At 38.1% G+C, this 57,671-nt stretch carries 51 protein-coding genes and 2 pseudogenes (1 of these 53 running past the window's edge); 28 read left to right on the forward strand and 25 right to left on the reverse strand.

Annotated elements, in window-relative coordinates:
* Nucleotides 1–114: 114 nt before the first annotated feature.
* Together GM698_RS01090 and GM698_RS01095 are read right to left on the reverse strand one after the other, a co-directional pair.
* Entirely contained in the window at nt 115–1,236 is a 1,122-nt protein-coding gene (locus tag GM698_RS01090) for a hypothetical protein (RefSeq protein ID WP_176812426.1), read from the reverse strand.
* A gap of 214 nt (nt 1,237–1,450) precedes the next feature.
* Nucleotides 1,451–3,190: a DUF262 domain-containing protein gene (locus GM698_RS01095; RefSeq protein WP_209289508.1), complete on the reverse strand. Its 1,740-nt coding sequence runs from the start codon at nt 3,188–3,190 to the stop codon at nt 1,451–1,453.
* 47 nt (nt 3,191–3,237) lie between these two features.
* On the opposite strand from GM698_RS01095, the pseudogene GM698_RS10725 reads away from it, so the two are divergent.
* Nucleotides 3,238–3,357 (forward strand): annotated as a pseudogene (locus tag GM698_RS10725) (hemagglutinin); the annotation flags it as partial.
* On the opposite strand, the gene GM698_RS01100 reads toward GM698_RS10725, so the two are convergent.
* Nucleotides 3,349–4,173: a Sir2 family NAD-dependent protein deacetylase gene (locus GM698_RS01100; protein WP_176812424.1), complete on the reverse strand. Its 825-nt coding sequence runs from the start codon at nt 4,171–4,173 to the stop codon at nt 3,349–3,351. The pseudogene GM698_RS10725 and the gene GM698_RS01100 sit on opposite strands and share 9 nt — an antisense overlap.
* Nucleotides 4,174–4,244: 71 nt before the next feature.
* Nucleotides 4,245–4,982, reverse strand: coding sequence for a PP2C family serine/threonine-protein phosphatase (locus GM698_RS01105; protein WP_176812423.1), 738 nt, complete (start codon nt 4,980–4,982; stop codon nt 4,245–4,247).
* A gap of 158 nt (nt 4,983–5,140) precedes the next feature.
* On the opposite strand from GM698_RS01105, the gene GM698_RS01110 reads away from it, so the two are divergent.
* Complete coding sequence (locus tag GM698_RS01110) at nt 5,141–5,644, forward strand: virulence RhuM family protein (RefSeq protein WP_176812422.1); 504 nt, start codon at nt 5,141–5,143, stop codon at nt 5,642–5,644.
* On the opposite strand, the gene GM698_RS01115 is transcribed toward GM698_RS01110, so the two are convergent.
* The gene (locus GM698_RS01115) at nt 5,594–6,553 is read right to left on the reverse strand and encodes a YafY family protein (RefSeq protein ID WP_176812421.1); all 960 of its coding nucleotides are present in this window, start codon (nt 6,551–6,553) and stop codon (nt 5,594–5,596) included. The two genes, GM698_RS01110 and GM698_RS01115, sit on opposite strands and share 51 nt — an antisense overlap.
* Before the next feature lie 92 nt (nt 6,554–6,645).
* Nucleotides 6,646–7,302 carry a hypothetical protein gene (locus GM698_RS01120; RefSeq protein WP_176812420.1) on the reverse strand — a complete coding sequence of 219 codons (657 nt, stop codon included), beginning with the start codon at nt 7,300–7,302 and terminating at the stop codon, nt 6,646–6,648.
* A gap of 147 nt (nt 7,303–7,449) precedes the next feature.
* On the opposite strand from GM698_RS01120, the gene prfB reads away from it, so the two are divergent.
* The 6 genes from prfB to GM698_RS01150 all read left to right on the forward strand — a co-directional run bounded on the left by prfB (nt 7,450) and on the right by GM698_RS01150 (nt 14,598).
* Nucleotides 7,450–8,548, forward strand: a protein-coding gene (gene prfB / locus GM698_RS01125; RefSeq protein WP_176809817.1) for a peptide chain release factor 2 whose coding sequence is annotated in 2 segments (ribosomal slippage) — nt 7,450–7,524 and nt 7,526–8,548 — 1,098 coding nt in all. Because the reading frame shifts where the segments join, the coding sequence is not laid out codon by codon here.
* A gap of 65 nt (nt 8,549–8,613) precedes the next feature.
* Nucleotides 8,614–9,702 (forward strand): metallophosphoesterase, encoded by a 1,089-nt coding sequence (locus GM698_RS01130; protein ID WP_176809816.1) that lies wholly within the window; start codon nt 8,614–8,616, stop codon nt 9,700–9,702.
* A gap of 194 nt (nt 9,703–9,896) precedes the next feature.
* Complete coding sequence (gene yajC, locus GM698_RS01135) at nt 9,897–10,190, forward strand: preprotein translocase subunit YajC (protein WP_159629484.1); 294 nt, start codon at nt 9,897–9,899, stop codon at nt 10,188–10,190.
* 37 nt (nt 10,191–10,227) lie between these two features.
* A complete protein-coding gene (gene secD, locus GM698_RS01140) occupies nt 10,228–12,069 on the forward strand; it encodes a protein translocase subunit SecD (protein WP_176808170.1) in 1,842 nt (613 codons plus the stop codon).
* Nucleotides 12,070–12,079: 10 nt separating this feature from the next.
* A complete protein-coding gene (gene secF / locus GM698_RS01145) occupies nt 12,080–13,054 on the forward strand; it encodes a protein translocase subunit SecF (RefSeq protein WP_176808169.1) in 975 nt (324 codons plus the stop codon).
* 242 nt (nt 13,055–13,296) lie between these two features.
* Nucleotides 13,297–14,598: an NCS2 family permease gene (locus GM698_RS01150; RefSeq protein WP_209289509.1), complete on the forward strand. Its 1,302-nt coding sequence runs from the start codon at nt 13,297–13,299 to the stop codon at nt 14,596–14,598.
* Between the two features lie 276 nt (nt 14,599–14,874).
* Here GM698_RS01150 and GM698_RS01155 read toward each other — a convergent pair whose 3' ends face one another.
* From GM698_RS01155 to GM698_RS01165, 3 genes are all read right to left on the reverse strand, one after another.
* Nucleotides 14,875–16,155, reverse strand: coding sequence for an NAD(P)/FAD-dependent oxidoreductase (locus GM698_RS01155; protein ID WP_209289510.1), 1,281 nt, complete (start codon nt 16,153–16,155; stop codon nt 14,875–14,877).
* Between the two features lie 153 nt (nt 16,156–16,308).
* Nucleotides 16,309–16,638, reverse strand: a complete 330-nt coding sequence (gene trxA / locus GM698_RS01160; protein WP_176808166.1) for a thioredoxin — start codon at nt 16,636–16,638, stop codon at nt 16,309–16,311.
* 139 nt (nt 16,639–16,777) lie between these two features.
* Nucleotides 16,778–18,076 carry a uracil-xanthine permease family protein gene (locus GM698_RS01165; protein WP_176812415.1) on the reverse strand — a complete coding sequence of 433 codons (1,299 nt, stop codon included), beginning with the start codon at nt 18,074–18,076 and terminating at the stop codon, nt 16,778–16,780.
* Nucleotides 18,077–18,501: 425 nt separating this feature from the next.
* Between GM698_RS01165 and GM698_RS01170 the strand changes: the two genes are divergently transcribed.
* Nucleotides 18,502–18,681: a hypothetical protein gene (locus GM698_RS01170; protein ID WP_176809813.1), complete on the forward strand. Its 180-nt coding sequence runs from the start codon at nt 18,502–18,504 to the stop codon at nt 18,679–18,681.
* Nucleotides 18,682–18,979: 298 nt separating this feature from the next.
* Here the strand turns inward: GM698_RS01170 and GM698_RS01175 are convergent, their stop codons facing one another.
* The 3 genes from GM698_RS01175 to GM698_RS01185 form a co-directional block, all read right to left on the reverse strand.
* Nucleotides 18,980–19,621, reverse strand: coding sequence for an IS1595 family transposase (locus tag GM698_RS01175; protein ID WP_176812414.1), 642 nt, complete (start codon nt 19,619–19,621; stop codon nt 18,980–18,982).
* A 380-nt stretch (nt 19,622–20,001) separates the two neighbouring features.
* The gene (locus GM698_RS10715) at nt 20,002–26,649 is read right to left on the reverse strand and encodes a S8 family serine peptidase (RefSeq protein ID WP_305798199.1); all 6,648 of its coding nucleotides are present in this window, start codon (nt 26,647–26,649) and stop codon (nt 20,002–20,004) included.
* A gap of 8 nt (nt 26,650–26,657) precedes the next feature.
* The gene (locus tag GM698_RS01185) at nt 26,658–27,320 is read right to left on the reverse strand and encodes a hypothetical protein (RefSeq protein ID WP_108925033.1); all 663 of its coding nucleotides are present in this window, start codon (nt 27,318–27,320) and stop codon (nt 26,658–26,660) included.
* Between the two features lie 257 nt (nt 27,321–27,577).
* Here GM698_RS01185 and GM698_RS01190 point away from each other — a divergent pair.
* Nucleotides 27,578–27,852: pseudogene (locus tag GM698_RS01190) on the forward strand (transposase); the annotation flags it as partial.
* A gap of 124 nt (nt 27,853–27,976) precedes the next feature.
* Here the strand turns inward: GM698_RS01190 and GM698_RS01195 are convergent.
* From GM698_RS01195 to pgsA, 8 genes are all read right to left on the reverse strand, one after another.
* Nucleotides 27,977–28,399, reverse strand: a complete 423-nt coding sequence (locus GM698_RS01195; RefSeq protein ID WP_176809811.1) for a DUF6792 domain-containing protein — start codon at nt 28,397–28,399, stop codon at nt 27,977–27,979.
* A gap of 177 nt (nt 28,400–28,576) precedes the next feature.
* A complete protein-coding gene (locus tag GM698_RS01200) occupies nt 28,577–28,969 on the reverse strand; it encodes a hypothetical protein (protein ID WP_245189275.1) in 393 nt (130 codons plus the stop codon).
* Between the two features lie 93 nt (nt 28,970–29,062).
* A complete protein-coding gene (locus tag GM698_RS01205; RefSeq protein WP_209289511.1) occupies nt 29,063–29,485 on the reverse strand; it encodes a DUF6792 domain-containing protein in 423 nt (140 codons plus the stop codon).
* A 17-nt stretch (nt 29,486–29,502) separates the two neighbouring features.
* Nucleotides 29,503–30,057, reverse strand: a complete 555-nt coding sequence (locus GM698_RS01210; protein ID WP_245189276.1) for a hypothetical protein — start codon at nt 30,055–30,057, stop codon at nt 29,503–29,505.
* Nucleotides 30,058–30,153: 96 nt separating this feature from the next.
* Nucleotides 30,154–30,474, reverse strand: a complete 321-nt coding sequence (locus tag GM698_RS01215; RefSeq protein ID WP_209289512.1) for a DUF6792 domain-containing protein — start codon at nt 30,472–30,474, stop codon at nt 30,154–30,156.
* A gap of 242 nt (nt 30,475–30,716) precedes the next feature.
* Nucleotides 30,717–31,049 carry a hypothetical protein gene (locus GM698_RS01220; protein ID WP_245189277.1) on the reverse strand — a complete coding sequence of 111 codons (333 nt, stop codon included), beginning with the start codon at nt 31,047–31,049 and terminating at the stop codon, nt 30,717–30,719.
* 90 nt (nt 31,050–31,139) lie between these two features.
* On the reverse strand, nt 31,140–32,975 hold the full coding sequence (uvrC, locus tag GM698_RS01225) for an excinuclease ABC subunit UvrC (protein ID WP_209289513.1): 1,836 nt from the start codon (nt 32,973–32,975) through the stop codon (nt 31,140–31,142).
* Between the two features lie 74 nt (nt 32,976–33,049).
* A complete protein-coding gene (gene pgsA, locus GM698_RS01230) occupies nt 33,050–33,598 on the reverse strand; it encodes a CDP-diacylglycerol--glycerol-3-phosphate 3-phosphatidyltransferase (RefSeq protein WP_159629466.1) in 549 nt (182 codons plus the stop codon).
* A gap of 199 nt (nt 33,599–33,797) precedes the next feature.
* On the opposite strand from pgsA, the gene GM698_RS01235 reads away from it, so the two are divergent.
* The 11 genes from GM698_RS01235 (at nt 33,798) to GM698_RS01285 (ending at nt 42,600) form a co-directional block, all read left to right on the forward strand.
* Nucleotides 33,798–34,463, forward strand: a complete 666-nt coding sequence (locus tag GM698_RS01235) for a Bax inhibitor-1 family protein (protein ID WP_209289514.1) — start codon at nt 33,798–33,800, stop codon at nt 34,461–34,463.
* A 28-nt stretch (nt 34,464–34,491) separates the two neighbouring features.
* Nucleotides 34,492–34,842: a TusE/DsrC/DsvC family sulfur relay protein gene (locus GM698_RS01240; RefSeq protein ID WP_209289515.1), complete on the forward strand. Its 351-nt coding sequence runs from the start codon at nt 34,492–34,494 to the stop codon at nt 34,840–34,842.
* A gap of 83 nt (nt 34,843–34,925) precedes the next feature.
* On the forward strand, nt 34,926–35,465 hold the full coding sequence (apt, locus tag GM698_RS01245) for an adenine phosphoribosyltransferase (protein ID WP_176808155.1): 540 nt from the start codon (nt 34,926–34,928) through the stop codon (nt 35,463–35,465).
* Nucleotides 35,466–35,554: 89 nt separating this feature from the next.
* Entirely contained in the window at nt 35,555–37,612 is a 2,058-nt protein-coding gene (dnaX, locus tag GM698_RS01250; protein WP_209289516.1) for a DNA polymerase III subunit gamma/tau, read from the forward strand.
* 4 nt (nt 37,613–37,616) lie between these two features.
* A complete protein-coding gene (locus tag GM698_RS01255; protein WP_209289517.1) occupies nt 37,617–38,525 on the forward strand; it encodes an ABC transporter ATP-binding protein in 909 nt (302 codons plus the stop codon).
* A 1-nt stretch (nt 38,526) separates the two neighbouring features.
* The gene (locus GM698_RS01260) at nt 38,527–39,288 is read left to right on the forward strand and encodes an ABC transporter permease (RefSeq protein WP_159629454.1); all 762 of its coding nucleotides are present in this window, start codon (nt 38,527–38,529) and stop codon (nt 39,286–39,288) included.
* 19 nt (nt 39,289–39,307) lie between these two features.
* Nucleotides 39,308–40,066: a molybdate ABC transporter substrate-binding protein gene (gene modA, locus GM698_RS01265; RefSeq protein WP_209289518.1), complete on the forward strand. Its 759-nt coding sequence runs from the start codon at nt 39,308–39,310 to the stop codon at nt 40,064–40,066.
* Nucleotides 40,066–40,758: a molybdate ABC transporter permease subunit gene (gene modB, locus GM698_RS01270; RefSeq protein WP_209289519.1), complete on the forward strand. Its 693-nt coding sequence runs from the start codon at nt 40,066–40,068 to the stop codon at nt 40,756–40,758. Before modA ends, modB begins: the two co-directional genes overlap by 1 nt.
* A complete protein-coding gene (gene modC / locus GM698_RS01275) occupies nt 40,745–41,800 on the forward strand; it encodes a molybdenum ABC transporter ATP-binding protein ModC (RefSeq protein WP_209289520.1) in 1,056 nt (351 codons plus the stop codon). The genes modB and modC overlap by 14 nt, the downstream gene beginning before the upstream one ends.
* A 52-nt stretch (nt 41,801–41,852) precedes the next feature.
* Entirely contained in the window at nt 41,853–42,287 is a 435-nt protein-coding gene (locus GM698_RS01280; RefSeq protein WP_176808149.1) for a type II toxin-antitoxin system RatA family toxin, read from the forward strand.
* Nucleotides 42,247–42,600, forward strand: a complete 354-nt coding sequence (locus GM698_RS01285) for an RnfH family protein (RefSeq protein ID WP_176808148.1) — start codon at nt 42,247–42,249, stop codon at nt 42,598–42,600. The genes GM698_RS01280 and GM698_RS01285 overlap by 41 nt, the downstream gene beginning before the upstream one ends.
* Before the next feature lie 89 nt (nt 42,601–42,689).
* Here GM698_RS01285 and ilvD read toward each other — a convergent pair whose 3' ends face one another.
* A complete protein-coding gene (gene ilvD / locus GM698_RS01290) occupies nt 42,690–44,537 on the reverse strand; it encodes a dihydroxy-acid dehydratase (RefSeq protein ID WP_209289521.1) in 1,848 nt (615 codons plus the stop codon).
* A gap of 272 nt (nt 44,538–44,809) precedes the next feature.
* Here ilvD and clpB point away from each other — a divergent pair, with 272 nt between their 5' ends.
* Nucleotides 44,810–47,377, forward strand: coding sequence for an ATP-dependent chaperone ClpB (clpB, locus tag GM698_RS01295; RefSeq protein WP_209289522.1), 2,568 nt, complete (start codon nt 44,810–44,812; stop codon nt 47,375–47,377).
* Between the two features lie 135 nt (nt 47,378–47,512).
* On the opposite strand, the gene cdd is transcribed toward clpB, so the two are convergent.
* The gene (gene cdd / locus GM698_RS01300; RefSeq protein ID WP_209289523.1) at nt 47,513–48,412 is read right to left on the reverse strand and encodes a cytidine deaminase; all 900 of its coding nucleotides are present in this window, start codon (nt 48,410–48,412) and stop codon (nt 47,513–47,515) included.
* Between the two features lie 88 nt (nt 48,413–48,500).
* Nucleotides 48,501–48,857 carry a dihydroneopterin aldolase gene (folB, locus tag GM698_RS01305; RefSeq protein WP_159629436.1) on the reverse strand — a complete coding sequence of 119 codons (357 nt, stop codon included), beginning with the start codon at nt 48,855–48,857 and terminating at the stop codon, nt 48,501–48,503.
* Nucleotides 48,858–48,926: 69 nt separating this feature from the next.
* Here folB and plsY point away from each other — a divergent pair, with 69 nt between their 5' ends.
* Complete coding sequence (gene plsY / locus GM698_RS01310; protein ID WP_176812404.1) at nt 48,927–49,532, forward strand: glycerol-3-phosphate 1-O-acyltransferase PlsY; 606 nt, start codon at nt 48,927–48,929, stop codon at nt 49,530–49,532.
* Between the two features lie 70 nt (nt 49,533–49,602).
* Here plsY and parE read toward each other — a convergent pair whose 3' ends face one another.
* Nucleotides 49,603–51,516 carry a DNA topoisomerase IV subunit B gene (gene parE, locus GM698_RS01315; protein ID WP_209289524.1) on the reverse strand — a complete coding sequence of 638 codons (1,914 nt, stop codon included), beginning with the start codon at nt 51,514–51,516 and terminating at the stop codon, nt 49,603–49,605.
* A gap of 328 nt (nt 51,517–51,844) precedes the next feature.
* On the opposite strand from parE, the gene GM698_RS01320 reads away from it, so the two are divergent.
* Together GM698_RS01320 and GM698_RS01325 are read left to right on the forward strand one after the other, a co-directional pair.
* A complete protein-coding gene (locus GM698_RS01320; RefSeq protein WP_176808141.1) occupies nt 51,845–52,987 on the forward strand; it encodes an adenine-specific methyltransferase EcoRI family protein in 1,143 nt (380 codons plus the stop codon).
* Nucleotides 52,984–54,147 (forward strand): DUF262 domain-containing protein, encoded by a 1,164-nt coding sequence (locus GM698_RS01325; protein ID WP_209289525.1) that lies wholly within the window; start codon nt 52,984–52,986, stop codon nt 54,145–54,147. Before GM698_RS01320 ends, GM698_RS01325 begins: the two co-directional genes overlap by 4 nt.
* Before the next feature lie 214 nt (nt 54,148–54,361).
* Here the strand turns inward: GM698_RS01325 and GM698_RS01330 are convergent, their stop codons facing one another.
* Entirely contained in the window at nt 54,362–54,751 is a 390-nt protein-coding gene (locus GM698_RS01330; protein WP_209289526.1) for a Cu(I)-responsive transcriptional regulator, read from the reverse strand.
* A 128-nt stretch (nt 54,752–54,879) separates the two neighbouring features.
* On the opposite strand from GM698_RS01330, the gene GM698_RS01335 reads away from it, so the two are divergent.
* The 3 genes from GM698_RS01335 to GM698_RS01345 all read left to right on the forward strand — a co-directional run.
* Complete coding sequence (locus GM698_RS01335) at nt 54,880–55,290, forward strand: DUF411 domain-containing protein (protein WP_209289527.1); 411 nt, start codon at nt 54,880–54,882, stop codon at nt 55,288–55,290.
* A complete protein-coding gene (locus tag GM698_RS01340; protein WP_209289768.1) occupies nt 55,290–55,508 on the forward strand; it encodes a heavy-metal-associated domain-containing protein in 219 nt (72 codons plus the stop codon). The genes GM698_RS01335 and GM698_RS01340 overlap by 1 nt, the downstream gene beginning before the upstream one ends.
* 105 nt (nt 55,509–55,613) lie before the next feature.
* On the forward strand, nt 55,614–57,671 hold the 5' portion of the coding sequence (locus GM698_RS01345; protein ID WP_209289528.1) for a cation-translocating P-type ATPase. Its footprint extends 96 nt past the window's final position; only the first 2,058 of its 2,154 coding nucleotides appear in the window; its start codon is at nt 55,614–55,616; the stop codon falls past the right edge of the window.

Below are 57,671 nucleotides of genomic sequence, written 5' to 3' on the forward strand. Positions count from 1 at the left end.
GCTAATGGTGGGATTTAAAAGTCGGGGAAGGAAAAAATAAGCGGTGCAATTTTGCAGAATTTTTGCAAGATTGCACCGCTTTCTCTAACCCAAATTAGAAGAATCCAATAATTTCTAACTCTCAATATTTTCAATAACCATAGGTAACTTCCTATTTAAGATCCTCTTCTCAGCAATCTTTAATATCAAATTAATATCCTCAATCTCATCTTGATTAGCATTTTCTTGTAAAAACTCTCTAAACTCATCCAAAGTAGCAAAATAGCGTTTATTATCATAATCTGTAGAATTAATAATAAACCCAACAGACAAACCGTTATTCTGATTATGATAAACTGTTATACTTCTACTAAGATCGCTAATATAATTTACAAAAAACACTGCACCATTACTATCAATATCTGCATTATCCGGTAAATATATTCTATCAATTTTCAACATAGAACCATTCAGCCGTCCATTTCCAGAAACAATCAAACTATCATCTATTAAAGTATCTTGACCAATATAAACTTTGCCTTCTAGCTTTGGTGTTCCACAAATTTTTCCATATATTTTAAGATAATCCCCTAACGATAAATTACAGGAATTACTGACCAAACCATTAATATAAGCACTTCCTTTAATATATAAATATTGATTAAACTGAATTCTAGAAGATTTAATTACAGCACTTTCATATATGTCTATATAATGATTATACGCCAGTATAGAATCCAAAACTTTAGCGTTATCAAAAACATCTACTTTTACATTGTCACTAAAATTAACATCAAAAATCTCAACATTTCTACTAATATTAATTTCTATATTATTACAGAAAATAGTCCTACCATACACTTTAGTATTACCCAAAATATGAAGCCTCCTATTATTACGGAGCATAACATCACCATATATTTTAGCATCTTCTCCAACCCATACTTGAGTATATTCAAGCTCAGATTCTGTTTCACTTTCATAAACAATACGAACATTATCAAAAATCTCAGCATTGTCTGTTAATTTACTATAACGAACTTGCGCACTTCCATAAACTTTAGCATTATCCATTACCAATGCTGTATCATAAATCCACGCATCTCCTTCATGAGATAAATTATGCTCGCCCTCAACATAACCACCAAGATCACCTTTCTTTATATCTATGCTTGGAATATCAATTAATGCTTGAATTTGATAGACAGTTTTTCCATCTACTTCTTCTGTACTTTCAGTTAAACAGTATTTTTTCATTTTTTACTCCTATGGTGTTAGATATCAGGATGATACACACTCATGCGTTATTTTGTTTCGCATAAAAATTCTAGATTTTTAGCAAAAGTATAAGAATGGAAGAATGTACTTAAACAGGCTAATAGTAGGATTGAAAAGTCGGGAAAAGGAAAAAAATAAGCGGTGCAGTTTTGCAGATTTTTTGCAAAGTTGCACCGCTATAAATTGAGGAGAGTTACAGAATGCTCATTAAAAATGAAATAATCTTATCTCGTCTTGCCTGAATTTCTTCTTTTTTCCATTTAGGATCTTTTTCCGTCATAGCAAAAATTTCTCTCTGCTGTGCCAAACGGTTATTCTTATAGCTATTACGCTTATCTTCAAATGACTGATTCCCAATAGAGCAATTCTGAGATTTTGAAATTAACATTAAATTACCTAAGCAATGTAGGTAGTTTGCATTAAATTCGTTATCGTACTCATCATATCCAGTTGCGATCTCTGATTGATCTTTTGGCGTTTTAGGCGAAATGTGCTCTAATTCTGGGCTTTTCACCTCTTCAAAGCGAGTAAGCTCATAGCCATTGGCATTTTTTGACTCTAAATAGTTTTCATATTTCCACAGAAGGAATTTTGCGATAGGGTTATAAATATTTCCACTTAACGCAGTTTTAATTACATTATTATTCCAGTAATTCCACCACCATTCATCACAAGTTTTCAATTCATTGATAAGTGTTAGAATGGGGTCAATACTAGTATTTCTGGCATTAAAACTCTGATATACATTTTTTAGTCTTGCTGTTAAATCTGCTCTTGTTCCAGCTAATCTATGGCGAAGTAAAATAGATTCTAATGCTTCACATAATGCTGATTTTTGTTCTAAGCCGAGATTAAATTTATAGGCTTTTAATACAAATGGCATTACTGCACCTAAATCACCAAGTGAAACGAAAGAGTGGATTTTATGTACAGATTTTTCATCTTTGGTAAAAAATTGTTTTAGATTTTCAAAACTGAGAGAAAGCTCTAATACAAACTCACGAATAAACTGAATACCCGATTTTTCCTCCATGTCTTTGTCTGCTTCATTTAATCGTTTTGCAATCCACTTTTGTGGAGTCAGTTCATTCAAGGCATTTAATGAATTTCCATAAACTCGAATAGTGTAGCGCAGAACATCATCTTCACTGATTTTATATTCAATAGCCGAAATTGATTTATATATGGTTTCAAAGCGATCTTTGATTTCTTTTAATAAGTTATCTCGTTCTGCTGTGCCATAGAGATGTACATAAAACATCAATTCTGCTTTTATAACTTCTAAATCAGTTGGTTTTTTCCCACGATTGTTTTGGAAAATAAACATTTGAATGGCTTCGGCTTCATCTTTTACGGCGTGAGTAGTACAAGATGCATCACTTACAATATCCAATAAATGTAATAATTGTTCTTCCTCGCAATGTGAGAAATAAACACTAAAATATTGAAATGCTTGTAAAAAACGACGCTTAGATTCAGTATCTACACTACTCAGTTCAGGCACTGCACCTACTACACCGTCAATAATAGCATCTTTAAATAATCGTCTATCATACTCAACGGTTTGGAATCGATCTTGATGATAATACTGCACCATTTCACCATATTTAGCTTGCAGTTTAATTGGTAATGCAGCTATTTCTTTTACATTGTGAATTTCCTTCAAACGCTGAAAAAGTGCAGTCACAAAAATAACTATTGTTGTCAGGCGTTGCTGCCCATCTACGATGTGAAAGGTATCATTACCTTTATCTTCAAATAAGAAGTGTCCAAAATAGTAAGGGGAACTTGCCTTGCTTTTTCGATATTCTTCCAGATCTTGCAAAAATTGACTAACCTGTTTGTCTTTTTCCCAAGCATAAGCTCGTTGATAACTTGGCACGATAATTTGACCGCTTGCCAGCATTTTTCTGATAGTTGTAGAGGCTTCCATAATATAACTCCATATTGAAAAGATGTTTAATTCTCACACAATAATAACAAGCAAGCAAGCAAGCAAGCAAGCAAGCAAGCAAGCAAGCAAGCAAGCAAGCAAGCAAGCAAGCAAGCAAGCAAAATTATTTTAACCATTTGATTTTAATAGAAAATATCTTATTTTAAAACCTCATCAATCGCTTTCAACGCCTCCAATCCGCCCATTTCCAAACTTAAAAAGTGCATTTTCGGCACGCCTGCGTCTATCGGGTTAATTCGAATTAAACCTCCTCTTTTCTGTTTGGCGGTGCGTTCGGAAAAATTACGCACGGTTGGTATGGCTTTGCCTGCACCGATTTCAATCACCACTGGTCGCTCCGTTTTGCCTAGCCATTCATTTAATAAAGCTTCTTTGCCAAATTGGTAACCTTCGGCATAGCTCCAATCGTTGAACATCAATACATTTTGGCGAGCCAAACCGCCACAGTCGGGGCAACGAGGGGCTTCGTTTAAGACCACGCAGTTTTCATCATCAGTTATCGGTTGATAACCGTAAGACCACCACGATTTACTTTGGCAATTTGCCACACATTGCAAACGCTCTAATGTGCCGTGACATTCATAAATACGGGCTTCGGAATAGCCTGCTTTACGGAAATGCCCATCCACATTGCTGGCAAACACAAAATAGCCGTGCTTTTTGCTTTCTGCCCAACGTTTGAGAATTGCATAGCCTTCGTGCGGTTCGGCTTGGCGATATTGATTTAGGCGGTGAGCGAAAAACCATTTGGCAAGCTCAGGACGTTGTTGGTAAGCAAGCGGTGTGGCAATGTCCATAAATTGCAAATCAAACTTTTTAAGTGGTGGGTAAGCATTCCAAAATCCGCCAACACTTCTAAAATCAGGCAAACCGCTATCCACCGACATCCCCGCCCCTGCGGTAATTAAAATGCCGTCTGCTTGACGGATAAGTTCTGCTGCGTAGTTAAGATCGTTTTTCATATGGCGTTCCTTATATCTAATGGGGTATAAGATGATTTTAAGTGTTAACACGACAATTTATGTCGTATCAATTACAATATCTCAACAATCACGACAGAAAAATCATCTGATTTTTTGATAAAACGTTGAAGAAAATGCAGCCTAACGCAATTGTCCTGACTTTGTTGCCAGAGCCAATTTAGTCTCTCTGATGAAATTCTGTCATGTAATCCATCACTACACAGCAGTATACTCTCGCCTTTTTCCAGCTGAAATTCAGCTGTATGAATACGAAAATCATCCGCCTCAAAATCGGCAATGAGACAATCAGTCAAGCCGTTGTAGATGGAAGCATACTGCGTATGTTCATCGACAACGCCTTGTTGCCGCATTTCGGTTAGCATGGTGTGATCAACACTGAGCTGTTGCCACTGACCTTGTGCGGTAATCTTGTATGCTCGACTATCGCCCACATTTAAGATTTTGCCCTTGCCATTAGCGTGCAATTCACAACCGACAAAGGTACTGCCTATCCCAAAATGCACAGCTGCATATTTTTCACAAAGGGCAAATTGTGTGGCACGCAACCACGTTGAATTAAGCTCTTGGCATTCACTCAACCTTCCCATTAAAAAACGGCTGGCAAGCTGGGATTGAGAGCTATGCGAAACACCATCTGCGATACCAAACATCACCTTGTTTGCCTCCAACATATCACTTTCAGCATTTTTATACTGCCATTGATAAACCGCTTTACCGTTGAATAACGCATCTTGGTTTTTCTTGTGAAAAGAGCCAACCTGTTGGCAGAATGTGAGTTGAAAAGGCATTAATGTCTCCCTTTTTTACGAAAATTCTCTCTTTAATACAGGCTAATCGGTGCAATTAAAAGTCGGAAAATCGATATTTTTTCGATGAAGATCACAAAATCAGCCCAAAATCTGCGTTGGTTTTGTGTTAAGGTATCACTCAAAGGAAGGAGAAATTTATGCAAGCATTAACCACACCCACCAGTGCGAACATTCTATTTTATTCGGCACCGCAAGATGTACAAATTGAAGTGCAATATCTTGATGAAACCTTTTGGCTAACACAAAAGAGTATGGCAGAGTTGTTTGGGGTTCAATCTCATACAATTAATTTCCATTTAAAGCAGATTTTTGAAACGGGAGAATTAGAACAAATTTCAACCACTCGAAAAATTCGAATAGTTCAACAGGAAGGAAATCGTCAAGTTAGTCGTAACCTTGATTTCTACAACCTCGATGCCATTATTACCGTAGGCTATCGTGTAAACAGCCGAGAGGCGACTCAGTTCCGTATTTGGGCAACCAATACATTGCGAGAATTTATTATTAAAGGGTTTGTTATTGACGATCAACGCTTAAAACAAGCGGTTGATTTTGCAACCAATATCGCAAAATCAACCGCTTGCATAAAACTAAACTGGCTCTTTTTCTATATCCCAAATATCTTCCCCAAATTTGCGTAGCCACCATTCTAGCATATTGTTATCCGCAACCGTGGCTTGGAAACGATAGTGTTCTTCGCTCTCTTCCAACATCTTTTGATCTTTGGCTATTGGGGTTTCCGTGAGGTGAAAGCCTGCCGATTTGGAAATCGAGAAAGTGAGGCAGATTTTATCGCCATTACCAAAACCGAGATGACCGTCATTCTGATAACGTTGCAAATTAAAATCTTTCGGGCGTTCAAAGGTAAAAGTGGAAATTTCAGCTTTGCGAATACGATGCAGAGCAAGCAATCGATTATCTTCAAATCCTTCATAACGACAGACCAGATAAATACTTGCCCCTTGTTGAGCTATCGCCAGCGGCATAATGGTTGCTGAATGCTTTTTGCCAAATTGATTTTGGTATTCAATATGGAGCAATTTATTTTGAAATAGTGCTTGGCTTACAGCAGCAAAAATCTCATCTTTAATTTTGGCTGGGATAAGCGGTAAGCTGGTTGGTGTTGAGCAAACTTTATTTAGCCATTGATATTCGGGCTTGTCTTTACTGCCTGAGACCATCTTATCTGCCTGTTCAAAAAAGGGCTTCATCGATGCCATTAAATTTGCCGGTAGCAAGTATTTCAAATGTTGCTCGGCAAGTTTCAGTAATAGTGATTGCTGCTCATTTAAAATAGGCAATACCAAACCTTCGGAGTGTAGTTTCCAACTGTATCCAAAGGGTTTTGAACGCTCATCACATTCAATATCAAAATGTTCACATAAAATTTTAAGCGTACGTTGAATAGTTCTTAAATCTCGCTCAAAACCGGTTTCAAGAAGCTGTTCGTGTAGGCTTTTTGCATCAATTTTTCGAGGCAATTTTGGAATACGGCGTAAAATTTCGAGTTGCAGTAGTGTGGCGTCAATATCACTGGGTCGGTTTGCCATGATGTTCTCCCTTTCAAATAGAGGTGAAATTATAGCAAGAATAAGCAGTGATGTTGCAGAATAACCTGCAAAATTCACCGCTTGTTGAGACGTTAGGCTTGCTCTTGTTGGAGTCGGGCTTTGGCAATATCTAAATTATGGGCGGTGCGATTAAAACCGATTGAATAGCGACGTTGCAAGCTCGCTATGGAGGTCGCTGGATTATCTCTCAACGCATCGATAAACTGCTCGACTAACTGAGCGTCATAATACTCTGGCTTATTCTCACGCGGCAGCTCAACCACATGTTGTTTGATAGGCTCTTTAATCTCGCCATAACCACCTAAAATAAATAAGCGTAAGTGATCACCGCTGTAATCTGCGCCCACAATAATCGCAGCATCTTCATTCGCATACTGCTCTATCTCCCCCATAATTTGGTAGACGGTCTCAAGAGTTATCTCTGCAGAGGCTTGAATATTCACTAATAAAATATCAAATTTCTTTTGCTGATTGAGGGAAGAGAGCGATCTTTTATCAAATTGACACTGTTCAAATTCGATCAAATAGGCTTGAACCTCCTCAGCACGTTCGAACATCTTGAAATCGTCTCCATCAATATTGATCATTCCTTCATTACTCACTATAGATTTAAGTGTGCGACTAATCTCTTCTTCGGCTAACTTTTCTGTACGAAGTTGCGTCTCTTGAAAAATAATTTTGCTACTATTTGGGTGTTGTGCTGAGCGTTGGGCAAGTTGTTCTAACATTTTAGGCTCCTTTAATATAAATAAATGTGAACTATACACATAATAACGACATTTTGTTTCGCATGCCGTTCATTTGCAAAAAATTCTACAAATTTAACCGCTTGCGGTATAATCACGCCCTTATAAAACAGTAAAAGGAATCAATCGATGTTTGAACTCAATCCAATTAAAACTCAACTTGCTGATCTAACCCAAAGAACCTCGATCATTCGGGGGTATCTTTGACTTTGATAGCAAAGTTGAGCGTTTAGAAGAAGTGAATGCAGAACTGGAACAGCCCGATGTCTGGAACAAGCCAGAGAAAGCCCAAGCATTAGGGAAAGAACGCTCAATGTTGGAGCAAATTGTTAATACTATCAAAGTCTTAGCGCAAGGAATTGAAGATGTGGAAGGTTTGATTGAGCTTGCTATCGAAGCAGAAGATCAAGACACCTTTAACGAAGCCCAGCTTGAGGCCGATGAATTAGAGAAAAAACTGGCGGAGTTGGAATTTAAGCGGATGTTCAGTGGGCCTCACGACAGTGCAGATTGCTACTTAGATTTACAAGCAGGCTCAGGTGGAACAGAAGCACAAGACTGGACGGAAATGTTGCTGAGAATGTACCTACGTTGGGCGGAATCTAAAGGCTTTAAAGCCGATTTGATGGAGGCTTCAGACGGTGATGTAGCAGGGATTAAATCTGCAACGGTGAAAATTTCTGGCGATTACGCTTACGGCTGGTTTAGAACTGAAACGGGTATTCATCGCTTAGTTCGTAAAAGCCCATTTGATGCTAACAACGGAAGACACACCTCGTTCTCAGCCGCATTTGTTTATCCTGAAATTGATGATGATATTGATATTGAGATCAATCCAGCCGATCTGCGTATTGATGTTTACCGTGCTTCAGGGGCGGGCGGTCAGCACGTCAATAAAACTGAATCTGCTGTGCGGATTACCCATCAACCAAGTGGGATTGTGGTGCAGTGCCAGAACGGTAGGTCGCAACACCAAAATAAAGATCAAGCGATGAAACAATTGAAAGCGAAACTGTATGAGCTGGAAATGAGCAAGAAAAATGCCGAAAAACAGGCAATGGAAGATAATAAATCCGACATTGGCTGGGGTAGTCAAATTCGCTCGTATGTGTTAGACGATTCACGCATTAAAGACCATCGTACGGGAGTAGAACACCGTACTACACAACAAGTGCTAGACGGCGATTTAGATAAATTTGTGGAAGCAAGTCTGAAAGCAGGGCTGTAATCGCATTTATATCGTGTTGTTTTAACAATGAGGCTAAATTTAGCCTCTCATTTAAGGATAGACGCTTGGAATACCGTTACTATATTACCGTCGTAATTGCTGTTGCAGTGTTACAACTCTTCTTATACAGCTTTGCAAAAACTATTGGCTGGTTACTTAATTTATCTGAAAAAAACCGTAAAACCGTTAGCTTTCTTAGCTTTTTAATTATTAATGGAATGGTCATTCTAGCCATTACCCGAATGTTCTTGCTGTTTCGAGTAATGGCACTGGTGCTAGTGTTGTTGCTATTTGCATTTTTTATCAGTTTTTTGACCGCTTGTATTTACAAATTAACCAGAGGGAATCCTGCCATTAATCGAGGCTTGAAGATATTCTACCCTTTTGCTTTTTTAGGCTTAATTGGGCTTGGGTTTTATAATGCTTATGTGCCAACGCTGGTGCATTATTCAGTCAAATTAGAAAAACCTCTAGCACAACCAATTCGCATTGGTGTAGCAAGTGATTTACATTTAGGCAAACAATTTGGGGCAAAACAACTTGATAAACTAGCAGAGATTTTTCAGCAAGAAAACGTAGATCTCATTTTACTACCAGGCGATATTATGGACGATAACTTAACGGTTTATCATTCAGAAAATATGCACAGTTCACTCGCTAAACTCAATGCACCACTTGGCGTATATGCTACACTTGGCAACCACGATTTCTTTGGCAATCAAGAAAGTATTGCCCAGACCATTCGTCAGGCAGGTATTCGGGTTTTATGGGATCAAGCGGTCGAAATTGATGGAAAATTTGTTATTGTTGGACGTAACGATGATTTAGTCAAAACACGCCCATCTGCTGAGCAATTACTGCAATCTGTCAATACTAAATTGCCCGTGATTTTACTTGACCATCGTCCGACAGAAATTGAAAAACACACTAAACTGCCGATTGACATTCAAGTTTCAGGCCACGCCCACAAAGGACAAATTTTCCCTGCAAATATTATTACTCAGTTTATGTATCAATTACACTACGGCTATGAAAAAATCGGCTTAGGTCATTATTTTGTCACATCAGGCTATGGTTTTTGGGGCATACCAATGCGGTTAGGATCACAATCTGAAGTGTTGATTATTGATGTAGAAGGCAATAATCCATCATAATTTAGGCTAGATGGCTATTTCTTTGGTAAAAAATTAAAAAAGCTACTTTTTAACTAACGCTAACCTCATTTTTGCTTAAAAGAAAAGCATTTGATGGCTTTTTCTACTCGTTAATTCATTGAATTTATGCTATTTTAACAGGCGTTTTTATAACGTAATTTTTTCTACCACTTAAGACAATTTAAGGAGTTTTTATGCAACAAGGTAGCGGAATGGAAATGATCTTTATCCTGATTATTTTCGGTGCAATTTTCTATTTTATGATTTATCGCCCTCAGGCAAAACGCCAAAAACAACAACGTGAATTACTAGCAAGTCTAGCAAAAGGCGAAGAAGTATTAACCAGCGGTGGTTTAATCGGTAAAATTACCAAAATAACGGCTGATAATGACAATATTGTTATCGCATTAAACGACACAACTGAAATAACCATTAAACGTGATTTCGTTGTGGCTGTACTTCCAAAAGGTTCATTAAAATCGCTTTAATAACCGCTAATCCAACTTTACTACTTGGGGATTTATTGTGTTAAACCGTTTCCCGCTATGGAAGAATTTAATGGTGATCTTATTGATCGCCATTGGTGCTTTATACGCCCTTCCAAATTTATATGGTGATGATCCATCAGTCCAAATTTCTGGTACTCGTGGGCAACAAGCCACACCTGAAACTCTTACTCAAATTCAATCTACACTTTCATCTGTGAATATTCAGCCCAAATCAGCCATATTAGAAAATGGTTCGATCTTGGTGCGTTTAGAAAGCAGCGAGCAACAATTAGCAGCGAAAGAAAAAATCGCAGAGGTATTGGGTAATAACTATTCAGTTGCCTTGAACCTTGCACCTGCAACACCAGATTGGCTTTCAAGTATTGGTGGGAGCCCGATGAAGTTAGGCTTAGACTTACTTGGTGGTGTTCGCTTTCTAATGGAAGTAGATATGAACACGGCTCTTGCAAAACAACAAGATACTTTGCAAGACAGTCTGCGTAACGATTTCCGTAAAGAAAAACTGCAATATAAAGCGGTCAAAAAAGGGGAAAATTTTGCAACTGACATTGAATTTGCAGACAGCCAAACTGCAGAAAAAGCAGTTCGTTTAGTTCAACGTGTTCATCCAACACTTGATGTATTATTAAAAGGTAATAGCATTACCTTAACCCCTTCAGCACAAGCTCTTTCAGATTCTCGTAGTGTAGCGATTGAGCAAAATCTTTCTATTTTACGTAAGCGTGTAGAAGAGTTGGGCGTTTCAGAACCCTCTATTCAACGTCAGGGGGCAGATCGTATTGTGGTTGAATTACCTGGCGTTCAAGATACTGCTCGTGCAAAAGAACTTTTAGGTGCAACTGCAACACTTGAGTTCCGTTTAGTAAATACAGAAGCGAATTTAGCTTCTGCAGCTAAAGGGATTGTTCCCGCAGATTCTGAAATACAGAATACCCGTGATGGTGAACCCGTCGTTTTACGCCGTAAGCCATCTTTAGGTGGCGAGCACATTATTGATGCAACCTCAGGCACAGATGAGCGAGGGTTGCCACAAGTTAGTATCCGATTAGATACTGCTGGTGGCGAAATGATGGGCGAAATAACCAAGATGGCAATCAAAAAGCCAATGGCAACGCTTTATACCGAATTTAAAGATTCAGGTCGTAAAGATGCAAACGGTAAAGTAATTTTGGAAAAACATCAAGAAATTATTAATGTTGCCACCATTCAAACCCGTCTAGGAAACCAATTCCAAATTACAGGTATTAATTCTGCAGCTGAAGCACAAAACCTTGCTGTTTTATTACGTTCTGGTGCGTTAATTGCTCCAATCGTCATTGTAGAAGAGCGAACTATCGGTGCATCGTTAGGTGCTGATAATGTTAAACAAGGTATGAATGCGAGTATTTTAGGTCTAGGCTTAACAATTCTGTTCTGCTTAGTGTTTTATAAAATGTTTGGTGTGTTTGCCTCTTTTGCATTAATTGCAAATATGCTTTTAACTATCGGTTTAATGTCATTAATTGGAGCAACCCTAACTATGCCAGGCATTGCTGGTATTGTGCTTGCAGTAGGTATGTCGGTTGATGCAAACGTACTGATTTATGAACGAATTAAAGAAGAAATTCGCAATGGACGTTCTGTTCAGCAAGCTATTCACGAAGGTTATAGCGGTGCATTTTCCAGTATTTTTGACTCAAACCTCACAACAATCTTAACCTCTCTTGTGCTTTATGGCGTCGGAACAGGTCCAGTAAAAGGCTTTGCAATCACTCTGGCTTTAGGCGTAATCATTTCAATGTTTACGGCGATTACAGGAACGCGTATGCTCGTAAACTGGGTTTATGGTGGCAAACGTGTGAAAAAACTTTGGATTTAAGGTGGAATAAATGGCTATTGAAAATACAAAACAAGATGTAGCAGACATTAAACTGCCTTATAAATTAATCCCATTTATGAAATACCGCTATTTGGGTTTCATCTTCTCTATTATTATTTCTGTATTATGTACTTTCATCATCGTAACGAAAGGATTTAACTGGGGTTTAGATTTCACTGGTGGCACGGTTATTGAAACGCAATTTTCGCAGCCTGCTGATTTAACAAAACTGCGTGCGGAACTTGAAAATAGAGGCTATGGTAGTGCGTTAGTACAAACTACTGGCAGCCAAAAAGACCTAATGATCCGCTTGTCTGCGAATGCTGGTGATATGAGTGTCGGAAATAAAGTGATGGAGATGATCCACCAGACATTAGATCCGAACGCGACTATCAAAAGCATTGAGTTCGTTGGTCCTAACGTTGGTGAAGAACTAACTCAAGGTGCTATTTATGCCACCCTTGCCACCCTTGCTATGCTACTTATCTACGTTGGAACACGATTTGAGTGGCGTTTAGCCTTAGGCGGTATTGTTGCATTATCACACGATGTATTAGTGACACTTGGCGTATTCTCTTTATTGCAGATTGAGATCGATCTCACATTCGTAGCAGCTATTTTATCTGTAGTGGGTTATTCATTGAACGACTCTATCGTTGTATTCGACCGTGTCAGAGAAAACTTCTCGAAAATTCGCCGTTTAAGCTCAATTGAAGTAATAGATATTTCATTAAGCCAAACACTTTCTCGTACGTTAATGACCTCTATTACGACTCTCTTCGTGGTATTAGCATTGTTCTATTTAGGTGGACCAACATTATATAGCTTTTCACTTGCATTATTGATTGGTATTGGTTTCGGTACTTACTCATCGATTTATATTGCAATTGGTGTCGCATTACAACTTGGTTTGAAACGTGAACATATGGTTCAACCTAAGGTTGAAAAAGAAGGGGCAGATCAAGCTACCTTTATCGACTACTAATACTAATACAGTAATAGATAATCTGCACCCAAAGTTGGACTAAACAGCTCACTGAGGTGCAGATTTTTTACTACAAGCGGTCAAAAATAAACAATTTTTTGCAATATCAGCTGTCTTTTCGTATCTCGCTAATCTTTGAATTCAGCTACTCATCAACTTACGCAAACGTTTGCCAATTAATTTGAATTTCTGTAGAATGCAGCCCACCATTTTTCTCCTTTCTATTTTTCTTTGAGGTTTTTATGTCCTTATTTAAATTTGAAGAGCGTAACTCAAACGTTCGTCAAGAAGTGATCGCAGGTTTAACTACTTTTCTTGCAATGGTCTATTCAGTTATTGTTGTGCCAGGAATGTTAAGCCAAGCGGGTTTTCCTGCGGAATCGGTATTTATTGCTACCTGCTTAGTTTCTGGTTTAGGCTCCATCTTAATTGGGCTATGGGCTAATGCACCAATGGCAATTGGTTGTGCCATTTCTTTAACTGCTTTTACCGCTTTTAGTTTAGTGCTTGGGCAACAAGTTTCTATTCCTGTTGCCTTAGGTGCGATTTTCTTAATGGGTGTAGTTTTTACTATTATTTCTGCAACAGGCATTCGTACTTGGATTTTGCGTAATTTACCAAGCAGTATTGCACACGGTGCAGGTATTGGTATCGGCTTATTTCTACTTATCATTGCGGCTACTAACGTAAAATTAGTCATCAATAGCGGTATGGATATTCCTGTAAAACTTGGCGATTTCACATCATTTCCGGTATTAATGTCGTTAATAGGTCTAGCTGCCATTATCGGTTTAGAAAAACTAAAAATAAAAGGTAGCATTTTATGGGTAATCATCGCGATTACTATAGTAGGGTTATTGTTTGATCCAAGCGTAAAATATTCAGGCTTTTTCAAAATGCCAAGCTTTGGCGAAAATTCGCTATTTTTAAGCTTAGATATTATGGGTGCACTAAACACAGCCATTTTACCTGTGGTATTTGCATTAGTGATGACGGCGATTTTTGATGCAACAGGCACAATTCGAGCGGTGGCAGGCCAAGCTAATTTATTGGATAAAGATGGCCAAATCATCAATGGTGATAAAGCCTTAACGTCAGATTCTTTCGGATCAATTTTATCTGGTTTATTCGGTACAGCACCTGCAGCTGTGTATATTGAATCGGCTGCAGGCACAGCAGTTGGCGGTAAAACAGGCTTAACCGCGGTAGTCGTTGGTATTGGTTTCTTATTTATGCTGTTCTTCCAACCACTGGCTTTCTTAGTACCAAGCTATGCAACGGCTCCTGCATTGATGTATGTAGGGTTATTGATGTTGAGCAATGTCTCTAAATTAGATTTCAGTGATTTTGTTGGTGCGATGTCTGGCTTGGTATGTGCGGTATTTATCGTATTAACTGCAAATATTGTAACCGGTATTATGTTAGGATTCGCAACATTAGTTATTGGTCGCTTAATTTCAAGCGAAGCAAAAAAACTGAACTTAGGCACAGCCATCATTGCGGTGATTTTAGTCGCATTCTATGCGTTCGGTTTAGCCATTTAATTTGCAAAAAATTAGCCAAAAAAGACCGCTTGTCATATTCAGTTACAAGCGGTCATATTTTGTTTAATTTTTGCAAATTCACAGTAGCATAGCGACTATCCTAGATAAATTGAAGGCAATCTTCTTAAATACACTGAACAGATTGACGAGTAAGTCATCAATTTTCCCAAATTGAGATAAAACCTGCTCACATTTTATTTCGTCATAAAAAATCTGCACCTTAATCAGCGGTTGTTTAGTCCCACTTTTAGGTGCAGATCAATAACGCGATGGATTTTAATGTAATTTCATTGTTGGTCGTAAAAAGCGATTAATTTGTCCGACCAAAACAATCAACACTGTTTTAAAATAACCATGCAATGCAACTTGATGCATTCTATATAGCGAAAGATACGCAAATCGGGCAATTTTACCTTCAATAAACATATCGCCACTGACTAAATTTCCCATTAAATTACCCACAGTACCAAATTTTGAAAATGAGAGTAACGATCCTTTGTCATTAAATCTAAACGCTTTCATCTCTTTCCCTTCAAGCGAGGCAACAATATTTTTACCGCATTGGGTTGCCATCTGATGAGCCGCCTGTGCTCTTGGTGGAATAGGTCTACCGTCTTGAATTAACGAGGCACAATCACCAATTACAAATACCGAATCATCCACCGTAGTTTGTAAGGTATCTTTGATCGCAATTTGGTTTAAATGATTAGTTTCAAAACCAAATGCACAGGTCATATCTGGGGCTTTCACCCCTGCTACCCACACCATAATATCTGCTTCGATCTTCTCGCCTAAACGCGTCATTAAGCCATCTGGACAAGCCTCGGTAATCATTGTACCTAAGCGTACCTCTACCCCAGCTTTTTTCAGCTCTCGAAATGCAGCAATAGAAATCCTTTCGGGTAAAGCAGGAATTAAACGAGGCCCAGCCTCAATGAGTGTCACTTTTAAACTAGCACGATTTAACTTACCGAAACCATACGAATTTAAGTTTTTAACAATATGATAAAGCTCAGCAGAAAGTTCAATACCTGTTGCGCCACCACCTACAATAGCAATTTTTACCTCTTTGTTTTCGCTATGAGAAAAACGCAAGAACAGCTCCATCATTCGCTTTTGGAGCGCTTTTGCTTGTTCTGAACCATCTAAGAAAACGCAATGCTTTGCAACGCCTTTCGTGCCAAAGTCATTAGATTTACTCCCAATTGCAATGACCAGTTTATCATAGCTAATATGACGTTCTTTCACTAATAATTGGCTTTGCTCGTTGTAAATAGGAGCCAGAGAAACCGATTTATTTTCTCTATCAACAGCTACTAAGGTGCCTTGTTGAAATTCAAAGCCGTGATTTTTTGCGTGAGCACGATAGCTTAATGCATCTACGCCTTCATCGAGTGTGCCTGTTGCGACTTCATGTAACAATGGTTTCCATAAGTGAGTAGCATTGCGATCGATTAAAATCACTTTTGCCTTTTTTTTACGCCCTAATTTTCGTCCTAGATAAGTTGCAAGCTCTAATCCGCCTGCACCTCCGCCTACAATGACAATCGTCTCCATAACAATACTCCCATTTAATGAAAACCTACTCGCTTAAGTCTGATATTATCATTTGCCTATAAAACAAGCGGTCTTTTTTGCTATTTTTTTTGCATACTGATCATTCAAGAAAAAACAGAGCGATAAATTCGCTCTGCTTCCGCTCTAATTTAATTATAGTGCTTGCTTAATAAATTCAGCCATTTGGGCGTGTGGAAGTGCACCAACTTGCTGAGCAATCACTTCGCCGTTTTTGAACAAGAGTAAAAACGGAATGCTACGTACACCGAACTGTGCAGCAACAGATGGATTTTCATCTACATTCATTTTAGCAATTTTCACTTTGCCCTCAAATTGTGCATCAACAGATAACTCGTCAAGCACAGGCCCGATCATACGGCAAGGCCCACACCAAGGTGCCCAAAAATCTAATAATACCGGCACATCTGATTTTAATACATCTTGTTCAAATGTCGCATCTGTTGTATGAATAACATTACTCATAAATTTTCCTTAAATATCTAACTAAAAAAGAAACGCCTCAACTGATACGAGTTAAGGCGTACAGCATTCGTTAAGATAGTGATTAATCAATCAAATTTCAAGTAAGATTTACCGATTACATCAATCACTATTCATTGTCTTATTCATTACTTTCATCTTTCGGCAAAATTAAATTTAAAATTAATGCAAATAATGAACCTACCGTAATACCCGAACCAAATACTTCTTTTACAAATGAAGGCAATTTATCTAATAGCTCAGGGCGAGTAGTTACCGCTAATCCACAACCAATTGAAATCGCAATAATTAACCCATTACGTTTAGAACGTTCCACTTTATCTAGCATTTGAATACCGGCTGAAATAATCATTGCAAACATCATTAGCCCTGCACCACCTAAAACTGGGCTTGGAATAGAGACAATCAATGCCCCAAACCAAGGGAAAATACCTGCTAATACTAATAAACACCCCATAATTGTTACGACATAACGGCTTGCAACACCCGTTAAAGAAATCACGCCAATATTTTGTGCAAAAGAAGAAAATGGCGTAGTAGACATAATTGCGGCAAATGCGGAACCTAATCCATCACACAATACACCACCACGTAAATGTTTACCCGAAATTTCCGTTTGAGTGGCATTTCCTAGGGCTAAAAAGTTACCGCTTGATTCTACAATCGTCACTAAATAAGCGATGCTCATACCAATAATGCCTGAAATTGGGAAGGCCAGACCAAAATGCAATGGTTGAGGAATAGCAACCACATCGGCTGATTTTATATTCTCAAAATTAATCCAACCTAATACTAAAGCCACAACATAGCCGACCATCATACCAATTACAATCGCAGCGGCTGAAAAAATGCCTTTCCCCCATTGCACTAAAACCACAACGAGCACTAATACAAAGGTTGCCATCGCAAGATTTGCAGGTTCCGCATAATGAGCATCCCCTCGCTGACCACCTGCGAACCAGTCTACTGCAACAGGAATTAAACTCAAGCCGATCATCATGACAACAACGCCTGTTACTACAGGTGGGAAAAGTTTACGCACATACGGCATAAAAAAGCTACCGATAATCATCACAAGAGAGCCAACTAACGAAGCCCCCATAATCCCAGCTACGCCGTGCTCACTAAAACCGATAGCAAGAGCCGCAGCGACAAAGGTAAAACTCGTCCCCATCACGCTAGGTAAACGTAAGCCGATAGGCCCAATTCCTTGACATTGAATAATGGTGACAATACCTGAAACCAATAACGCCGCATTAACCAAAACAATAATATCTGCTGCAGGTAGATTCAACACATTACCAATTACTAACGGAACAGCAATAATACCGCCCAACGCCGCCAGCAAATGTTGCGTAGCCAAAAGAAGAGTTAAGCCGAATGGCGGTTTGGAATCAACAGGATAAAGAATTTTTTGCATAGAGCCTCAAATATCTAAGAGAAGTAAAAATGGAGCGAATTATACGGATTTAAGCACAAATAAGCAAACGTTTGCGTAATTTTATTTATCATTGATATTAAATTACAAGCGGTTATTTTTAGGTTCTAATTACCAAACAATTGCCTGTAAATGGTTCAAATCAAGTAAGTAAAGAATATGTAATGATTTCGGCAGTAACGTTAGCTGGCTTTAGCCCAAAAGATTATTGAGTAATTGGTAGTAATGATGAAAAAATAGAGAATTAGTTTCGACAGCGCTTGATAATAATCCCTAAGCATTAACGCTAACTCAACAAAGCGAATTAATAGATAATGAGTCTTTTGACTTTGATAAAGATAAATCTATTTTAGAGAGTTGTTGAGCAATGAATACTGCTGATATGGAAGGCTATTTAATTAAGTCATATGTATTTTGAAAAAATTAAAAATAAAATCAAACAGTTACAATTAGCGTTTTCTCAACAAGAATTTTATAAATGGATTGATCAGGATCGTTTTCAGATTAAAGCAGAATATCAGCTTCCAAAAGAAATCAATCCAAAATATTTTGCAGACCTATTAAGTTATAGCTTATATGAAAAATAAGCAGGAATGAAGGGGAGTCTACTGTAATTTCTCAAGTAATTAGTTCTGGAAATATTGTTTTGTGGCATAGAATTGCTAAAAAAGAAAAGGTTATAGTTTTAAAATCAGTGGGGTTGTCAATCATTACCCTGACTACCTAATTTTAACTAAGAAAAATATAAATTCAGATATTTTATAGCGTTTTTATCAGAACCAATGGAGATGACCAAATCATTAGATGATTTAATTGAAAGCATATCTTATTTTTAAATTAGGGGCTGTCCTAGATAACTAGCTTAGGGGCTGTAGTAGATTAGCCCTAAATCTCACACCATTTTCGCAACGTTTTGAGCTGTTCTTTTGGTGTACCAAAGTTAAACCGAAATTCACATTCCTTCAAGAATAAAGGGAAATTTTTTCGGTTAATTCCGTTATATTTTCGGAGTACTCGCTTCGCTTGATTCCAAAAATTCTCTATTCCGTTAATATGATTTTGATTTTCAGCGAAGTACGGGCTGTGGTTGATACGAAAATGATTAAATTCACTCACATCAAGTACATCATAACTTCGGTAAAAATCGGTGTAAACAATGCTGTCTGGTTTCACCTTTTCCCGAATAATCGGCAAAAGTGTGGCAGATTGTGTGTTCGGTACGACAACGGTATAAACCTTGCCGTCACGCTTTAAAAGCCCGAATACGGCGGTTTTACCCGCTGCACCACGACCTCGTTTACCTTTGCGAGCACCACCGAAATAGCTTTCGTCCGCTTCAATTTCACCCTCAAACATTTCCAAATGAGGGCTATGTTGATAGATGAGCAATCGCAAACGGTGAAAGTAATAGGCTGCGGTGGTTTTGTTTACATTTACCAACTCAGCCGCTGTTCGAGCAGTTACGCCTGCCACAAACAACTCGATGAGTTTATGCTGTTTGTACTGACTTAGACGACTTTTTCTCATTGGGTTATCTTAACCTAAATGGGAGTTTTAGTCGTTATCTAGGACAGCCCCTTAAATTATAATAATTAGATATTTTGAAGATCAAAATTTTAGTTTATCCACTTACTCACAAAGGAACACTATATTAAATTTCTAAAAAATACGGTACTTGTACTTGCTATAGGCGATGCTTTTATTTTGTCAGTTTGTGCCGATATGGAGAATTTTATCAATAAGCTTGAACCGACTCCAGTCACTGCATCTAGTAATAAAGTAGAAGAGCTTTCTTTTGCACAGTATCTTACTGATATTACTATTAATGAATCTTACCTTCCTCATCAAATAAAAAGTCTCACCATATTTTTCAAGAACACAGTGAGGCTTTAAAGAATTAATAAAAATTATGTCCAATTAGCAGCTAGAATTGGCTCTAATTTTGTTTTGACTGCATGCGGTAATGAAATCTGTCCTGCTGATGGTAGGGAAAACGCTGCCATTGCACTGACCAGTTTATCTACACTAGCATGGTTTAAAGACTTATTATTTGCAGCTACAAAATTTTCTACTTTATAATTCTTACCATACCAATCAGAAATAACTACTTTATCCTGAGTACCAATAACACTGACTTCTAAATCCATATTTAATTTACGGAACCAAAGTTGATTATGGTTTATATTAGTAAAACGTAACATGTCACTGCCTTGCTCATCATAGATGGTATCGATGCCATCACCTCTATTGAAATGATAAGTATCATTTCCTGAACCGCCCATTAAGAAGTCATTCCCGCGCATACCATTTAGAGAATCATTACCACCATAACCAATCAATCGATTATTTCCCGAGTTGCCTTTAAGAGAATTATTGGTATCATTCCCCGTTGCAGAAACATGTGCGTTACCAATTAACTCTACATGCTCTACATTTTCAGGTAAGGTATAAGAGACCGATGAAATAACAGTGTCAGTCCCATGATTAGCTTTCTCAATCACTTTATCAAGGTGAGAATCAACGACATAGGTATCATTACCCAAGCCACCAATCATTGTATCAAACCCAGCCTTACCATCCAGTCTATTATTACCTGAATTACCTACCAAACGATTATTTTCGCTATTTCCAATAGCGTTAATTGCAGCATTACCTAGCAGTTGAATCTCTTCAACATAGTTAGGTAATGTATAACTGACAGAAGATTTGACTATGTCGTATCCTCCATCCTTAATTTCTAGCACGTTGTCGCCTACATTATCAACAATATAGGTATCATCGCCAAATTCACCAGACATACTATCAGCACCTGATCGCCCATCTATCAGATTACCTATCGCATTTCCTTTTAGAGTATCGTTACTATTAGTTCCGGCAATAGTATGAACTAATTGAGGTAATTCTGCTTGTTCTTTGGAAAAGATAAACATCTCAGCTTTCAACTGATCAGGCTTAATGCCTTTTACTGTCACATATTGTGTACCTGCTTTAGGCTCACCTAGCCAGATTCTTGTATATTGTTCATTATTAACGCTAAATCCATAAAAGTTGATAGTAGTCACACCTTTAAACTGAGAAATATCAATTTTCTCATTTTTGTCATTGATATCAAAATCCCAAATGAGATTCTTCAACAGCCCTTTAGATGCGTTTGGAGACGTGTCTTTAACTACAATAAATCTATCACTTCCCTTACCACCTTCTGCTCTTGCCCAACTGAACTCAACATTATTGTATTGATTTAGTGTCGTATATTGTTGGTTACGATAAGTTGATGATAGTGCCGCATCATCACCTTCTAAGTACAAAACATCATTACCTGCACCACCACCAAGATAGTCAGAGCCAGCTCCACCATAGAGCGTATCGTTACCTCCGCCACCTAAAATACGATCATCACCATCATTACCGTATAGTGTATCATTGCCACCTGTGGCAGAATCCGCAGAATGCTCACCGACGATGACATCATTACCTCTTCCCCCTCGAAGGATATCATCACCATTACCCCCGAACAGGCGATCTTCACCTTCTGTTCCCCAGAAAGCCACACCAAAATCAGGTAGAGCAACTTCAGCATTATCATTCGAGAATCCATAGCCACCAGCTTGATTTAACCAATAAGGCTTAAACACCTCTGTAGTTACCACAATATTGTTATTAGTTAATCTATTAGCTTGTACATTATTCAGTCGAACTGTTTGGCCATTGCCTAAAGAAATAAGGGTGTCATTCCCCTGCTGCTGTTTAGATAAATTAAAGGATTCAAATCCAGTAAAGACTAAACGATCAGTACCCACGCTAAAATCAGTAATCACATCCTGACTATTTAATTTCTTCTCAATAATGAAAGTGTCATTTCCCTGATCTCCTGTCAATGTATTATTGCCTAGACCTCCCACTAGAACATCATTACCCTGTAAACCAACTAGGGTATCATGGCCTCGCCCACCAATAAGTATATTAGCAGCATTATTTCCAGTGAGTTTATCGTTGTAATCTCCTCCTGTCACATTTTCTATCTGTTGAGGATTTGTAATTGTCAACGCTTTTCCTGCTAAATCAGCTTTGCCTGTTGAGAGATTTACTTCAATAACACCATCCATAGCAGCCGCATTAATAGTGTCTATTCCACCATTCGTATCATTCAATGTATCGGCCGCTTGGTTGTTATGGAACTCATCCGTATATACATAAGTATCACCAGATCCATAAGCCCGTCCATAGAAACTCAATGACCAATCATGTAACGTTCCCGTGCTTCCTGTAGCAACATCAAAAACTTGTAATTTCCATTGCCCATTAGGATTCTCTCCTTTTAATAAGGTGGTATTGAATGTGTAATTTAATGTGGATGACTCCCCAAATTTAATATCTCCCATCGGATTGTCATCTTTAGGATCTTTTCCAGGTCTATTCATTAAGATAGATTCTGTGCCTGACGGAGAAATTAATTTAATAATTAAATCACTGGCTCTGGTATGTGTCAGATTGACTTTAACTGCTACATTTTCGAGTAACATGGAAAAATTCGAAACGTCTACCGAAAATTGTCTGCCGTTATTATCTGTTATAGCCTGATTAACTTTTCCTGATTTGTAGATATCCTCTAGTTTAACTTCATTTTCATAAGTATGTTGAGTATTCCAATCTTGAGCTAATCTTACCGCTGCTTGAGCATCTATTACTCCATAACCATAATCGTGACTTACATGCATGCCTGTACCATTCCAGTTCTTAGCACCATTACGTTGCCACTTGCTATCCGTTACTCCTTTTGTTGTCGCCGTAAGGGCAAGAATTTCTTGAATATCACGATATCCAAGGTAAGGATTTGCCTCAAGCATTAGTGCAATTACACCTGAAACAATAGGTGCAGAGAAACTTGTTCCATTATTACGGGCATACTCTTGCCCCAATGTTGAACCATTTTCGTTCACAATCTCACGAGAACTTGAATAGGCATCAGAACCATGGGCTGTGACTAAAACACTTGCACCTTGATTTGAATAGAAGGCAATTTTAGTCTCAAATTGTCTATTCTGCTCAGCAGATGCCACTGCAATTCCATATCTGACATTAGTCAATTCAGAATAATTAGTATTTCCGCCTTTTTGTCTATCGTTACCTGCAGAATTGACTATAACTGTCCCTAAACCATTACGCCCCTCTATCAAAGCTGGTTTATAAATATCAAAAATTGTTTTGCTTTTATCGGAAAACTTAATTTGTTGCTTAAAGTTTTGATTATGCCCCCAACTATGGTTCGCAATATCATAGTTTTTCATCTGATCCAAACTAGAAACATTTGCTCCAACCCAATAGCTTGCTACTGTGGCATCATAAGCAACACCAACCCCACCTTCCCCATTACGTTCGGCAACCATAATACCCGCAACTTCTGTAGCATGTTTACTAAAGACCTTATCTTCTTCTTGGCGTTTATATTCGTAGTCATGTAACCATTTTTTATCAATCTTATTACGTAATTCAGGATGTCGGTAGTCCGCAACTTCTTCTGCTACAGAGAATGGACCACTTGGCTCAAACTGTCCTATACGAATTTTTTTACCTGTATAATGATTCCATACAGGTGCAATATTATTCGCTTCCAAATAATACTGGCGAATGATATCAGGATCAGAAGGTAGTGAAGGCGGAACAAGATAAACTTTACCTGTTAACTCACCGCTACCAACAGTTTGAATTGCTTTAGTCCCTTTTGAGTCTTTAATAGAATATTCAAAACTCGCAATGCCTTTAAATCCTTTTGCTGGTGTAAACTCAATGTCTCCATTGGGTAGTTCTTTAATAGTACCGCCTCGAATATTGGACGCTTGATAAATGATGATTTTATCACCCTGTAGATCAATATCATTTTTCAGCAATTGAGCTGGCTTAATGATATAGGGACGTGAACCATCAAAAGCCTGACCTTTACTATCTTGGTAAAGAATATCCTCTACAGGCGTTGGATTTTCCCATTCTAAATTTACGGTAGGAACAGCATAACCCGTAATATCTTTAAAATTCATCATTTCAATATTACGCAAAAAGTCTGTGCCATCACGCCCCTGTGTTTTATCACTCACAAGGATACCATCTCCCATTTTGGTAATTTTATAATCTGCAAAATTGCCAGAAAATTCGGCAATATCAAGACCTTCACCACCGTCTAAATAATCATCTCCTCCCTCTCCAAGCAAAGTATCATTTCCTTGCCCACCATATAATAAGTCATCATCAGAACCACCAAATATGACATCGTCACCATCATCACCAAACAAACGGTCATTACCACGATGCCCTCGTATTAAATCTTTTCCTGCATTACCCGAAATAAAATCATCGCCGTTTTCGCCTGATAACGCATCATTGGCAATACTACCCACAATCACATCATTACCATCACCACCACGCACAAACACAGAGCTATTGCCTGAAGATACAAATGTATCATTCCCCCTTCCACCGTGGGCAATTTCAATTTCAGCTTTGCCTAAGTCGAGAGAGACTGGCTTATCACCAACAACCTGAACAATATCATCTCCTTTGCCACCGTGTATATTTTCAGGTAAATCATCTCCATCAATCAGTAATACATCATCGCCATCTCCGCCATGGAAGGTATCTGAACCACCTCCACCAGCTAGCCAGTTATTTTGAGCATCACCACGTAAAATATCATTACCGTTGCCTGCTTGGATATTTGTGACGCCAAGCTGCCGTGCATTTAAATCTCGATTTTGATTATCAGTTGCAGTAAAACTACTTGTTCCAGCAATTAGTCCAGAACCTTCTGTAACCGTTTTCTTCCCTCCTGCGACATTAGTAATTGTATGGCCACGTGGATTCGCAAGAAAATTTACAGCAACTGCTTCTTGTTTTTTACCATTGCGAGTAAAGTTTCCCTTCGCTAACAGCTCATTGCCGCTGAAGAGTTGTCCTCCCATTTCTTGATATGTCAAATCAATTGCAGTAATTCCAAGACTAGAAAGTGTTTGCAACTCACCCGAATCGGTAAGACCATTATGGTTTTTATCTTGCCAAATTCTAACTTTATTAAAATCAGTATCTTTGCTATCAAAAATATTATCCTTATTCGAGTCTAATGTTCTTAATGCTTCAAATCCATTCTTAAACCGTTTTTCACCACTTTCACCGTTACGGCCAGCCTTTCCTGCATAATATTCAGAGAACACTTCTGACATATTATCAATTTTGCTATTATTATTTAGGTCTCTAACTAATAATCCATCTTGATGGCTGAGCCAGCCTGTTTCCTCCAAGGAACCACCATCGTTATCAATATCAAATAGTACAGGCTTATCATTATAACTTACAGCTTTAGCGCCATCGTCATTTAAATCAAGGATTAAAGGATCTACAGGTATATTTGGTCGGTTTCCCAAAGAACGATTAAGCATAATGGTTTCATATTGGTTAGACCAAAATTTCGGTTGGTACTTCGGAATATTAATAGCGTCTTTTGATAAATTATAATTAGCCCAACGAAAGTTATCGGTTAACATATTTGACATACTGATAGACTTGGGATCGATCAAGGCATTCAAAGTTTCTTTATTTACGCCAATTTGTTTATGTTTAGTTGCATCAAAAAATTCCGGATTGTTAATTAATGGAGTGCTTCTATTTGTAGTAATATCAAATTTATTTTTCTGTGCCAAACCATAATTAGGCCAATACTGACTTGAATAGTTCTGTAATCCTTTCTCGCTATTTCTTAAAAAATTATTGAGCCTTTCTAGAGCTAGGATGTTAGCACTAACACTATAAAGAAACGCTTGTTGAGATAACGGCATGACGTATTGATGCATAAGAAGTTCATTCCCTCTGACAGCCAATGCACCAGTATTCCATTCTTTTGAGAAAACAGTTTCCCTCTTATATTTTTGTAAAATAGAACCATACTCACTTATTGATATATCTTTGAACAATTCATTCTCTTTTCTATCCTCAATAAACTTTAATTTTACTATATGATCATTTCCATAACTTAATAAGTTTTTTAAAGCCAGATTAAGGTACTTATTGACATTGGTGCTATTATAATCATAATTATCATCCTTTATACTTACGCTATAATTTTTAACCCCTACTGGATTTCCTTTTGAGTCAATAACATAACGGATGTTTTTTGTATCCAATAGCGCTTCAAATGAACCAAAAACCAAACTTCTTTTTGCATAATCTGCGGAATTAGTATTTATATTGTAGTTCAAAAATGATCTAATTCCCAGCCTGGCATCTTCTTTATTAGAAGCTACAGTATAAATAAGCTCAACTATATCATTATGAGTTAACTCAATATTTCCAGATTTTCCTAAGGTATATTTAGAAAAATCAATCTTATCTCCATTATCCTTTATGCCAGACATAAACTTATCAATAACACCAAAGCTAGCCGCTGATACAAGCCTACCATGTCCATTTTTCATGATATCGCTCATTAAAAACATAACTTCTGCTAATTTTTTATCCTGTGCATCAAGTACTATTTTATCATATTCTTGATTCATCTTAATTATAGTCATATTCAATCCTAATTATTAGTAGAAATCTCATACTCATTAAAGTTAATAACTTCACCACATTGATTTAAAGGATAATATCTTTTTTCGGAAAGTCCATCGTATGATGGCACTTTAAGCAAATCAATATCCAAGCGATAATGATACCCTTGAATTATGTTTGTTAAGGATTTTACATTTACCAACAACACATCCTTCTTAATCAAAAAACTATCCAGATTGTAAAGCTCTAAGTGAGTTCCCCTATGATTTATAACTGAATGATCAATAAGACTTCCCACTTCAACTCCCTCCACAACTTTGGCATTCAAATCTCTAAAAAAGTCACTAAGATCTAGCTTCATTACTTTTATTAGATTACCTGAGTCATCTTCAATTAGTATATTATCGCTATAATTATATATATAATCATGCAACTTATACTCTAATTTATAAATATCTATTTTAGGAGAAACCCATATTTCACACTCTTGATCATACCTGCAACTTTCATATTTATTTTTTCTTTTCTCTCTATCCTCTTTCATTTTCTCAAAAAAACTATTTATAGAGTGATTCACATCTACTTCATTACGGTTAAAACACTCCACCTTATCATATGAATAGCAATTACTAATAATTAATATAAAACACAATAACAGATAGAGGTATTCTTTATGTTCAAAACTCTTCATAATTTATTATCTAAAACTTCTTTATACACTTATCCTGATTTCCACTTCAAATTCTAGTTAACAGCTTATATTTATACCACGCTAGATATTAACTATTGTACGAAAAATTAATTTTACAAAAATTGGTTAAGAGGTTACTCATAAATAATGACTAAATTTCTTATTTAGTTTAAGATAACGCCATGATAAAAGTCTCCTAAAATAGCACAAACTTTTCGAGCTCTTCGTCGCAGGGGTAATAGCAGCGGATGCCGCAGATAATTCGCAAACAAGTGAAGCCCAACAGCATTGTCTATACAGATTTCTACACAAGTTACGTTACGACATACTAGACATACTAAATGTGAGTGAATTTCACTATTTTCGCATCAATTACAGCATATACTTTGCAGAAAATCATAATCACATCAATAAAATTGAGAATTTTTAGAACTAAGCCAAACTCCATTTACGCAGGTTTAACGACACCTCTAAAGCTCATTTTGAGCTGTATTTGAGGAAGTGCGAATGGCGTTTTAATCACAGTAACTAACAAAATCAAATTTCCATTTTAAAACAGATTGGTTAAAGGAGCTTTAATCTAGTTATCTAGGTTAGTCACCAAGTTAATTCCTCATAGAACAAATCCTAGCAAAGAAAATGTGAATAAAAAATAACTAAATATTGATTCTGTGATCTACTTCATATTTTTTATAGCCTACATTGATAAAATTTCCTTTAATATTTCCATTACGAATATTCTCATCAACAAAAGCTTTGGCATCCATTAATTGACGGTAAGGTAATCCTGTTGTTACCAAAATACCATCTTCTAGCCAATCAGCCCCTGTTTTAATTTCTGTTCCCCTATGTAACACAAACATCTCATTTGTTTTTTTATTCTTAACAATAGTTCCAGAATAACCATTAGAAGTGTTTGGCTTGTGAGCTATTAGTTCATAGGTATTAGTAAATTCTTGAGTTTGTGATTCCGGTATTTCTGCTATAATTAATGCGTCTTGAATAGAATTAGCATTAGTTATATTTTCTAATTTTGCATATGAAACAGCCGCCAATAAAGCTAAATTATCATTAGACATATTACCTCCTAAGCTTAAAGTAAAAAGTTTTCTAATAATTTGTAAGCTTGTGCAATACCATCTTCCTTACAATAAAACTGACCAGAAAAAAAATATTATTACCATGCCCAAAAATCATATTATATTGAACAATTTTTTTCTTTATATTATTATCATAAAGTATAAATGTATTGTGACCTAAAATATTTTTAGGATATATATATAAGAATATATATTAATGTTAGGGTATTTATTATTTATAGCTCTAAGTTTATGTTCTTTTCCATAGAAGTTTACTCTTGTTTGATATGAATTTCTATTTTGCACAAGAAAAGGGGTGTCAATAAATCTACTTTCAAGTATAGGATAAGGTATCCATTCAGTATCTTTTAATGATTCATTAACCCCAGATAGCTTTCTCCACTCTTCAGGGGTTAAAAACACCTCTATTTCTTTTCCCTCCCACATTTTACAACGAATAGGGGTAGCAATAAGCATTATTATCATCTGGTGAAACAAAAATAAGAATATACCTAAAGAGATATAACAGAATCGATGTTTTAAAAAGTGTTGCTTTAGCTTACTCATCATAAAATCTCGCTATCATTTTTATGCTAAATCCTAAACATAGGGGATAGGATGATTATGGGTGGCGTTTATAGCACACCCAATAAGTTTAATACATCACCACATATTGAATTTGTGATCTACTTCATATTTTTTATAGCCTACATTGATAAAATTTCCTTTAATATTTCCATTACGAATATTCTCATCAACAAAAGCTTTGGCATCCATTAATTGACGATAAGGTAATCCTGTTGTTACCAAAATACCATCTTCTAGCCAATCAGCCCCTGTTTTAACTTCTGTTCCCCTATGTAACACAAACATCTCATTTGTTTTTTTATTCTTAACAATAGTTCCTGAATAGCCATTAGAGGTGTTTGTTTTGTGAGCAATTAGTTCATAGGTATTAGTAAATTTTTCGACTTGTGTAGTAGACATTTCTCTTGTTAATGCCTCCTGAAAGCGCTGAGGATCTTTAATAACGCTAAAATCAACGTAAGAAGCCGCAGCCAATAACGCCATATTATCATTAGACATTTTCATTCCTCCTAGATTTAATGTAAATATGTATCCAGTAATTCATCAGACTCTGAAATACTATTTTCATTACAGGGGATACGGCCTGAAAAAAAAGGGCTTTTAGGATATCCTGTAATGTAATTATATTGAACAATAATTTTTTGCAGTTTGTGATCATATAAAATAAATGTATTATGACCAAACATCTTTGTTGTGTTGATATATATATATTGATTTAAATAAGGATATTTACTGTTTACTGTGAATAAGAAATGCCTATTGCCATTAAAATTCATTTCTGGTTGGTACAACCCTTGATTTTTTATAAAGAAAGGATCCTTTTCCGACTTGCCTTCAACAGTAGAATAATATATCCATTCAGTATCTTTTAACGACTCATTAACACCTGATAACGTTCTCCATTCTTCTGGTGTTAAAAATACCTCTACTTCTTTACCCTCCCACATTTTACAACGAATAGGGGTGGCTATGAGTGCTATTATCATTTGATGAAATGCAAATAAGAATAACCCTAGAGAGATATAACAGAATCGGTGTTTTAAAAAGTGTTGCTTTAGCTTACTCATCATAAAATCTCACCATTATTTTTATGCTAAATACTAAACATAGGGGATAGGGTGATTATCGCTGGCGTTTATAGCACACTCAATAAGTTTAATACATCATCAAATATTGAATTTGTGAGCTACTTCATATTTTTTATAGCCTACATTGATAAAGTTTCCTTTAATATTTCCATTACGAATATTCTCATCAACAAAAGCTTTGGCACCTATTAATTGACGATAGGGTAATCCTGTTGTAACCAAAATACCATCCTCTAGCCAATCAGCCCCTGTTTTAATTTCTGTTCCCCTATGTAACACAAACATCTCATTTGTTTTTTTATTCTTAACAATAGTTCCTGAATAACCATTAGAAGTGTTTGGTTTATGAGCAATTATGTCATAAATATTAGTAAATTTTTCAGCTTGTGCTGTAGACATTTCTTATATTAATGCATTTTGAAGAGCATCAAGATTTTTGATATCTTTAAAATTAGCATATGAAGCGGCCGCCAATAAAGCCATATTATCATTAGACATTTATGTTTCTCCGAAATTTAGTGAAAATATGTCTTTAGTAATTCATCAGACTCTGAAATACTACTGTCATTACAGGGGATACGAGCTGAGAAAAAAGGATTTTTAGGATATCCTGTAATGTAATTATATTGCACAATAATTTTTTACAGTTTTTTATCATATAAAATAAATGTATTATGACCAAACATCTTTGTTGTGTTGATATATGTATATTTATTCAAGTAGGGATATTTACTATTTACTGAATTTAGGAAATGTCTATTGCCATTAAAATTCATTTCTCGTTGGTACACCCTTGATTTTTTATAAAAAAGGTTCTTTTCTGCTTTTCCTTCAGTAATTGGATAATGAATCCATTCGGTATTTTTTAATGACTCATTAACACCTGATAACTTTCTCCATTCTTCTGGTGTTAAAAACACATCTACTTCTTTGCCCTCCCACATTTTACAACGAATAAGGGTGGCAATAAGCATTATTATCATTTGGTGAAATAAAATTTAGGTCTTTGTGCAACTGCTACGTAATAACGAAAAATTTCTAAAAAATAACCGCTTGTCTATTACCTAACTATTTTTCAAAGTATCAAAAATCACGTCTGCCAATGCTTTGGAAATGCCTGGCACACTTTGAATTTCTTCAAGAGTAGCATTTTTTACGCCTTGCATACCGCCTAAATATTTCAATAAGGCTTGGCGACGCTTAGCCCCTACCCCTGCAATACTTTCTAAACCGCTCTCAGTAAAGGCTTTTTGACGTTTTTTACGATGGGCATTGATAGCGTGATTGTGAGCCTCATCTCGAATATGCTGAATTAAATGCAATGCTGGACTGTCAGGCGGCAAATTAATTTCTTTATCCCATTTACTGATGATTAAGGTTTCCAACCCTGCTTTACGTTCTACGCCTTTTGCTACACCAATCAAAAGAGGCTTTGATTTGTCCCATTCCACATTAAGGTTAGCAAAAGTCTCCAATGCCCGATTGAGCTGACCTTTACCACCATCAATAAAAATAATATCAGGGATTTTTTCAGGCGGCTGGGCTCTATCGTAACGCTTCAATAGTGCTTGCTCCATTGCAGCATAATCATCGCCAGGTGTAATACCTTCAATGTTAAAACGGCGATAATCCGATTTCAAAATACCATTTTCATCAAATACCACGCAAGCAGCCACGGTTTGATTACCCATCGTGTGGCTAATATCAAAACATTCCATTCTGGTTATTTTTTCGAGATTTAGCACCGCTTGTAACGCCTCATAGCGAGTGTGAATTCGCTCCTCTTGCTTTAACTGAACATTGAGTGCTGCCATTGCATTAGTTTGAGCTAACGCAAGATAGCGTCCTTTTTCTCCCCGCACTTTATTTAAAATCGTCACTTTGTGCCCTGCTTGCTGAGAAAGCACCGCTTCCAGTGCTATTTTTTCACTTACCGCTTGGTCAATGACAATCTGATTTGGAATGGTACGATGTTGGTTCATCTGCAAATAAAACTGCCCAATAAAGGTATCGCTCAGCTCAGCAAGTTCAGTATGATTCGGCACTTTGGGAAAATAGCTTCGATTGCCTAACACTTTGCCTTGCCGCACAAAGAGAATATGCACACAAGCAATTCCATATTGATAAGCAATTGATATAAAATCCAAATCATCCCAACGGTCGGTGGTAATTGACTGTTTTTCCATTACTTCACGCACAAGTTGAATCTGATCTCGATAACGTGCTGCCATCTCAAACTCAAGATTTTCAGCCGCACTTTCCATTTTCCCGATCAGATACTCAACCACTTGATGATCTTTGCCTTGTAAAAAAAGTCGAACTAATTTGACTTGGTTATTGTATTCCTCTTGCGTACAGTAACCCTCAACACAAGGAGCAAGGCAACGTCCAATTTGATATTGCAAGCAAGGGCGAGAACGATTTTTGTAGTAACTATCTTCACATTGACGCACAGGAAAAATCTTTTGTAACAAATAGAGCGTTTCTCGCACTGCGGTAGCATTTGGGTAGGGCCCAAAATATTCACCGCTCATTTTTTTGCTGCCTCGAAAACTGGTGACACGAGGATGCGGGTGCTTTGTAAGCAAAATATAAGGATAGGCTTTGTCATCACGTAGAAGCACATTATATTTGGGCTGATTTTCTTTAATATAGTTGTGTTCTAGCAGCAACGCTTCTGTTTCAGAATGGGTAAGTGTCGTCTCAATATGAGCAATATGAGACACTAATGCTTCGGTTTTACGATTGGGTAAATTCGCACGGAAATAGCTAGATAAACGCTTTTTTAAATCTTTGGCTTTACCCACATAGATAATGGTTCCCGTGCCATCATACATACGATAAACACCTGGTTGATGAGGGACATCGGCAAGAAAAGATTTGGCATTAAATTCGGACATTAGGCTTAATGAACTTCAGAGTATGCAATGCTAGGAATGCCTATAATTGCAAAAAAATAATAAAAATGAACCGCTTACGACTTCAACAAACTACTTTTTGAGGCATTTAAATATTGCAACATAGACCAAATAGTCAAACCTGCTGCAATATAAAGTAGGATAAAGGCTAAAATCTCCATTGCTTCGCTTTGTCGCCAAATCATCCCACCTAAGGCTAACATTTGTGCAGTGGTTTTCACTTTTCCCCAAATTGAAACCGCAATGCTTGCTCTCTCACCAAGTTCTGCCATCCATTCACGCAAGGCAGAAATAATAATTTCTCGTGCAATCATAATGCAGATGGGAATTGTGATCCACCAAGTATGATAATATTCGGCTACACACACAAAAGCCACCGCCACCAACACCTTATCAGCAACAGGGTCTAAAAACGCACCTAGTCTGGTTGTTTGATTCCATTTACGTGCTAGATAGCCATCAAAAGCATCCGTAATGGAAGCAATAAAAAAGATAAAAGTTGCAATTTCAGCAGCATATTTAGTGGGTAGATAGAACGCCACAATAAACAGTGGGATCATTGCGATACGAACCAAGGTTAAACAAGTTGGGAAATTAAGTATCATAACAGGTCTAAAGAAACAAGCAGTAGAATTGGATTAAGTGTAACATAACTAAATTATTTTTTTTACTCTTACGTGACAAAATCGCATTGACTTTACCATCAATTATCGCTAACTTAGGGCTCTATTTATGGAAATTTATCCATAGATATAAATCCATCGGCTTTTCCGATTTAAAAACAAAAAAATAGAAGGAATTTTTATGGAAAATCGTTTAGCTCATAGCTACTCAACCAAAGAATCATTCATCAGCACTCACAAAGTGCTTCGTAATACTTATATGTTGTTGGCAATGACCTTAACTTTCTCCGCAGTAGTTGCTTTTACCTCAATGGCAATGAATGCACCAATGATGCCTTGGTGGGGATTGTTAGTAGGTTTCTACGGATTGCTTTTCTTAACTAACGCAACAGCTAATAGTAGTGCTGGAATTTTAAGCGTATTTGCTCTAACTGGTTTCTTAGGCTACACCTTAGGCCCAATCTTAAATCGTTATATTGGAGCAGGCTTAGGCGATATTGTTGCCCTTGCATTTGGTGCAACTGCATTAGTTTTCTTTGCCTGTTCAGCTTATGTATTAACAACGAAAAAAGATATGAGCTTTATCAGTGGAATGATGATTGCACTTTTTGTCGTGTTATTAGTCGGCATTGTGGCAAATATCTTCTTAGCTATTCCAGCTTTAAGCTTAGCATTAAGCAGTTTATTTATCCTCTTCTCAAGCGGTGCGATTTTGCTTGCAACTAGCAATATTATTCACGGTGGTGAAACGAACTATATTCGTGCAACAGTTGATTTATACGTTTCTATCTACAACCTATTTGTGAGTTTCTTACAAATCTTCGGCGTATTAGGTAATGACGATTAATACTACGTTTTAAGAGGAATGCCACTTTATGTGGCATTTTTATTTTATGTCTATTGAACTAAATAATATCCAATATCCAACTGATGATGCAGGCTACTTAAAAAACTTAGCTGACTGGTCTTCAGAATTGGCAGAAAAAATCGCAGAAAAAGAGCAAATCACATTAACTGAAGAACATTGGGAAATCATCTATTTGGTGCGTGATTTTTATCAAGAATACAAAACATCCCCTGCTATTCGTATGTTAGTGAAAGCGATTGCACAAAAATTTGGCGAAGAGAAAGGTAGCAGCCGCTATTTGCAACGTTTATTTCCTGAAGGGCCAGCGAAACAAGCAACAAAAATTGCAGGATTACCTAAACCCGCAAAATGTTTATAAGGAAATTGACTATTCTCCTTGAAATTTCTCCCATTTTTCTATAGAGTTTTCTGGTTATTTTCAAATTATATATAGGTTAAATAATGAGCCAATTAGATTTAATTAAATCTTCCATCAAATCTATTCCTGATTACCCTAAAGCAGGGATTATTTTCCGTGATATTACTTCTCTTTTAGAAGTGCCAACAGCTTTTCAAGCAGCTGTTGATGCTATTACGGCTGAATTTAAAGACAAAGGCATTACGAAAATTGTCGGCACAGAATCCCGTGGTTTCATTTTCGGGGCTCCTGTTGCTTTAGCACTGGGCGTGCCTTTTGTATTAGTTCGCAAACCTAAAAAATTACCGCGTGAAGTCATTTCTCAGTCTTATACTTTAGAATATGGCGAAGACACGTTAGAAATTCACAAAGATGCGATTAATACTAACGACAATGTGTTAATGATTGACGACCTATTAGCTACTGGCGGTACGATTGATGCAACAGCCAAATTAATCCGCCGCTTGGGGGGCAAAGTAGAAAATGCTGCGTTTGTTATTTGGTTACCTGAGTTAGGTGGCAAAGAGCGTTTAGCAAAAGAAGGCATTACCTCCTTTAGCTTAGTCAGTTTTGAAGGACATTAACCTGTTGCAAGCGGTCGTTTTTTATTAATTTTTTGCAAAAAAATAACAAAAATGAACCGCTTGTAAATATTCTCTCACTAGAAAAGCCTATGAGTTATCAAGTTTTAGCCCGCAAATGGAGACCGCAACGCTTTTCAGAAGTCGTTGGGCAACAGCACGTTTTATCTGCTCTTGAAAATAGTTTAAGAGAAGATAGACTTCACTATTCCTACCTGTTTTCAGGTACGCGTGGTGTTGGTAAAACGTCAATTGCCCGTCTGTTTGCTAAAGGGTTAAACTGTGAAAACGGTATTACGGCCGAGCCTTGTGGTGAATGTGCTAATTGTAAAGCAATTGAAGAGGGGCATTTTATCGATCTGATTGAGATCGATGCTGCCTCTCGCACCAAAGTGGAAGACACCCGTGAACTACTTGATAATGTGCAATACAAACCAACTGTTGGGCGTTTTAAAGTTTATCTGATTGACGAAGTGCATATGCTCTCCCGCCACAGTTTTAATGCGTTACTAAAAACGCTTGAAGAGCCGCCTGAATACGTAAAATTCTTATTAGCCACTACCGATCCACAAAAGTTACCGATTACCATTTTATCGCGTTGTATGCAATTTCATTTGCGTGCATTAGAGCAATCGCAAATCGCAAACCATTTAGAGTTCATTCTCAATGCAGAAAGCATTCCCTACGAAACCCTTGCGATTGAAAAGCTGGCAAAAGCGGCACAAGGTAGCATTCGAGACTCTCTCAGCCTGACTGATCAAGCTATCGCAGTGAGTAATGGAAATATTACATTACCTATTGTAAGCCAAATGCTCGGGCTAATTGATGACAACCAACCCCTAGAATTAGTGCAAGCGATTGCCCAAGCTGATGGCGAAAAAGCAATGGCAATCATTGAGCAAGTTGCCTCTAAAGGCGTGAATTGGCAACAGCTACTCAGCGATATTGCAGAAACCTTGCACAAAATTGCGATGCTGCAACTCTTGAAAACAACCACAACCGAAGAAACCCTGATTCATTTTCTGGCAAAACAGATACCACCTGAAGATGTGCAATTTTTCTATCAACTCATTCTTAACAGTAAAAAAGAGCTGCCATTTGCTCCAGAACAGCGTGCTGGAGTAGAAATGGCAATATTGCGTGCTTTAGCTTTCCACCCCAAACAGACTGAAAGAATGGCTACATTAGCCACATCGCCTACTTCTGTTATGCCACAAGTAAACCATCTGGCTTCACATACGCAATCAAAACCACAAAATCAAATCGCTAAATTAAAAGAAAATTTTGATAGAACTCAGGAAAAAGCAGTCATTGACTCACCCGATACGCAAGTCATTGAAACAAAAGCGACTGATATAAAACCAGCAATACAGCAAGAAAATAGTCCGCCTACGCTTTCTCCTGCAATGGCAGCACTTGAAGCTCGTAAAAAATTACAGCAACAGCAAGCCAATTTAGCTCAAACTGAAAAAAAAAAGCCTGAGCTAACACCTACTCGATTTGTTGCAAAAAAATCAGAAAATTCGACCGCTTTATTGCACGAACACTTTATTCACTTTACTGAAAATCAACACCAAGTTGCTCAGCCAACTACTCAGAAAGTAGAATTTGCACCCAAAAGCGTTGAAGATGAAGATTACCAATGGACTTGGCTCAATCCTGAATTAGAAAGCCAAGAAGACAGTGCTAAACCGTCGGATATTAAACAAGCCATTTTGCAAGAACGTACGCCTGAATTGGTGCAAAAAACCATTAAATTATCTTGCCAACAAGATAGATGGTGCGATATTACCAATTCGCTCCACTTAGGCGGTTTTTCTCGCCAAATTGGCCTAAATAGCTACTTAGACAAACACGCTGATAGCCACCTTTCTTTGGTTTTGAAACCGAATATGGCACATTTAGATAATGTAGAATCACGTAAAAATTTAGAAATAGCCTTAGCTGAAAAAGGTTACACCTACGATTTATCCATAGGCGACAATGCGGAAAAACCGACTCCGCTCGAAATTCGCCGAACAATTTTCAAACAATTAACGGAAGCAGCCAAATCAGCGTTGCTTAATGATGAAAAATTGATGTTACTTCGCAACGCCTTTGATGCAAACATTGACGAATCGACTATTCGGGCGGTTGCAGAAAGTGAGTAAAGAGATGAAAGCATTAGAATTAATCAACCTTGTTAAAACCTATCCAACTGGCATAAAAGCGGTAAAAGGGATCAACCTTGTGGTTGAACAAGGCGATTTCTACGCCTTGTTAGGACATAACGGTGCAGGAAAATCCACAACTATTGGCATTATCAGCTCACTTGTGAATAAAACAAGTGGGAGCGTGAAAGTCTTTGGCTACGATTTAGATACGCAAAAAGTGCAACTAAAACACCAAATTGGCTTAGTACCACAAGAGTTTAATTTTAATCAATTTGAAAAAGTTATTGATGTGTTGGTGCAGCAGGCTGGCTTCTACGGTATTGCTCATAAAGAAGCATTAATACGGGCAGAAAAGTGGCTAAAATTACTCGATTTATGGGAAAAACGAACTCATCTTACCCGTGAACTTTCAGGGGGAATGAAACGTCGAGTGATGATTGCCAGAGCTTTAATGCACAATCCAAAACTGTTGATTTTAGATGAACCAACAGCAGGTGTAGATATTGAACTTCGCCGTTCATTATGGGATTTCCTACGAGATCTGAATAATCAAGGCACAACCATTATTCTTACTACGCACTACTTGGAAGAAGCTGAAACCCTGTGCCGTCATATCGGTATTATTCAAAATGGTGAACTCATTGAAAATACCTCAATGAAGGCTCTGCTTGCAAAATTAGAAAGTGAGGTTTTTGTGTTAGATTTGCAAAATTCTGATAAAAATCAACCGCTTGTTATTCAACATTATCCACATAAGTGGCTAGATGAAAATACCCTTGAAGTGAATGTAAAACGCCAGCAAGGGCTCACTCATCTCTTCTTGCAAATTGCTGAGCAAGGAGCAGAAGTATTAAGTATGCGTAACAAATCTAATCGCTTGGAAGAACTTTTTATCAATATGGCTCAATAAAATGAATTTTATCGGATTTTATACCTTAGCTTGCAAAGAATGTCGCCGTATTCTACGAATTTGGCGACAAACCATTGTGCCACCAGTTATCACCACTACGCTATATTTTTTGATTTTTGGTAAATTAATCGGCGGACGTATTGGGGAAATGAACGGTATAGGCTATATGGAATTTATCGCTCCTGGCTTAATTATGATGACAGCAATTACCGCCTCTTATGTGAATACCGCCTCATCTTTCTTTTTAAGCAAATTCACTCGTGATTTTGAAGAGCTACTGATTTCGCCCCTTTCCACTCATAATATTATTTGGGGCTATGTGTTAGGCAGTATCCTACGAGCAAGTTTAGCCGCCCTATTAGTAATGTGTGTGGCGATGATTTTCGTCAGACTTGATATCTATTGCGTTAGCGTCATTATTTTAACGCTCTTTTTAACCATTATTGCCTTTGCATTAGGTGGCTTGATTAATGCGGTTTTTGCTAAATCTTTTGATGATATAGGGATCATTCCAACCTTTGTACTTACGCCTCTTACTTATTTAGGTGGCGTGTTTTATTCTATCTCGCTACTGCCTGAATTTTGGCAAACAGTGTCAAAATTCAACCCGATTGTGTATATGATTAATGGCTTAAGATACGGTTTTCTTGGTATTAGCGATGTGCATTTGATTTATACATTTGCAGTACTCATTGCATTATGTGTGGTGCTATATAGTGTAGCTTATTCTTTAATTCAACGAGGGATTGGACTTCGTTCTTAAATCCAATTAAGAAGGCTTTATGAAAGTATTAAAAAAATTATCGCTTGCGAGCATATTAGCATTCAGTGCAAATTTTGCTTTCGCAGAAAATATTACCGTTTTTGCCGCAGCTTCAATGACAAACGTATTGCAGGAAATTAATCAAGATTTTGAGCGACAATATCCTGAAGATAAAGTAACCTTTTCTTTTGCCTCCTCTTCCGCATTAGCCAAACAAATTGAACAAGATGCACCAGCAGATGTTTTTATTTCTGCTGATCTAAAATGGCTGGATTATCTTGCCAAAAAACAACCTGCTAAAATTAAAAACAGAACCAATATCATCAAAAATGCCCTCGTTTTAGTTGCCCCGAAAGAGAGTGAAATTCAAGCCAATAGCATACAAGCGGTCGATTTTACCAAAGAATTAGCAAACAGCTATTTATCTGTGGGCGATCCTTCCCACGTTCCAGCAGGCAGATACGCCCAAAAAGCTTTAACTTACTATAATTTATGGGAAACGGTTGAGCCCAAATTAGCTCGTGCAAAAAATGTGCGAGATGCGCTCTCCTTTGTTGAACGTGGAGAATCATCATTAGGCATTGTGTATGCAACGGATGCAAAAGCGTCTGATAAAGTGAAAGTCGTTGCTATTTTCTCACCTGAAAGCTATGGCGAAATTGTTTACCCTGCCGCGGTGGTGAGTGAAAAACAATCTGCCATAAAATTTTTAGATTTTCTACAAACACCAGAAGCCAAAGCCCGATTTGAAGCCGCTGGATTTAAACTGATTGAGTGATGTTTGATTTTACCCCACAAGAACTCAATGCGATTGTTCTCAGCCTAAAAGTTGCCTCCATTGCAGTGATGCTTGCCCTGCCACTTGCCGTGTGGGTGGCTTGGTTGCTTTCTCGCAAACAATTTTGGGGTAAAAATCTCTTAAACGGCATTGTGCATCTTCCCCTAGTTTTGCCTCCTGTTGTTATTGGCTATTTATTGCTTATCTCGATGGCGAAACGAGGAGTAATCGGACAATACCTGTGGGAGTGGTTTAATGTTAGCTTTAGTTTTTCTTGGAAGGGAGCAGTGCTTGCCTCAATGGTGATGGCGTTTCCGCTAATGGTGCGTTCTATTCGCTTAGCGTTTGATTCCGTTGATCCCAAACTGGAACAAGCTGCCCGCACCTTGGGGGCAACACCGCTCAACGTCTTTTTCACCCTCACGCTACCGCTTTCATTCTCGGGCATTGTGGCAGGCACAGTGTTAGGTTTTGCCCGCTCGTTGGGTGAATTTGGAGCAACCATTACCTTTGTGTCCAACATTCCAAACCAAACCCAAACCATTCCAGCTGCTCTGTTTACCTTTATCGAAACCCCAAAGGGCGAAATGGCAGCTGCTCGGCTTTGTATGGTGGCAATCGTCATTTCACTTATCGCCCTATTTTGTTCCGAATGGTTAGCGGAAAGGCAAAAACGTTATGCTAAAACTTAATCTTACCCAACAACTCAGTAACTTTGAGCTGAACATTAATCTCACTCTTCCAGCAAAAGGCGTTACCGCTATTTTCGGTCGTTCGGGGGCGGGTAAATCTAGCCTGATTAATTTAATTGCGGGGCTTTCTACGGCACAATCTGGGCTGATTGAATTAAACGGACGTACGCTGTTTGACAGCCAAAAAGGCATAAATCTTCCGCCTGAAAAACGCCATATTGGTTATGTATTCCAAGAACATCGACTTTTTCCTCATTATTCGGTGAAGAAAAACCTCAAATACGGTTGCAAGCGGTCAAATTCTGCCGATTTTTTGCAAATTGTGGAGCTTTTAGGCATTTCTCATTTGTTAGATCGCTACCCTGCCAGCCTATCTGGCGGTGAAAAACAGCGTGTAGCAATTGGACGTGCGTTATTAAGTTCTCCAGATATTTTATTGATGGATGAGCCTTTATCTGCTCTTGATCTGCCTCGTAAACAAGAGCTTTTAGATTATTTAAGCCAGCTTGCCACTACACTTGAAATCCCGATTTTATACGTTAGCCATAGCCTCGATGAAATCGTGCGGTTGGCGGATAATTTAGTATTGCTTGAAAATGGCAAAGTGACCGCCTTTAATACTGTTGTCAATGTTTGGCAAAGCCCTGCATTTGAAGCTTGGCAGCCAAATAATCAACGTATTAGCCTGCTTGAGCTGCCTATTAAAGAACATCAAACTCGCTATAAAATGCTGGGGCTTAATCTCAATGGCCAGATATTATGGATTAACGAAATCCCTCACTACCGCCTAGGTGAAAAATTGCGTGTGACTATTGCAAGTGCTAATGTTTCGCTAAGCATTGAAAAGCCAGCACAAAGTTCTATTCGTAATATATTAAAAGGCATCGTATGCCAAATTGAGCATCACTCAAATAAAGTGGATGTGCAGATCAATGTCGAAAATCAACAAATTTGGAGTACGATTAGCTTGTGGTCTTTTGAGGCACTGGCCATTTCAAAAGGGCAAACCGTCTATCTACAAGTCAAAAGCGTTTCTTTATAGATTTGCAAAATTTTGGTAAAATCCAACCGCTTGTTAATTTATTAAAGAAATTATGCCAATCGTAAATCAATCTGCCTTAGTGCCTTACAGTGCTGAGCAAATGTATCAGCTCGTCAATAATTATGAAAAATACCCCGAATTTTTGTCGGGGTGTGTTGGCTCCAAAACGCTGGGCACTGGCGAAAATGAGCTGAAGGCTGAATTGCATATCCAAAAGCTAGGCATTAGCCAAACGTTCAGTACACACAATAAAATGACCCCGCCACATAAAATTGAAATGACATTACTTGAGGGGCCTTTCCGTCATTTACACGGAGCTTGGACATTCACTCCGTTTGATGAGCAAAGTTGTAAAATCACCTTGGAGCTAAATTTTGAATTTTCAAGCCCCCTTGTGGCATTGGTATTTGGCAAAATATTCAATGAAATGACGTTAAAAATGGTAAATGCGTTTAAACAACGAGCGAGAGAGGTATATAGTGTCTGATTTAGGCGTACAAAAAGAAGAACAGAAAATTAATGTAGAAGTCGTGTATGCTTACCCCGATAAGTTTTTTTTGAAAAAACTACAAGTGCCACAAAATACCACCATTCAAAACATTATTTTGCTTTCGGGTATATTAGAAAAATACACTGAAATTGATTTGCGAGAAAACAAAGTGGGGATTTTTAGTCGCCCTGCAAAATTGAATGAAACAGTAGATGATGGCGATAGAATTGAAATCTACCGTCCCTTAATTGCTGATCCCAAAGAAATTAGACGGAAAAAAGCAGAAGAACAGGCAAATGGAAAAAAATAGCTTATTTTGCTTAAAATTCATCTTCGCCATAAATCTTTGCCATAGACAAGCTTCAATCTTAAAAATTGAAGCTTGTTTTATAACATTATTTATTTCAATAATGATTTATCGCGTACGGCTCCTTTGTCGGCAGAGGTTGCAAAATGCCCAAATACTTTCAACGCAAATGATACTTCACGTTCACGATTAACTGGCTTCCAAGCATCCTCGCCACGAGATTCCATATTTTCACGGCGAGCCGCCAATTCTTCGTCTGAAATCATCAAGTTGATTGAACGGTTTGGAATGTCGATGGATACCGTATCGCCATTGTTAATCAACGCTATTGCACCACCTGATGCAGCTTCTGGCGAGGCGTGTCCAATAGATAAACCTGATGTCCCCCCAGAGAAACGTCCATCAGTTAATAACGCACATTTTTTACCTAAGCCCATTGATTTTAAATAACTGGTTGGATAAAGCATCTCTTGCATACCAGGCCCACCTTTCGGACCTTCGTAACGAATAATTACAATATGCCCTTCTTTTACCTCTCCACCTAAAATGCCTGCAACAGCATCTTCTTGGCTCTCAAATACAATAGCTGTACCAGTAAATTTCCAGATAGACTCATCCACACCAGCGGTTTTAACAATACAGCCATCTTCAGCAATATTGCCGAATAATACCGCTAAACCACCCTCTTTAGTGACCGCATTTTCAACACTGTGAATACAACCGTTTTCACGATCATCATCAACGGTATCCCAACGGCAATCTTGTGAAAATGCTTTGGTGGTGCGAATACCCGCAGGGCCAGCACGGAAGAATTTATGCAATTCTGGATCTTTATTTCGCATAATATCGTATTGATTTAATTGTTCTTCGATTGTCAAGCCTAATACTGTTTTAGTATGGCGATGAATTAATCCTCCACGGTCTAATTCGCCCAATAAGCCCATAATACCACCTGCACGGTGAACATCTTCCATATGATATTTATTGGTATTTGGTGCAATTTTACTCAAGCAGGGCACAATACGAGATAAGCGATCAATATCTTCCATTTTGAAATCTACCCCTGCTTCTTGTGCTGTTGCCAATAAGTGAAGCACGGTATTACTTGAGCCACCCATTGCAATATCTAAGCTCATTGCATTTTCAAAAGCGTCAAAACTTGCAATAGAGCGAGGCAATACGCTGTAATCATCTTCTTGGTAATATTTACGACAAAGTGCCACAATTTCACGCCCTGCTTTTAGGAATAACGCTTTACGATCTGCGTGGGTAGCAAGCATTGAACCATTTCCAGGTAAGCTCAAACCTAATGCTTCAGTTAAGCAATTCATTGAGTTTGCAGTGAACATTCCCGAGCAAGAACCGCAGGTTGGACAAGCACTTTTTTCAATGGAATCAATACGCTCATCCGATACGCTCGGATCTGCACTTTCAATCATCGCATCAACTAAATCCAAACGGATTAATTGATTAGAAAGCTTCGTTTTACCCGCCTCCATTGGACCACCTGAAACAAAAATGGTAGGAATATTCAAACGCATTGCCGCCATTAACATTCCTGGGGTAATTTTGTCACAATTAGAAATACATACCATCGCATCAGCACAGTGAGCATTTACCATATATTCCACACTGTCTGCAATCAAATCACGGCTTGGCAATGAATAAAGCATACCGCCGTGCCCCATTGCAATACCGTCGTCCACCGCAATTGTATTAAATTCTTTCGCGACCGCACCTGCCTTTTCAATTTCAGCGGCAACCAACTGCCCCATATCTTTTAAATGAACGTGGCCAGGAACGAACTGAGTAAAAGAATTCACTACGGCAATAATAGGCTTACCGAAGTCTCCCTCTTTCATTCCTGTTGCTCGCCACAAAGCTCGAGCACCTGCCATATTGCGACCTTGCGTTGAAGTCGCAGAACGTAAAATAGGCATAATCTTCTCCAAATTTTTTCTGTTGTGTTTTTAAGTAAATGGATTCATTCTACTTGAATTTTTAAGTAAGCGGTAATCTTTTTACAAGCGGTAACGTTTCGCAAAAATATTGCAAAATTAAGGACAATCTTTGCATTAATGCTTAATTTTGTGATCTTTTTCACATTTTCACTTGAAAAGGGCTTGACAAACACCATTTATATTTTCGTAAAACATTAAGCCAGCCCAATAGCTTAATTATCATAAATAATAAAAACAGATTTGGAGTAAATATGAATTTTGAAAAAATGACAACTAAACTACAAGAAGCGTTAGCAGAATCTCAATCACTCGCGGTAGGAAAAGATAATCCTTATATTGAGCCTGCTCATTTACTGTATGCTTTACTAAAACAAGAAGGTGGCTCTGTTGCACCACTATTTACTACACTAAATATAAATGTTCAGACCTTAACTCGTGAATTACAAGACATTTTAGACCGCTTACCGCAAGTTCAAGGGGGTAACACTCAAGCTTCCCAACAGTTAGTTAGACTATTAAATCAATCTGATAAGCTGGCACAACAATTTGGCGATAGTTTTATTTCATCTGAATTGTTTGTTCTCGCATCACTTGAAGATAACGGTGATTTAGGCAAATTATGGAAAAAATTTGGCTTAAGCAAAGAAAAACTCACACAAGCAATCAGCCAAATTCGAGGAGGAGAAAACGTGAATAATCAAAATGCGGAAGAAACCCGCCAAGCATTGAAAAAATATACGATCGATTTAACCGAACGTGCAAAAGCAGGCAAATTAGATCCTGTCATCGGGCGTGATGAAGAGATCCGTCGAGCAGTTCAAGTGTTGCAACGCCGTACCAAAAACAACCCTGTACTTATTGGCGAGCCAGGAGTAGGTAAAACCGCCATTGTAGAAGGTTTAGCCCAACGCATAGTAAATGGCGAAGTACCTGAGGGGCTGAAAAATAAGCGAGTGCTTTCTCTTGATATGGGTGCATTAATTGCTGGTGCAAAATATCGTGGTGAATTTGAAGAGCGTTTAAAAGCAGTGTTAAACGAACTTGCCAAAGAAGAAGGACAAGTTATTCTCTTTATTGATGAAATTCACACAATGGTGGGTGCAGGTAAAACTGACGGTGCAATGGATGCGGGAAACTTACTCAAACCAAGCCTTGCTCGTGGCGAGCTACATTGCGTTGGAGCAACAACGCTTGACGAGTACCGTCAATACATTGAAAAAGATGCGGCCCTTGAGCGTCGCTTCCAAAAAGTATTGGTTGATGAGCCAACAGTAGAAGATACGATTGCGATTTTGCGTGGATTAAAAGAGCGTTATGAAATCCACCACCACGTTCAAATTACCGATCCAGCTATCGTGGCAGCTGCAACGCTTTCGCATCGTTATGTTTCTGATCGTCAATTACCCGATAAAGCAATTGACTTGATCGATGAAGCTGCTTCAAGTTTGCGTATGGAGATCGATTCTAAACCTGAGCCTTTGGATAAACTAGAACGCCGTATTATTCAGCTAAAATTAGAACGCCAAGCATTACAAAAAGAGGAAGATGAAGCCAGTCGCCAGCGTTTAGCCAAATTAGACGAAGAGATAGCGGTCAAAGAGCGTGAATATTCCGAGCTAGAAGAAATTTGGAAAGCAGAAAAATCAGCTCTGCTTGGTACGCAACATATTAAAGAAGAGTTGGAAAATGCTCGCATTGCAATGGATCAAGCTCGCCGTGAAAATAATTTCGAGAAAATGTCTGAATTGCAATATGGTGTGATTCCCAACTTAGAAAAACAGCTACAAGCGGTCGAAAATGGTGAAAAAAATGCAGAAATGCAGCTACTTCGTACTAAAGTCACTGAAGAAGAAATTGCTGAAGTGCTTTCAAAAGCAACGGGCATTCCTGTGTCTAAAATGATGGAAGGCGAGAAAGAAAAACTGCTTAGAATGGAGGAAGTACTACACGCTCGTGTGATTGGTCAAAATGAAGCAGTCGAAGCGGTTTCCAATGCGATTCGCCGTAACCGTGCAGGGCTTTCAGATCCAAATAAACCGATTGGTTCGTTCTTATTCTTAGGCCCAACTGGTGTGGGGAAAACGGAATTGAGCAAAACATTAGCTAACTTTTTGTTTGATGACCCAGATGCAATGGTACGTATTGATATGTCTGAGTTTATGGAAAAACACAGTGTATCTCGCTTAGTGGGGGCACCTCCAGGCTATGTAGGATATGAAGAAGGCGGCTATTTAACTGAAGCCATTCGCCGTCGTCCATATTCTGTCGTATTACTTGATGAAGTGGAAAAAGCACACCCTGATGTGTTCAACATTCTCTTGCAAGTACTCGATGATGGACGCTTAACAGATGGCCAAGGCAGAACTGTAGATTTCCGTAATACGGTTGTGATTATGACTTCAAATTTAGGATCACATCTTATTCAAGAAAATGCCGACAAAGGCTATGATGCGGTAAAAGCGATGGTAATGGAAGTTGTAGGGCATCATTTCCGTCCTGAATTTATCAACCGCATTGATGAAACGGTAATGTTCCACTCGTTAGAACAAGATCATATTCGTTCAATTGCAAAAATTCAGCTACAACGCTTAATTACTCGCTTGGCAGAGCGTGGTTATAACCTAATCGTGACTGATAAAGCGTTAGATCATATCGGAAATGCAGGGTTTGATCCATTATTTGGAGCAAGACCACTTAAACGTGCGGTTCAACAAGAACTTGAAAATCCGCTCGCACAACAGATTCTAAGCGGTAAATTATTACCAAATAAACCTGTCACCGTGGATTATCAAAATGGGCGTATTGTTGCCGTACAATAGAAGGGAAAACAAGCGGTCATTTTTCCCTAAAAATTAGCAAATGTTGCCCTTCGTTAATATTCACATTAATGAAGGGCTTTTTATTGCTATTTGAATTGCAAGTTCTGCTATTGAATCAAGAAAAAATTATTAAAATCATACCGCTTGTAATGAAATATATTCAATATCTACACCAAATAGCAATGTTGCTAATGCTTGTGTCATAGCAAAGCTACTTAATGAGCCTTTTGCTTCTGCAAGTACAATTCGCTCTACAGGCACATCAGCAAGCCCTAAAAAGAGACGGTAATTTAATGCACTTTGAAGTGGTAAAAAGGTTGGATTAAAGGCTGCATTTTCAGCATATTTTCCACAAATAATCCGTTCACCTACCTGTAGTGCAATACCGCTAAAGGATTTGCTATAAGGGGCGTAAGATGTGTTAGCTGCGACAATCGCGGCTTGTTGTAGTTTATCGCCTGTCACGTCAAATTGTTGTGGTTGATCATCAAATAATACTTTTTCAATGCCTAAATTCTTCGGCCCAAAACTATCTGGTAGATAGCTTTGCAATAAATTGTCTTGGCTATGCGGTAAATGCACTTTTAGATTAGCGGCTCCGTTCAGTTCATTCATAAATTGGCGGCAATGTCCACAAGGGGTGTAATTTACCACCACATCTGTAATCAAAGTTTCGCCAGCAAGCCAGGCGTGAGAAATTGCACTCTGCTCTGCATGAACAGATTGTTGCATACACTCTCCCGAAAATTCTTGATTTGCACCAAAATAGAAATCGCCTCGTTTACCAATAGCAACTGCCCCTACATTAAAATGAGAGACGGGTGTCACAGCATAGCAAGCTGCAATCAAAATGCAAAACAAGGCTAATTCAATTCGAGAACGTTTAAATTTTTCACATAGCTCATCAACAACACCATAAGATAGCTGCCCGTGAAAATCTTGTCTGATTAATTGCTCAATAATAGCGTTTGTGATTTCACAATTTTTTTCTGACATCAACTGTTCAAAACGCTCTAAAATGTCTGTACGAAACATACTAGCTCCTTTCTTTTGATCTATAGCGTGTAAATCAACTCAGCTATAAATTGGTATATAAAAATTAAATAAAATGCTTTATTGAGTCTTATTGATGACCCCGTTCTACAATCACGCCAACACTACTGGCTTGTGCTACTGCCTTAGGTTTGTGCAATTCAATCCGAATCCAAGAAAGTTGATACTCTTTTTGCAATAATGCTGCTACTTGATGTGCCACGGTTTCAACTAACTTGAAAGATTGAGATTCCACAAAATGTAGCACTTTTTCAGACACTTCTGCATAATTTAAACAATATTGCACATCATCGGTTGCAGCTGCTTTAGAAAAATCCCACGCCATATCAATATTAAACACTAAACGCTGTTTGATGGTATGCTCCCAATCGTAAGCACCAATAGAAGCAAAAGCAATTAACTCTCGAATAAAAACTTTATCACTCATTTTTCGTCCTATTATATTTTTTGAATTTCTGTAAAATATAGCACAAGATAAATTTAATCAGGAAAATTTATGATTCTAATTCCCTATTTATTGATATTGATTGCCTATTTGCTAGGCTCAATTTCAAGTGCTGTGATTTTCTGTAAACTTGCAGGTTTAGCTGATCCAAGAGAAGTTGGCTCACACAACGCTGGAGCAACTAATGTGTTACGAATCGGCGGAAAAAGTGCCGCTTTGGGCGTATTGCTTTTTGATATTTTAAAAGGCACATTGCCCGTAGCAATTGGCGTGTCTTTTAACTTATCGCCTTCAGCTCTTGGGTTTATCGCATTAGCTGTTTGTCTTGGGCATATTTTTCCCATTTTCTTTCAATTTAAAGGTGGAAAGGGCGTTGCCACCGCCTTAGGTGCGATTTCTGCATTAAGTTTTGTAGTAGTAGGTGGAGCGATTGGTACTTGGCTTTTGGTTTTTCTCATCTCTGGCTACTCCTCGTTAAGTGCGGTACTGACTGCCTTAATCGTGCCATTTTATATTTGGTGGTTTGAGCCACAATTTACTTTCCCTGTTGCCTTAGTCTGCTGTTTATTGGTTTATCGTCATCACGATAATATTCAACGATTATGGCGTGGGCAAGAAGATAAAATGTGGGATAAGCTCAAGAAAAAGAATGCGTAAAACATAAAATAGGCATAGTGCAAAAAACACTATGCCTATTTGCAAATTATGATGAAAATTCAACCGCTTGTTACACCGTAAGATCCGCTTCATCGCCTCTATTTTGCAGCCATTGCTTACGATCTTCCGCTCGTTTTTTGCCAAGTAACATATCCATAATCTCAAAGGTGCTGACTTCACCGTCCTCCACATCAACCGCTTCATCAAAAATTAATCGCACTAAACGGCGTGTGCTTGGATCCATCGTGGTTTCACGTAGCTGGCTTGGATTCATCTCACCCAACCCTTTAAAACGTTGCACATTCGGCTTGCCTTTTTTCTTGGTAAGTCGGGCAAGAATTGCCTCTTTTTCACTTTCATCCAAGGCATAATGCACTTCATCTTTGCCAATATCAATACGATAAAGTGGTGGCATTGCGACATAAACGTGCCCATTTTTCACCAATTTCGGGAAGTGGCGAAGGAACAAGGCACACAACAGTGTTGCGATGTGTAAGCCGTCTGAATCTGCATCCGCAAGAATACAGACTTTGCCGTAACGTAATTCCTCTAAATTATCGCTATCTGGATCAATGCCTAATGCAATTGCAATATCGTGAACCTCTTGCGAAGCTAACACTTGATCGGATGACACTTCCCAAGTATTTAAAATTTTACCTCGCAGTGGCAAAATAGCTTGATACTCTTTATCACGTGCTTGCTTGGCTGAACCACCGGCAGAATCCCCCTCCACCAAAAAAAGTTCGGTACGGCTTAAATCTTGAGCGGTACAATCCGCTAATTTACCAGGAAGAGCTGGTCCGCTAACTAATTTTTTACGCACCACTTTTTTTGCTGCTCGCAAACGGCTCTGGGCGGAACTAATTGCCATTTCTGCGATCAATTTACCGGTTTGCACATTTTGATTTAACCATAAACTAAACGCATCTTTTAAAGTGTTATCCACATAGCTTGAGGCTTGGCGAGAAGATAAACGCTCTTTCGTCTGCCCTGCAAACTGTGGCTCTTGAATTTTGAGTGAAAGCACATAAGCACAACGGCTCCAAACATCATCCGCGGTCAGTTTCACCCCTTTCGGTAACAGGTTGTGGATTTCGCAGAACTCCACCATTGCTTTAAGCAAGCCGTTACGCAAACCATTAACGTGTGTGCCACCTTGTGCCGTTGGAATAAGGTTTACATAACTTTCCGCCACTAACTCACCACCTTCAGGCAACCAAGTTAAAGCCCAACTTACTGCTTCCGTTTCAGCGGTTACATCGCCAATAAACGGTGGATTTGGCACGGTTTCATAGCCATTTAAGGCTTCGGTTAAATAATCGGATAAACCGTCTTCGTAGTACCAAGTTTCTTCGGTATTATTGATTTTATCAATGAAATTAATGGTCAATTTAGGACAAAGTACCGCTTTTGCACGCAACAAATGGCGTAAACGGCTCACGGAAAAACGTGGGCTATCAAAATATTTCGGGTTTGGATAAAAACGAACCGTCGTCCCGGTCTGCTTTTTCGGGCAAGTGCCTATCACTGTCAGCTCTTCCACTTTCACGCCATTGGCAAACGCAATGGAATATACCTCACCGCCACGCTTAATTTGAATTTCCACACGCTCGGAAAGGGCGTTCACCACCGAAATCCCCACCCCGTGCAAACCGCCAGAGAACGTGTAGTTTTTATTAGAAAATTTACCACCTGCGTGCAATTTAGTGAGAATCAGCTCAACACCCGAAATTTTTTCGGTAGAGTGAATATCTACGGGCATTCCTCGCCCGTTATCAATCACCTCAAGCGAATTATCAGCGTGTAAAATCACATCAATTTTATCAGCATAGCCTGACAACGCCTCGTCCACACTGTTATCAATTACCTCCTGCCCCAAATGATTCGGGCGTGCAGTATCCGTGTACATACCTGGGCGAAGCTGCACCGGCTCAAGATCTTTCAGAACGGTAATTTCATCCGCCCCATAGCGTTTTTCTGACATTATTCTTTCTCTTAGGCTACAAAATAAAATAAGGCTGAATTTTAAGAAAATTTAGCCTGTTTTGCAAAGTTTTAGGAAAATTAGACCGCTTGTCGCCAAGATATTGATTCTCTGATGAAAAAATTTATAATTAATAAAACGCTAATTATTCACTAAGGAATAAAAAATGAATCAAATCAAATCAAATCAAATCAAATCAAATCAAATCAAATCAAATCAAATCAAATCAAATCAAATCAAATCAAATCAAATCAAATCAAATCAAATCAAAATAATTTAACCTCTTTATTCCAACCTGCCAACTCTTTTTTTAACTTGGGAGGTTGGAATGTCGAATAATAATGCTAAAAATAGCAATCTTTCTAACGCTAAAAAAGCCAAAAATGACGAGTTTTACACACAATATCACGACATTGAGAAAGAGATGAATGCTTATCTTGATTTTGATCCTGATGTATTTCGTGGCAAAACCATCTTGTTGCCTTGTGATGATCCTGAATGGAGTAATTTTACACTTTATTTTGCACAAAATTTTGCCAGACTTGGTTTAAAAAAATTAATCAGTACCAGCTTTGCTCATAGTAGCAAACCTCTCAATACCCCCTACCAACCAAGCTTATTTGAAAGTGAAGATCCACAATTTAATGCCCTAATTTCACCACTTAAAGGCAAGATTTTTACGCTTGACAAAGATCTGAACAATGACGGCAAAATCGATCACCACGATTTAGCGTGGAAATATTTAAAAAGCGATGGCGATTTTCGCTCTGATGAAATTAAAGCCCTACGAGATGAAGCCGACATCATTATTACTAATCCGCCGTTTTCTCTATTTCGTGAATTTATTACGTGGATTATGGAAGGGGATAAGAAATTTGCGATTATTGGCAATATGAATGCGATTACTTATAAAGAAGTTTTCCCATTGATTAAAGATGACAAAATTTGGTTAGGGAAAGGATTTACTAGAAGTTGTGCACATTTTTTTAGTCCGTATGAAAGTGATAGCGAATATCTAGAGTTAGATAGATTTGAAAAATTAGGCATAGCTGTTCCGAAAGGATTATTTGTTACTCGAGTAGCAAGCATTCACTGGTTCACCAATATAGAACACGGTCGCCGTCATCAACCATTACAATTAATGACAATGACGGATAATCTCAAATTCAATAAAAAACTAGACGGTAAAAATGCCTATCAACAATACGATAATTACAATGCAATTGAAGTACCTGAAACCAAAGCAATACCGAGTGATTTTGACGGAGTTATGGGCGTGCCGATCTCGTTCTTGGATAAGTATTGCCCAGAGCAGTTTGAGATTGTTGCATCCGATTTCCAATTAAAAGATGGCTGTTTTCCAGAATTGAAAAAATCAAATTGGAACGGAAAATTGGATAGAGGTTATTTGAATAATCAACGAATGTACTCACGGCTTTTAATTCGTCATAAAAAAGGAGAAAATCAATGAAAACCAGATTAAACACTCAGATTACAATTGCTAAGTTATGCGAAGGTTTTCAATATAACGAACTTGAAGGCAAAGGCTTATTTGGTTTAAACGGTAAATTAACTATTCAGCCTGAATATCAACGTAACTATATTTATGCGGACGGTAAAAAAGATGTGGCGGTTATTCACTCTATTTTGAAAGGTTATCCACTTGGCTTGATTTATTTTAATCAAACGGGCGATGATACTTTTGAAGTATTGGACGGTCAGCAACGCATTACCAGTATTGGGCGATTTGTTACGAATAAATTTGCCGTTTTAGATGAAAATAATATCCCTTGTTATTTTTCCAGTTTACCTGAAGATAAACGCCAATTCATTTTAAATACCACGTTATTAATTTATGAATGCAAAGGCACTGAAAGCGAAATTAAAGAGTGGTTTAAAACCATTAATATCGCAGGCGTACCACTCAATGAGCAAGAATTATTAAATGCTGTTTATTCAGGCTCATTTGTCACCCTTGCTAAAGCAGAATTTAGCAATTCTCAAAATGCCAATGTGCAAAAATGGTCGGCATTTGTGAAAGGTTCAGTTATTCGCCAAGATTTTTTGGCTTGTGCGTTAAATTGGGTAAGCAAGGGAAATATCAGTGATTATATGAGTCGCCATCGTTTTGATGAGAATATCGCTGAATTGAAAACTTACTTTACTACCGTGATTGATTGGGTAAATACCACATTCTTTGATGCTAAAAAAGAGATGTGTGGTTTAGAATGGGGCAGACTTTATGAAAATTATGGCAAGCAAGCTTATGATTTAAGCAAAATTAATGCTGAAATTGACCGCTTGTATGATGACCCTTGTGTGAAAAACCATAAAGGTATTTGGGAACATGTATTGGGCGGAATGACAGATAAACGTTTGCTAGATATTCGGATTTTTGACGATAAAACCAAGCGTGATGTGTATAACAAACAGACTGAAAACGCTAAGAAAAACGAGTATTCAAACTGTCCATTGTGTGCAATTGGCGATAATGCTAATAAAACCAAAATTTGGACATTAAAAGAGATGGAAGCCGACCACGTTAGTGCCTGGAGTAAAGGAGGGTTAACTGGAGCAGAAAACTGCGAAATGTTGTGTATCAGCCATAATCGAGCAAAAGGAAACAAATGATAATTTTACAAGCGGTTAGTTTCCACGAAAATTTGCAATATTTAGTGAAATATGACCGCTCGTATAGCTATTTATAGCTTCCACTCTCCGCCAATTTTTTAGAAACGTCGTCATTGAGTCCATCTTATTGTGAAGCAAATAAGGTTCGTTTTTGATTATTTGTCATAAATTTTACCTATAGACTAAAGTCATTCTATTTTACTGCATTTTTAGCTCAATGATCTCTCAATCCATTTAAAATCGAACACTCAGGGCTGTTGTTGCCACAACAAGTACGACTCCAGCTTCTGAGTAATTTAAGCATTTCGTTTAAGTCATTGATTTTTTGTTCCAGCTCCGCAATATGTTGATCGGTCAGTTGTTTTACCTCTCGGCTGGTGCGATTTGGATTGTCATTTAATTTCAATAATGCGGTAATTTGAGCAAGAGAGAAGCCCACTTTTCTTGCATTACCAATAAAAAACAATCGATCTAAATCCGCTTCATTATAAAAGCGATACCCCGATTGTGTACGACTTGGAGCAGGAAGCAGCCCGCCTTTTTCATAGTCTCGAATTTGTTTGGCGGATAATCCTGTTTTTTCGGCGGCTTGGCTGATATTCATTTTTCCCTCTTAACTTTAACCTAAGGTTAGGGTTTAGCATATAGATAAATCTTCAATTTGTCACGTTTTGATATAAGGAGCTTGAGATGAAATCAACACTATTTAAAACAGCCACAGCCTTATTTTAATTGGCTTATGCACAATCTACGGTAGAAGTGTGGAAAAGCCCAACCTGTGGCTGTTGTAATTTTTGGATCGAGCATTTAAAAGAAAATGGTTTTGAGGTGAGAGCCAACGATACTGGTAACCAAATTATACATAATAAGCTCAATTTACAGCCCCAATTACAAGCCTGCCATACCGCAATGGTAGATGGCTATCTTATTGAAGGACACGTGCCTGCCGAAGATATCCAACGTTTATTAAAAGAAAAACCAGCTGATGCGGCTGGGCTGATTGTGCCTGAAATGCCAATTGGTTCGCCAGGAATGGATCAGCCCAAACACCGTGGTGTAAAAGAAAAATATGATGTTTTACTATTGAAAAAAGACGGTTCAACTAGCATTTTTAACACGCATAATGATAATAGGAGAAAATGATGACAATCAAATTACAACTTGATGGCTTGCACTGCGGAAATTGTGTGAAAAGTGTCGAAAAAGCGTTAAACGAAGTAGAAGGTGTGAGCCAAGTTAGCGTCACCTTAGAAAACCAAATGGCGGTGCTAGAGGGATCTGCGAATGCTGAAACCTTAATCGCTGCGGTTGAAGATATTGGTTTTGAAGCAAAATTAGCGTCATTTAATACCCGTATGTAGGGCGTATTGCATACGCCAAAAACCTATCTACAAGCGGTCAATTTTCACTAAAATTTTACATTTTTTAGGACGCACGCAGTGTGTCCCTACATTCATTACATACAAATGACAAACTCAAACGAACAACAACTTTTAATTGATGGTATGCACTGTGCGGCTTGCGTTCGCCGTGTGGAAAAAATCTTGCTGAAAGTGGAGAATGTAGAATTCGCCTCGGTTAATCTTGCCGATCATACTGCTTTTGTGCAAGGCAATGCCGCCCCCCAAGCATTAGTCGCTGCTGTGACCAAAATCGGCTTTGGAGCAGAAATTTTAGAAAGCGAAGATGCCCGCAGAGAAAAGCAGCAAGCCCAAACTCAACGTATATTAAAACTTAAATTAGCCCAATTTATTACGGCTCTTTTGGTGGGATTTGGTTTAGTCGCTTTCGGCTTATACAAAGGAATGATCATTGATGAAAATAACCGCCTCCTTTGGTTTGGCTGGGCGGTAATCAGTTTGGCTACGATGTATTTTTCAGGCAGGGATTTTTTTGTCGGAGCTTATAGCGCACTCAAAAACCGCTCTGCGAATATGGACGTGTTAGTCGCCATCAGCACTGGCATAGCTTGGCTTTATTCATTTTGGCTTATGCTGTTTCCTCAACCGAATGCTCACGTCTATTTTGAAACGAGTGTGATGATTATCGGCTTTATCAATTTAGGGAAATATCTTGAACTTAAAACCAAACAACGCTCTTCCCTTGCATTGGAAAAATTACTCGATCTCGCCCCGAAACAAGCAATCATTTTTGAAGAAAATATTGCAAAAACTATTCCAGCGAAAGGCATTAAGCCTGCAATGCGAGTGCAAGCTTTAACAGGTGATCGTCTAGCGGTTGATGGTATTTTAGCAAGTGGCTCAATTTGGGTTGATGAATCAATGCTTACAGGCGAAGCATTACCGATTGAGAAAAAAACTGGCGATAAAGTCCGAGCGGGTACGCTGGTGCAAGATGGTTCAGGCATTTACATTGCCGAACAAGTCGGCTCTCAAACCGCTCTCGCCCGTGTCATCAATGCCGTTCGCCACGCACAAAGTAGCAAGCCGCCACTGGCTCAATTTGTCGATAAAGTCGCTGCTGTGTTTGTGCCTGTAGTGGTTTCTATCGCTTTACTTGCCTCCTTGATTTGGCTTCTTGTTGGGCAAGATTTCACCTTTGTACTTTCTATTTTTACCACCATATTAATCATTGCTTGCCCTTGTGCGTTGGGATTAGCTATTCCGCTTTCCACCATTGCGGGTGTAGCTCGTGCGGCAGAATTTGGCGTATTGGTCAGAAATATTCAAGCCTTACAAGCAGGGAGCGAAATTGATACTTTAGTTTTCGATAAAACTGGCACGCTTACCACAGGGCAAATGGAGGTTACGAAAGTCATTACATTCAATGATTTTGATAAAAATCATTTGATTGCTCTTGCCAAAAGTTTAGAGCAACACACCTCTCACCCTATTGCGAAAGCGATTGTAAAATATGCGAAAAATCAGACCGCTTGCGAGGTAAGTGAAATTCAAGTGGAAAAAGGATTAGGCATTCAAGGCAAAGTGGGAGAAGATAACATTAAAATCGGCAATGCCTTATTTGTAAATTTTTGGGAAAAAACCACCGCTTGTACTGCCACACTTATTTATGTTGCAGTTAATGATAAGGTCGTTGGTAGAATTTCGGTGCAAGATCAACTTCGTCCTGAAGCAAAATCTACAATCCAACAGTTCCAAGCTGAAGGTTATCAATGCTTGATGCTGACAGGCGACAGCCAAGAAACGGCTGACTATTTTGCTAAAGAGTTGAGCTTAAATGGCGTGATTGCTGAAGTATTACCAGAGCAAAAAGCCGAAAAAATTCGTCAGTTGCAGGCTGAAGGAAAAAAGGTCGCAATGATTGGCGATGGCATTAACGATGCGCCAGCTATCGCCCAAGCGAATGTTGGTATTGCGATGCACAACGGCTCGGATATTGCGGTGGAAACCGCCGATCTTTCCCTAATGAAAAGCGGATTAGAGCCAGTGAGCCAAATCGTCCCTTTCTCAAAACGTGTGCTACAAAATATGAAACAGAGCTTGATTGGTGCTTTTTTCTACAATATCGTTGCGATTCCTGTCGCTGCAGGAGTACTTTATCCG

It is taken from the genome of Mannheimia sp. ZY171111 (genome assembly GCF_017750945.1).
GTDB lineage: Bacteria > Pseudomonadota > Gammaproteobacteria > Enterobacterales > Pasteurellaceae > Mannheimia > Mannheimia pernigra.

Coding starts and splice junctions, on each gene's coding strand:
- pgsA (WP_159629466.1), bottom strand. CDS start 33,598: ATGATACTTAATTTCCCAACTTGTTTAACCTTGGTTCGTATCGCAATG.
- GM698_RS01115 (WP_176812421.1), bottom strand. CDS start 6,553: ATGGCAAACCGACCCAGTGATATTGACGCCACACTACTGCAACTCGAA.
- GM698_RS01330 (WP_209289526.1), bottom strand. CDS start 54,751: ATGAATATCAGCCAAGCCGCCGAAAAAACAGGATTATCCGCCAAACAA.
- GM698_RS01320 (WP_176808141.1), top strand. CDS start 51,845: ATGTCGAATAATAATGCTAAAAATAGCAATCTTTCTAACGCTAAAAAA.
- GM698_RS01110 (WP_176812422.1), top strand. CDS start 5,141: ATGCAAGCATTAACCACACCCACCAGTGCGAACATTCTATTTTATTCG.
- parE (WP_209289524.1), bottom strand. CDS start 51,516: ATGTCAGAAAAACGCTATGGGGCGGATGAAATTACCGTTCTGAAAGAT.
- clpB (WP_209289522.1), top strand. CDS start 44,810: ATGAATTTTGAAAAAATGACAACTAAACTACAAGAAGCGTTAGCAGAA.
- GM698_RS10715 (WP_305798199.1), bottom strand. CDS start 26,649: ATGACTATAATTAAGATGAATCAAGAATATGATAAAATAGTACTTGAT.
- GM698_RS01105 (WP_176812423.1), bottom strand. CDS start 4,982: ATGCCTTTTCAACTCACATTCTGCCAACAGGTTGGCTCTTTTCACAAG.
- GM698_RS01175 (WP_176812414.1), bottom strand. CDS start 19,621: ATGAGAAAAAGTCGTCTAAGTCAGTACAAACAGCATAAACTCATCGAG.
- GM698_RS01150 (WP_209289509.1), top strand. CDS start 13,297: ATGTCCTTATTTAAATTTGAAGAGCGTAACTCAAACGTTCGTCAAGAA.
- modA (WP_209289518.1), top strand. CDS start 39,308: ATGAAAGTATTAAAAAAATTATCGCTTGCGAGCATATTAGCATTCAGT.
- GM698_RS01285 (WP_176808148.1), top strand. CDS start 42,247: ATGCGTTTAAACAACGAGCGAGAGAGGTATATAGTGTCTGATTTAGGC.
- ilvD (WP_209289521.1), bottom strand. CDS start 44,537: ATGCCTATTTTACGTTCTGCGACTTCAACGCAAGGTCGCAATATGGCA.
- GM698_RS01205 (WP_209289511.1), bottom strand. CDS start 29,485: ATGTCTAATGATAATATGGCGTTATTGGCTGCGGCTTCTTACGTTGAT.
- GM698_RS01100 (WP_176812424.1), bottom strand. CDS start 4,173: ATGAAAAACGATCTTAACTACGCAGCAGAACTTATCCGTCAAGCAGAC.
- GM698_RS01165 (WP_176812415.1), bottom strand. CDS start 18,076: ATGCAAAAAATTCTTTATCCTGTTGATTCCAAACCGCCATTCGGCTTA.
- modB (WP_209289519.1), top strand. CDS start 40,066: ATGTTTGATTTTACCCCACAAGAACTCAATGCGATTGTTCTCAGCCTA.
- GM698_RS01255 (WP_209289517.1), top strand. CDS start 37,617: ATGAAAGCATTAGAATTAATCAACCTTGTTAAAACCTATCCAACTGGC.
- GM698_RS01280 (WP_176808149.1), top strand. CDS start 41,853: ATGCCAATCGTAAATCAATCTGCCTTAGTGCCTTACAGTGCTGAGCAA.
- GM698_RS01220 (WP_245189277.1), bottom strand. CDS start 31,049: ATGCTTATTGCCACCCTTATTCGTTGTAAAATGTGGGAGGGCAAAGAA.
- GM698_RS01235 (WP_209289514.1), top strand. CDS start 33,798: ATGGAAAATCGTTTAGCTCATAGCTACTCAACCAAAGAATCATTCATC.
- GM698_RS01170 (WP_176809813.1), top strand. CDS start 18,502: ATGTATTTTGAAAAAATTAAAAATAAAATCAAACAGTTACAATTAGCG.
- modC (WP_209289520.1), top strand. CDS start 40,745: ATGCTAAAACTTAATCTTACCCAACAACTCAGTAACTTTGAGCTGAAC.
- GM698_RS01120 (WP_176812420.1), bottom strand. CDS start 7,302: ATGTTAGAACAACTTGCCCAACGCTCAGCACAACACCCAAATAGTAGC.
- GM698_RS01195 (WP_176809811.1), bottom strand. CDS start 28,399: ATGTCTAATGATAATTTAGCTTTATTGGCGGCTGTTTCATATGCAAAA.
- uvrC (WP_209289513.1), bottom strand. CDS start 32,975: ATGTCCGAATTTAATGCCAAATCTTTTCTTGCCGATGTCCCTCATCAA.
- plsY (WP_176812404.1), top strand. CDS start 48,927: ATGATTCTAATTCCCTATTTATTGATATTGATTGCCTATTTGCTAGGC.
- cdd (WP_209289523.1), bottom strand. CDS start 48,412: ATGTTTCGTACAGACATTTTAGAGCGTTTTGAACAGTTGATGTCAGAA.
- GM698_RS01155 (WP_209289510.1), bottom strand. CDS start 16,155: ATGGAGACGATTGTCATTGTAGGCGGAGGTGCAGGCGGATTAGAGCTT.
- GM698_RS01240 (WP_209289515.1), top strand. CDS start 34,492: ATGTGGCATTTTTATTTTATGTCTATTGAACTAAATAATATCCAATAT.
- GM698_RS01210 (WP_245189276.1), bottom strand. CDS start 30,057: ATGATGAGTAAGCTAAAGCAACACTTTTTAAAACACCGATTCTGTTAT.
- GM698_RS01325 (WP_209289525.1), top strand. CDS start 52,984: ATGAAAACCAGATTAAACACTCAGATTACAATTGCTAAGTTATGCGAA.
- GM698_RS01260 (WP_159629454.1), top strand. CDS start 38,527: ATGAATTTTATCGGATTTTATACCTTAGCTTGCAAAGAATGTCGCCGT.
- GM698_RS01340 (WP_209289768.1), top strand. CDS start 55,290: ATGACAATCAAATTACAACTTGATGGCTTGCACTGCGGAAATTGTGTG.
- yajC (WP_159629484.1), top strand. CDS start 9,897: ATGCAACAAGGTAGCGGAATGGAAATGATCTTTATCCTGATTATTTTC.
- folB (WP_159629436.1), bottom strand. CDS start 48,857: ATGAGTGATAAAGTTTTTATTCGAGAGTTAATTGCTTTTGCTTCTATT.
- GM698_RS01095 (WP_209289508.1), bottom strand. CDS start 3,190: ATGGAAGCCTCTACAACTATCAGAAAAATGCTGGCAAGCGGTCAAATT.
- GM698_RS01090 (WP_176812426.1), bottom strand. CDS start 1,236: ATGAAAAAATACTGTTTAACTGAAAGTACAGAAGAAGTAGATGGAAAA.
- dnaX (WP_209289516.1), top strand. CDS start 35,555: ATGAGTTATCAAGTTTTAGCCCGCAAATGGAGACCGCAACGCTTTTCA.
- trxA (WP_176808166.1), bottom strand. CDS start 16,638: ATGAGTAATGTTATTCATACAACAGATGCGACATTTGAACAAGATGTA.
- apt (WP_176808155.1), top strand. CDS start 34,926: ATGAGCCAATTAGATTTAATTAAATCTTCCATCAAATCTATTCCTGAT.
- secF (WP_176808169.1), top strand. CDS start 12,080: ATGGCTATTGAAAATACAAAACAAGATGTAGCAGACATTAAACTGCCT.
- GM698_RS01185 (WP_108925033.1), bottom strand. CDS start 27,320: ATGAAGAGTTTTGAACATAAAGAATACCTCTATCTGTTATTGTGTTTT.
- GM698_RS01200 (WP_245189275.1), bottom strand. CDS start 28,969: ATGATGAGTAAGCTAAAGCAACACTTTTTAAAACATCGATTCTGTTAT.
- GM698_RS01215 (WP_209289512.1), bottom strand. CDS start 30,474: ATGTCTACAGCACAAGCTGAAAAATTTACTAATATTTATGACATAATT.